This is a genomic window from Antarctobacter sp., from assembly GCF_048262615.1.
Lineage (GTDB): Bacteria > Pseudomonadota > Alphaproteobacteria > Rhodobacterales > Rhodobacteraceae > Antarctobacter.
In genome coordinates this window covers 55824-111512 of sequence record NZ_JBLXFB010000010.1, presented here as the reverse complement: position 1 = coordinate 111512, position 55689 = coordinate 55824, and the positions used below count along the sequence as shown (strand labels likewise).

53 protein-coding genes and 2 tRNA genes (2 of these 55 running past the window's edge) are annotated in these 55689 nt (G+C 63.7%); 30 read left to right on the top strand and 25 right to left on the bottom strand.

Features of this window, described 5'->3' with window-relative positions; all coding sequences use genetic code 11:
* Nucleotides 1–1016: the 5' portion of a sensor histidine kinase gene (locus ACN0S5_RS12990; RefSeq protein ID WP_417208794.1), read on the bottom strand. The gene continues 22 nt to the left of window position 1, outside the view; 1016 of the gene's 1038 nt are visible here — the first part of the coding sequence; the start codon lies at nt 1014–1016; its stop codon lies off the left edge, out of view.
* Between the two features lie 292 nt (nt 1017–1308).
* Between ACN0S5_RS12990 and ACN0S5_RS12985 the strand changes: the two genes are divergently transcribed.
* Complete coding sequence (locus ACN0S5_RS12985) at nt 1309–1830, top strand: hypothetical protein (RefSeq protein WP_417208791.1); 522 nt, start codon at nt 1309–1311, stop codon at nt 1828–1830.
* 40 nt (nt 1831–1870) lie between these two features.
* On the opposite strand, the gene ACN0S5_RS12980 is transcribed toward ACN0S5_RS12985, so the two are convergent.
* The 3 genes from ACN0S5_RS12980 to ACN0S5_RS12970 are packed head-to-tail and all read right to left on the bottom strand — an operon-like array spanning nt 1871 to nt 3937.
* On the bottom strand, nt 1871–2392 hold the full coding sequence (locus ACN0S5_RS12980; RefSeq protein WP_417208789.1) for a gamma carbonic anhydrase family protein: 522 nt from the start codon (nt 2390–2392) through the stop codon (nt 1871–1873).
* Nucleotides 2389–3039 carry a guanylate kinase gene (gene gmk, locus ACN0S5_RS12975; protein WP_417208786.1) on the bottom strand — a complete coding sequence of 217 codons (651 nt, stop codon included), beginning with the start codon at nt 3037–3039 and terminating at the stop codon, nt 2389–2391. Before gmk ends, ACN0S5_RS12980 begins: the two co-directional genes overlap by 4 nt.
* 7 nt (nt 3040–3046) lie before the next feature.
* Nucleotides 3047–3937 (bottom strand): YicC/YloC family endoribonuclease, encoded by an 891-nt coding sequence (locus ACN0S5_RS12970; protein ID WP_417208784.1) that lies wholly within the window; start codon nt 3935–3937, stop codon nt 3047–3049.
* Between the two features lie 211 nt (nt 3938–4148).
* Here ACN0S5_RS12970 and ACN0S5_RS12965 point away from each other — a divergent pair, with 211 nt between their 5' ends.
* Nucleotides 4149–4859, top strand: a complete 711-nt coding sequence (locus ACN0S5_RS12965) for a PAS domain-containing protein (protein WP_417208782.1) — start codon at nt 4149–4151, stop codon at nt 4857–4859.
* A gap of 237 nt (nt 4860–5096) precedes the next feature.
* Here the strand turns inward: ACN0S5_RS12965 and ACN0S5_RS12960 are convergent, their stop codons facing one another.
* A complete protein-coding gene (locus tag ACN0S5_RS12960; RefSeq protein ID WP_417208780.1) occupies nt 5097–6467 on the bottom strand; it encodes a class II 3-deoxy-7-phosphoheptulonate synthase in 1371 nt (456 codons plus the stop codon).
* Between the two features lie 311 nt (nt 6468–6778).
* Here ACN0S5_RS12960 and ACN0S5_RS12955 point away from each other — a divergent pair, with 311 nt between their 5' ends.
* Both ACN0S5_RS12955 and ACN0S5_RS12950 read left to right on the top strand, forming a co-directional pair.
* Entirely contained in the window at nt 6779–7789 is a 1011-nt protein-coding gene (locus ACN0S5_RS12955; protein ID WP_417208777.1) for a GlxA family transcriptional regulator, read from the top strand.
* Nucleotides 7786–8295, top strand: coding sequence for a GNAT family N-acetyltransferase (locus tag ACN0S5_RS12950; RefSeq protein WP_417208774.1), 510 nt, complete (start codon nt 7786–7788; stop codon nt 8293–8295). The genes ACN0S5_RS12955 and ACN0S5_RS12950 overlap by 4 nt, the downstream gene beginning before the upstream one ends.
* Before the next feature lie 244 nt (nt 8296–8539).
* On the opposite strand, the gene ACN0S5_RS12945 is transcribed toward ACN0S5_RS12950, so the two are convergent.
* Nucleotides 8540–9643: a PQQ-dependent sugar dehydrogenase gene (locus ACN0S5_RS12945; protein WP_417208772.1), complete on the bottom strand. Its 1104-nt coding sequence runs from the start codon at nt 9641–9643 to the stop codon at nt 8540–8542.
* A gap of 155 nt (nt 9644–9798) precedes the next feature.
* Here ACN0S5_RS12945 and ACN0S5_RS12940 point away from each other — a divergent pair, with 155 nt between their 5' ends.
* The 8 genes from ACN0S5_RS12940 (at nt 9799) to ACN0S5_RS12905 (ending at nt 16246) form a co-directional block, all read left to right on the top strand.
* Nucleotides 9799–10986 (top strand): ABC transporter substrate-binding protein, encoded by a 1188-nt coding sequence (locus ACN0S5_RS12940; protein ID WP_417208769.1) that lies wholly within the window; start codon nt 9799–9801, stop codon nt 10984–10986.
* Nucleotides 10987–11084: 98 nt separating this feature from the next.
* Nucleotides 11085–11870, top strand: a complete 786-nt coding sequence (locus ACN0S5_RS12935) for an ABC transporter ATP-binding protein (RefSeq protein ID WP_323768613.1) — start codon at nt 11085–11087, stop codon at nt 11868–11870.
* Nucleotides 11867–12694 (top strand): ABC transporter ATP-binding protein, encoded by an 828-nt coding sequence (locus ACN0S5_RS12930; protein ID WP_417208767.1) that lies wholly within the window; start codon nt 11867–11869, stop codon nt 12692–12694. Before ACN0S5_RS12935 ends, ACN0S5_RS12930 begins: the two co-directional genes overlap by 4 nt.
* A gap of 10 nt (nt 12695–12704) precedes the next feature.
* Nucleotides 12705–13070, top strand: coding sequence for a hypothetical protein (locus tag ACN0S5_RS12925; protein ID WP_417208765.1), 366 nt, complete (start codon nt 12705–12707; stop codon nt 13068–13070).
* Nucleotides 13067–13453: a hypothetical protein gene (locus ACN0S5_RS12920; RefSeq protein ID WP_417208764.1), complete on the top strand. Its 387-nt coding sequence runs from the start codon at nt 13067–13069 to the stop codon at nt 13451–13453. The genes ACN0S5_RS12925 and ACN0S5_RS12920 overlap by 4 nt, the downstream gene beginning before the upstream one ends.
* A gap of 88 nt (nt 13454–13541) precedes the next feature.
* The gene (locus tag ACN0S5_RS12915; protein ID WP_417208762.1) at nt 13542–14552 is read left to right on the top strand and encodes a branched-chain amino acid ABC transporter permease; all 1011 of its coding nucleotides are present in this window, start codon (nt 13542–13544) and stop codon (nt 14550–14552) included.
* Nucleotides 14549–15841 carry a branched-chain amino acid ABC transporter permease gene (locus ACN0S5_RS12910; protein WP_417208761.1) on the top strand — a complete coding sequence of 431 codons (1293 nt, stop codon included), beginning with the start codon at nt 14549–14551 and terminating at the stop codon, nt 15839–15841. The genes ACN0S5_RS12915 and ACN0S5_RS12910 overlap by 4 nt, the downstream gene beginning before the upstream one ends.
* A gap of 171 nt (nt 15842–16012) precedes the next feature.
* A complete protein-coding gene (locus tag ACN0S5_RS12905; RefSeq protein ID WP_323768625.1) occupies nt 16013–16246 on the top strand; it encodes a hypothetical protein in 234 nt (77 codons plus the stop codon).
* Between the two features lie 5 nt (nt 16247–16251).
* Here the strand turns inward: ACN0S5_RS12905 and ACN0S5_RS12900 are convergent, their stop codons facing one another.
* Nucleotides 16252–16872: a helix-turn-helix domain-containing protein gene (locus tag ACN0S5_RS12900; protein ID WP_417208758.1), complete on the bottom strand. Its 621-nt coding sequence runs from the start codon at nt 16870–16872 to the stop codon at nt 16252–16254.
* A gap of 82 nt (nt 16873–16954) precedes the next feature.
* Here ACN0S5_RS12900 and ACN0S5_RS12895 point away from each other — a divergent pair, with 82 nt between their 5' ends.
* The 4 genes from ACN0S5_RS12895 (at nt 16955) to ACN0S5_RS12880 (ending at nt 20866) form a co-directional block, all read left to right on the top strand.
* Nucleotides 16955–18475 carry a class I adenylate-forming enzyme family protein gene (locus ACN0S5_RS12895; protein WP_417208757.1) on the top strand — a complete coding sequence of 507 codons (1521 nt, stop codon included), beginning with the start codon at nt 16955–16957 and terminating at the stop codon, nt 18473–18475.
* 74 nt (nt 18476–18549) lie between these two features.
* Complete coding sequence (locus tag ACN0S5_RS12890; protein WP_417208756.1) at nt 18550–19194, top strand: DsbA family oxidoreductase; 645 nt, start codon at nt 18550–18552, stop codon at nt 19192–19194.
* A complete protein-coding gene (locus tag ACN0S5_RS12885; RefSeq protein ID WP_417208755.1) occupies nt 19191–19550 on the top strand; it encodes a potassium channel family protein in 360 nt (119 codons plus the stop codon). The genes ACN0S5_RS12890 and ACN0S5_RS12885 overlap by 4 nt, the downstream gene beginning before the upstream one ends.
* A gap of 119 nt (nt 19551–19669) precedes the next feature.
* Nucleotides 19670–20866: an MFS transporter gene (locus tag ACN0S5_RS12880; RefSeq protein WP_417208754.1), complete on the top strand. Its 1197-nt coding sequence runs from the start codon at nt 19670–19672 to the stop codon at nt 20864–20866.
* Between the two features lie 9 nt (nt 20867–20875).
* Here the strand turns inward: ACN0S5_RS12880 and ACN0S5_RS12875 are convergent, their stop codons facing one another.
* The gene (locus tag ACN0S5_RS12875; RefSeq protein WP_417208752.1) at nt 20876–22423 is read right to left on the bottom strand and encodes a methyl-accepting chemotaxis protein; all 1548 of its coding nucleotides are present in this window, start codon (nt 22421–22423) and stop codon (nt 20876–20878) included.
* Between the two features lie 214 nt (nt 22424–22637).
* Here ACN0S5_RS12875 and ACN0S5_RS12870 point away from each other — a divergent pair, with 214 nt between their 5' ends.
* From ACN0S5_RS12870 to ACN0S5_RS12860, 3 genes are all read left to right on the top strand, one after another.
* Nucleotides 22638–23852, top strand: coding sequence for an NADP-dependent isocitrate dehydrogenase (locus tag ACN0S5_RS12870; protein ID WP_417208751.1), 1215 nt, complete (start codon nt 22638–22640; stop codon nt 23850–23852).
* Between the two features lie 90 nt (nt 23853–23942).
* The gene (locus ACN0S5_RS12865) at nt 23943–24563 is read left to right on the top strand and encodes a YitT family protein (protein WP_417208749.1); all 621 of its coding nucleotides are present in this window, start codon (nt 23943–23945) and stop codon (nt 24561–24563) included.
* Between the two features lie 293 nt (nt 24564–24856).
* Nucleotides 24857–26386 (top strand): peptidoglycan-binding protein, encoded by a 1530-nt coding sequence (locus tag ACN0S5_RS12860; RefSeq protein WP_417208747.1) that lies wholly within the window; start codon nt 24857–24859, stop codon nt 26384–26386.
* Between the two features lie 112 nt (nt 26387–26498).
* Here ACN0S5_RS12860 and ACN0S5_RS12855 read toward each other — a convergent pair whose 3' ends face one another.
* From ACN0S5_RS12855 to pdxH, 7 genes are all read right to left on the bottom strand, one after another.
* On the bottom strand, nt 26499–26747 hold the full coding sequence (locus ACN0S5_RS12855; RefSeq protein ID WP_417208745.1) for a hypothetical protein: 249 nt from the start codon (nt 26745–26747) through the stop codon (nt 26499–26501).
* Nucleotides 26748–27673: 926 nt separating this feature from the next.
* A complete protein-coding gene (locus ACN0S5_RS12850; RefSeq protein ID WP_417208744.1) occupies nt 27674–31336 on the bottom strand; it encodes a vitamin B12-dependent ribonucleotide reductase in 3663 nt (1220 codons plus the stop codon).
* A gap of 593 nt (nt 31337–31929) precedes the next feature.
* Nucleotides 31930–33882: a DUF4214 domain-containing protein gene (locus ACN0S5_RS12845; RefSeq protein ID WP_417208742.1), complete on the bottom strand. Its 1953-nt coding sequence runs from the start codon at nt 33880–33882 to the stop codon at nt 31930–31932.
* A 285-nt stretch (nt 33883–34167) separates the two neighbouring features.
* Nucleotides 34168–34244 (bottom strand) — tRNA-Pro (locus ACN0S5_RS12840).
* Between the two features lie 53 nt (nt 34245–34297).
* Nucleotides 34298–35080, bottom strand: a complete 783-nt coding sequence (locus tag ACN0S5_RS12835; protein WP_417208740.1) for a DUF192 domain-containing protein — start codon at nt 35078–35080, stop codon at nt 34298–34300.
* Entirely contained in the window at nt 35056–35583 is a 528-nt protein-coding gene (locus tag ACN0S5_RS12830) for a cold-shock protein (RefSeq protein ID WP_417208739.1), read from the bottom strand. The genes ACN0S5_RS12835 and ACN0S5_RS12830 overlap by 25 nt, the downstream gene beginning before the upstream one ends.
* A gap of 161 nt (nt 35584–35744) precedes the next feature.
* Nucleotides 35745–36350: a pyridoxamine 5'-phosphate oxidase gene (pdxH, locus tag ACN0S5_RS12825; RefSeq protein ID WP_417208736.1), complete on the bottom strand. Its 606-nt coding sequence runs from the start codon at nt 36348–36350 to the stop codon at nt 35745–35747.
* Nucleotides 36351–36495: 145 nt separating this feature from the next.
* Between pdxH and fabI the strand changes: the two genes are divergently transcribed.
* From fabI to ACN0S5_RS12790, 7 genes are all read left to right on the top strand, one after another.
* Nucleotides 36496–37302: an enoyl-ACP reductase FabI gene (fabI, locus tag ACN0S5_RS12820; RefSeq protein WP_417208734.1), complete on the top strand. Its 807-nt coding sequence runs from the start codon at nt 36496–36498 to the stop codon at nt 37300–37302.
* A 5-nt stretch (nt 37303–37307) separates the two neighbouring features.
* Nucleotides 37308–37910, top strand: coding sequence for a LysE family translocator (locus ACN0S5_RS12815; RefSeq protein WP_417208731.1), 603 nt, complete (start codon nt 37308–37310; stop codon nt 37908–37910).
* 104 nt (nt 37911–38014) lie between these two features.
* Nucleotides 38015–38533 (top strand): xanthine phosphoribosyltransferase, encoded by a 519-nt coding sequence (gene gpt / locus ACN0S5_RS12810; protein WP_417208728.1) that lies wholly within the window; start codon nt 38015–38017, stop codon nt 38531–38533.
* A gap of 137 nt (nt 38534–38670) precedes the next feature.
* Nucleotides 38671–39867 (top strand): aminotransferase, encoded by a 1197-nt coding sequence (locus tag ACN0S5_RS12805; protein WP_417208726.1) that lies wholly within the window; start codon nt 38671–38673, stop codon nt 39865–39867.
* A 29-nt stretch (nt 39868–39896) separates the two neighbouring features.
* A complete protein-coding gene (locus ACN0S5_RS12800; protein WP_417208724.1) occupies nt 39897–41741 on the top strand; it encodes a peptidyl-prolyl cis-trans isomerase in 1845 nt (614 codons plus the stop codon).
* A 4-nt stretch (nt 41742–41745) separates the two neighbouring features.
* Nucleotides 41746–43260 carry an anthranilate synthase component I gene (gene trpE / locus ACN0S5_RS12795; RefSeq protein ID WP_417208722.1) on the top strand — a complete coding sequence of 505 codons (1515 nt, stop codon included), beginning with the start codon at nt 41746–41748 and terminating at the stop codon, nt 43258–43260.
* A 132-nt stretch (nt 43261–43392) separates the two neighbouring features.
* Nucleotides 43393–44226, top strand: coding sequence for a hypothetical protein (locus ACN0S5_RS12790; RefSeq protein ID WP_417208719.1), 834 nt, complete (start codon nt 43393–43395; stop codon nt 44224–44226).
* Here the strand turns inward: ACN0S5_RS12790 and ACN0S5_RS12785 are convergent.
* Complete coding sequence (locus tag ACN0S5_RS12785; protein ID WP_417208718.1) at nt 44223–44624, bottom strand: SufE family protein; 402 nt, start codon at nt 44622–44624, stop codon at nt 44223–44225. The genes ACN0S5_RS12790 and ACN0S5_RS12785 overlap by 4 nt on opposite strands.
* 128 nt (nt 44625–44752) lie before the next feature.
* On the opposite strand from ACN0S5_RS12785, the gene ACN0S5_RS12780 reads away from it, so the two are divergent.
* Nucleotides 44753–45262, top strand: coding sequence for a hypothetical protein (locus tag ACN0S5_RS12780; protein WP_417208717.1), 510 nt, complete (start codon nt 44753–44755; stop codon nt 45260–45262).
* Nucleotides 45263–45271: 9 nt separating this feature from the next.
* On the opposite strand, the gene rnd is transcribed toward ACN0S5_RS12780, so the two are convergent.
* From rnd to purM, 3 genes are all read right to left on the bottom strand, one after another.
* Nucleotides 45272–46429: a ribonuclease D gene (gene rnd, locus ACN0S5_RS12775; protein ID WP_417208714.1), complete on the bottom strand. Its 1158-nt coding sequence runs from the start codon at nt 46427–46429 to the stop codon at nt 45272–45274.
* A 101-nt stretch (nt 46430–46530) separates the two neighbouring features.
* Complete coding sequence (purN, locus tag ACN0S5_RS12770; protein WP_417208713.1) at nt 46531–47124, bottom strand: phosphoribosylglycinamide formyltransferase; 594 nt, start codon at nt 47122–47124, stop codon at nt 46531–46533.
* Nucleotides 47121–48167 (bottom strand): phosphoribosylformylglycinamidine cyclo-ligase, encoded by a 1047-nt coding sequence (gene purM / locus ACN0S5_RS12765; RefSeq protein ID WP_417208712.1) that lies wholly within the window; start codon nt 48165–48167, stop codon nt 47121–47123. Before purM ends, purN begins: the two co-directional genes overlap by 4 nt.
* A gap of 117 nt (nt 48168–48284) precedes the next feature.
* Here purM and ACN0S5_RS12760 point away from each other — a divergent pair.
* A tRNA-Ile gene (locus ACN0S5_RS12760) sits at nt 48285–48361 on the top strand.
* 7 nt (nt 48362–48368) lie between these two features.
* Here the strand turns inward: ACN0S5_RS12760 and ACN0S5_RS12755 are convergent.
* The gene (locus ACN0S5_RS12755) at nt 48369–49913 is read right to left on the bottom strand and encodes a helicase HerA-like domain-containing protein (RefSeq protein WP_417208710.1); all 1545 of its coding nucleotides are present in this window, start codon (nt 49911–49913) and stop codon (nt 48369–48371) included.
* 473 nt (nt 49914–50386) lie between these two features.
* Between ACN0S5_RS12755 and ACN0S5_RS12750 the strand changes: the two genes are divergently transcribed.
* Nucleotides 50387–50989: an invasion associated locus B family protein gene (locus ACN0S5_RS12750; protein WP_417208709.1), complete on the top strand. Its 603-nt coding sequence runs from the start codon at nt 50387–50389 to the stop codon at nt 50987–50989.
* Nucleotides 50990–51068: 79 nt separating this feature from the next.
* On the opposite strand, the gene ACN0S5_RS12745 is transcribed toward ACN0S5_RS12750, so the two are convergent.
* Complete coding sequence (locus ACN0S5_RS12745) at nt 51069–52037, bottom strand: DUF808 domain-containing protein (RefSeq protein WP_417208707.1); 969 nt, start codon at nt 52035–52037, stop codon at nt 51069–51071.
* 19 nt (nt 52038–52056) lie between these two features.
* Nucleotides 52057–52446: a DoxX family protein gene (locus tag ACN0S5_RS12740; protein WP_417208704.1), complete on the bottom strand. Its 390-nt coding sequence runs from the start codon at nt 52444–52446 to the stop codon at nt 52057–52059.
* A 183-nt stretch (nt 52447–52629) separates the two neighbouring features.
* On the opposite strand from ACN0S5_RS12740, the gene gap reads away from it, so the two are divergent.
* The gene (gene gap, locus ACN0S5_RS12735; RefSeq protein WP_417208702.1) at nt 52630–53634 is read left to right on the top strand and encodes a type I glyceraldehyde-3-phosphate dehydrogenase; all 1005 of its coding nucleotides are present in this window, start codon (nt 52630–52632) and stop codon (nt 53632–53634) included.
* An 89-nt stretch (nt 53635–53723) separates the two neighbouring features.
* On the opposite strand, the gene ACN0S5_RS12730 is transcribed toward gap, so the two are convergent.
* The 3 genes in view from ACN0S5_RS12730 to ACN0S5_RS12720 are tightly spaced (at most 7 nt apart) and all read right to left on the bottom strand, a layout consistent with a single transcriptional unit that may run on beyond the window.
* On the bottom strand, nt 53724–54305 hold the full coding sequence (locus ACN0S5_RS12730; RefSeq protein ID WP_417208701.1) for a YdeI/OmpD-associated family protein: 582 nt from the start codon (nt 54303–54305) through the stop codon (nt 53724–53726).
* Entirely contained in the window at nt 54305–55639 is a 1335-nt protein-coding gene (locus tag ACN0S5_RS12725; RefSeq protein WP_417208699.1) for a sigma-54-dependent transcriptional regulator, read from the bottom strand. The genes ACN0S5_RS12730 and ACN0S5_RS12725 overlap by 1 nt, the downstream gene beginning before the upstream one ends.
* A 7-nt stretch (nt 55640–55646) precedes the next feature.
* Nucleotides 55647–55689 carry the end of a sensor histidine kinase gene (locus ACN0S5_RS12720; RefSeq protein WP_417208925.1) on the bottom strand. 1718 nt of this gene lie beyond the right edge of the window, so 43 of the gene's 1761 nt are visible here — the last part of the coding sequence; the start codon falls outside the window, past its right edge — the gene reads right to left on this strand; it ends in the stop codon at nt 55647–55649.

The following is a 55689-nucleotide window of genomic DNA, read 5'->3' as shown; positions in this document are numbered from 1 at the left end:
GTGAATCGGGTGCCCTGCCCCGGCTTGCTCTGTATTTTCAGCCGTCCGCGATGCCGGTTGACGATGTGTTTGACGATGGCCAGCCCCAGCCCTGTGCCCCCCAACTCGCGTGAGCGGTGGTTGTCGATGCGGTAGAACCGTTCCGTCAGGCGCGGCAGATGGATCGGGTCGATCCCCGGCCCGGTGTCCTGAATGACCAGTGTCACGGCCTGCTCACGCAGGCCCGGCGCATAGTCCGGCGGCCCCAGCCGCACCGTCACGCTGGTGCCCGCACCGCAATATTTGATCGCGTTCTCGACCAGATTGGTCAGCACTTGATGCAACTGGTCCTGATCGCCGGGGATCACCACGCGGGTGTTGGGCAGATCGTGCCGAAGCGTGACATCCGCCTCCTGAGCCAGCGGCGACAGGCCGCTGATGGTGGCAAGGATCAAGTCCCCAAGGTTCAGGCGCTCTGTCGGGCGGACACGTTCATCCGCCTCGACCCGGCTGAGGGACAGCAGGTCGCTGACCAGCCGGTTCATCCGGTGGGCCTCGGCCTCCATGATGTTCAGGAACCGCGCCTGCGCCGCCGGGTCATTGCGCGCCGGACCTTTCAGCGTTTCGATAAAGCCGATCAGCGCGGTCAGCGGCGTTTTCAGCTCGTGGCTGACGTTGGCCACAAAATCGCGCCGCATCTGGATCAGTTGTTCGGCGTGGGTCACATCCTCGAAGCTGACCAGCACCGCCGCCCCGATCGGCAGGTCTACCGGGCGCACCGCCACCCGAAAGGTGGTGTCCTGCCGTCCGTCGTTGCCCATGTAATCGGCGGCGCGCGGCGCGCGGTCCCGCAGGCTGTTCTCGATCGCGTCCAGAAGCTGTGGCTGTCGCAGGGCGGTGATGAAATGCCGCCCGACAATCCCCGAACCCAGCAGGGTCTGCGCCAGCGGGTTGGCCGCCTCGATCCGTTCATCAGAGCGGATCACCAGCGCGGGCAGCGGCACCGCGTCGACAAAGCCAGAGATAAACGCAGGCATCTCAGCGCCTCCCCGGACCGGCCACGATGCGCCCCGTCGCGGAAAAGAGATTGACGGCCAAGGACATACAGACCGGCCCCCTGCGGTCCGCAGGCCAATGCTGTGTCACCTTCATCTTATCCCCCCAAAGGACCGTTGTTGCGTCGGCTGCTTATCCCATTGGTCTGAAACGGTCGATAGGCGTGTTCCCGCCCGCCCGGACCCGCCTGCGACATAATTTATCACGATGATTGACTATCTTTGACACCGGATAGGAACTACGACCCGACCCACGCAGACATCGGAGCATCCCTTGGGGACGACAACAGACATCAAGGGGATCACGCCTATTCACAGCGGGCTGTCCGCCGAGCAGATCATGGAAAGCTCGGTCCCGCGGGCCGTGGCGCAGTACCAGACGGTGATCGACGAGATCAACGAACATTTCTGGAATCGCGACTGGAGCGCTCTGACCACCTGCATTTCGGTGCCCAACCGCATCACCGCGCTGGATGCCGCGCGGCTGTTCGATACCCATGAGGAATGGCTGACCGTGGCCCGCGCGGCGCGGGACGGCTTTAACACCATGGGGATTTCCGAATATCATCGCGTCTGTCGGGGGGCGTTCTTTGCCGACCCGGATGAACGGCAGATCGTCGGCTTCCACGAGACCTTTATCCTGCGGGGATGCGTGCTTGCCGTGCCCCGTTTCAAAGGCTTCATGCGGCTGGTGCAGCACGGTGGCAGGTGGCGATCCGAGGGCTTGCACACCGAACAGCGCGAGACCCTGCTGCCGACGATCCATGCGGATCAGATCGTTCGGGCGCGGGACTGATTGACCAAGGCCCCGGCCCGTTGATGCGGACGGTCTGGCGTTACAACGCCTTCAGCCCGGCGGCAAAGCGCGCGGCGTTGGCCTGATACCCCAGCGCCGATTTGCGCAGCCCCTCGATGGCGGCCTCGTCCAGTTGCCGCACCACCTTGCCGGGCATCCCCATCACCAGACTGCCATCGGGGATTTCCTTGCCCTCGGTGATCAGCGATCCCGCGCCGATCAGGCAGTTCCTGCCGATCTTGGCGCCGTTCAGGATCGTGGCTCCCATGCCGATCAGGCTGTTCTCACCGATGGTGCAGCCGTGCAGCATGACCTTGTGGCCGATGGTGCAGCCCGGCCCGATCACCAGCGGATAGCCCATGTCGGTGTGGCAGACGACGTTCTCTTGCACGTTGGAGCCAACGCCCACGCGGATTTCCTCATTGTCGCCGCGCAGGGTACAGCCGAACCAGACCGAGGCGCGCGCCTCCAGCACCACCTTGCCGATCAGGTTGGCGTCTGGCGCGGCCCATGCATCATCGGCCAGATGCGGGGCGATGCCGTCCAAAGCATACAACGTCATGACAACTCCTCGAATTCGGTTTGCAGGCTGCGGACATGGTCCACCAGCCCCGGTTGCTGTGAGCGGCGCAGCCGCGTTGCGATCACGATGGTCTTGAGCCGCTCCAGCGTCGCCTCCAGATCATCGTTGACCAGAACGTAATCATAGCTGCCCCAATGGCTGATCTCATCCCAGCTTTTCTGCATCCGCTTGGCGATCACATCGGCGGCGTCCTGCCCCCGGCTGACCAGACGGCGGCGCAACTCGGCAATCGAGGGCGGCAGGATAAAGACCGACAGCGTGTGTGGCCCGAGGCCGGAGTTGACGATCTGCTGCGCGCCCTGCCAGTCGATGTCGAACAGCACATCCCGACCCTGCCCGATGGCGGTTTCCACCGGCGCGCGCGGCGAGCCGTAGAAATGGCCAAAGACGTGCGCGTGCTCCAGCATCCCGCCTTCGTTCACCGTGCGTTTGAAGGCCTCCTCGGACATAAAGTGATAGTCCTTGCCGTCCGCCTCGCCCGGACGCGGTTTGCGCGTGGTGGCCGAGACCGAAAAGCTGAGCGACGGGTCCCAGTCCAGCAGACGGCGCGACAGGGTGGATTTGCCCGCGCCAGAGGGCGAGGACAGGATGATCAGCAGGCCGCGTCGCGTCTTGGTCATGTTCATGTCCGGGTCACTCCACGTTCTGGACCTGCTCGCGCATCTGGTCGATCAGCGTCTTCAGCGCCAGTCCCGCCTGCGTCAGCCGGGTGTCGCCGGACTTGGCGCACAGCGTATTGGCCTCGCGGTTGAATTCCTGCATCAGGAAGTCGAACTTGCGGCCCACCGCCCCCTCGGCCGCCAGCAGATCGCGCGCGGCGGCGATATGGGCGCGCAGGCGGTCGATTTCCTCGGTGATGTCGGATTTGACGGCGATGACCGCCAGTTCCTGCGCGATGCGCGCGGCATCGACACCGTCGGCGTTTTCGGTGATGCGGCGCAGTTGGTCGCGCAGCCGCTCTGCCTGTTGCGGCTGGCGCTCCGCCACGGCCAGGGCCGCCTCATCGACCAGTGCCGCGATTTCGGCCAGTTGCCCGGCCAGAATGGCGCTCAGCGCCGCGCCTTCGGAGCGGCGCATGGCGATGAACTCTGTCAGCGCAGCATCGAAATCCACCAGCAGCGCAGAGACCAGCGCCGCCGGGTCGGCCTCTGGCACCTCTGCCGTCAGCACCCCGCGCAAGCCGACGATTTCCGCCGCCGTCGAGGGTGCAAGCGACAGGCCCTCGGCCATGGCGTCCGCCTCGATTCGGTGCATGGCGGCCAAGACCGCCTTCAACTGCGTCTCATCCAGCCGCAGGCCGCCCTCGGCCTCATCGGCGGCCAGTTTCAATGAGATTTGCAGGTTGCCGCGCTTGAGCTTGGCCGCGCAGCGCGCGCGCACCCCGGCCTCCAGCCCGTCGATCCCGTCGGGAACCCGCAGCCGCAGGTCCAGCCCCTTGCCGTTGACCCCGCGCAGTTCCCACGTCCAGCTGCGGCCCAGACCCTGTCCGCTCCGGCTTGCAAAGCCCGTCATTGATTGCCGCATCAAGCACCCTCCGCCGTCCTGCGAACCGAGGTATCGGCAGACGCTGCCGGGTGCAAGTCAGGGTTAGATTTTGAGCATTCCGTTAACCTTCGCCGAAGAATTGGGACGAATTTGAGACGAACCTCTGCTAGTAAGGTTTCAGTAACGTATATTAAGCAGGCTGGATGGCCAACGGGCCTTGCCAAGCCGCACCGGACGACAGGAGCCAGGCATGTTGGGCAAAGGTGATAAGGGCAAGGGCATCGTTTCGATGACGGAGCGCGAAAAGATGCGGCGGTTGGCGCCGCTGCGACAGGTCGAGGCCTATTGGCACGGGCTGTGCGCCAAGGACGCGGTGCCGATGCGCAGCCAGATTGATCCGCGCGGAATGGAAGACGCGCTGGAAAACGCCTTTCTGATGGAACGGATTGCGCCGACCATGGCCAAGGTCCGCGTTGCCGGCACACATCTGAACGACATCATGGGGATGCAGATCGCCGGGATGCCGCTGTCCTGCCTGATCGCGCCGCCCGACCGCGAACGGTTTGGCGAAGCGGTGGCCAAGCTGTTTGCCGACCCGGCCATCGTGCGGCTTGATCTGGCCGCCGAGGGCGGATTTGGCAAACCGGATCTGGAGGCGCATATGATCCTGTTGCCGCTGCGCTCTGATTTCGGCGACCAGACCCGCGCGCTGGGCGCTTTGGTCAGCCAAGGCCGGATCGGCCGCACGCCGCGACGGTTCACCCTGCGCCACGTCGACGTGGCCCCGGCGCTGTCGGGCAAGGAGATCGGCACCGTGCCGACCACTGAAAGCCAGATTGCACCGCAGACCCTGCAAGAAGACCCGGCGCGCTTTGTGTCGCGCCCGCCCGCGACGCCGCCGGTCCCGGCCCCGGAGGCAGGTGCACCGGGCCATCTGCGCCTTGTGGTCAGCAACGACTGATTGCGCGGCTCTGACAGGGACGCGCGAGAGGACAGGCCCCGACCGCACGGTCGGGGTCTTTTTGTGTCAAAAGGCGGCGCAAGCGGCTGGACCCTGTACGTGCTGCCCAGACCCCCGCGTGGGGCCACCGATGCCCTTACACCGGGCGGTCTATAGTCGGCCTGAGTGTCCCAAAACGGAAAACGCCCCCGCAGTGTCCTGCGGAGGCGTCTTGATCATTCAACCGGAACGCTGAAATCAGGCGCTTGCAGCCTCTGCCGCCTTGGCCCGGCGTGTCACCAGTTCCTCGGCCACGAGGAACGCCAGTTCCAGCGACTGCGAGGCGTTCAGGCGCGGGTCGCAGGCGGTGTGGTAGCGGTCCGACAGATCCTCATCGGTGACTTCGCGCACGCCGCCGGTGCATTCGGTCACGTCAAGGCCCGTCATCTCGAAATGCACGCCGCCGGGGATGGTGCCCTCGGCCTCATGCACACCAAAGAACTCGCGCACTTCGCGCAGGATCGAGTCGAAAGGCCGCGTCTTGTAGCCGGTGGCCGATTTGATGACGTTGCCGTGCATCGGGTCGCAGACCCAAGTCACCTTGGCGCCCTCTTCCTGCACCGCCTTGATCAGACGCGGCAGGTTTTCACCCACCTTGCCCGCGCCGAAGCGTGCGATCAGGGTCAGCTTGCCCTCTTCGTTCTTGGGGTTCAGCGTTTGCATCAGAACCTTGAGGTCCTCAGAGGTGGTCGTCGGGCCGCATTTCAGGCCCACCGGGTTCAGCACGCCGCGTGCGTATTCCACATGCGCGCCGTCCGGCTGCCGGGTGCGGTCGCCGATCCAGATCATGTGACCCGACCCCGCCAGCCAGTTGCCGGACGTGGAATCCTGACGGCACAGCGCCTCTTCGTATTCCAGCAGCAGCGACTCGTGGCTGGTGTAAAAATCGACCGTGTGCAGGGTGTGCGCCTGATCGCCGGTGACACCCGCCGCGGTGAGGAAATCCAGCGCGTCCTGAATGCGCGTCGACATCTCGCGGTAACGCGCGGCCTTTTCGCTTTCGGTGAAACCCAGCGTCCACTGGTGAACCTTGTGCACGTCGGCATAGCCGCCGGTGGAAAAGGCGCGCAGCAGGTTCAGCGTCGCCGCGGCCTGCGTGTAGGCCTGCAACATGTTGCGCGGATCGGGGATGCGCGCCTCTGGCGTGAAGGCCAGCTTGTTGATGATGTCGCCCCGGTAGCTGGGCAGCTCGACGCCATCCTTGACCTCTGTGGGCGCGCTGCGCGGCTTGGCGAACTGGCCCGCCATGCGGCCCACCTTGACCACCGGAACCTTGGCCCCGTAGGTCAGCACCATGGCCATCTGCAACATCACCTTGAAGGTGTCGCGGATCGCATCGGCCGAGAATTGTTCAAAGCTTTCGGCGCAATCGCCGCCCTGCAACAGGAACGCCTCACCGCGGCCGGCGGCGGCCAGATGCTGTTTCAGCCTGCGCGCTTCGCCGGCAAAGACGAGCGGCGGATACTTGGCCATCTGCGCCTCGACAGCGGTCAGGGCTTCGGCGTCCGTATACTCGGGCATCTGAACCCGCGGCTTGGCACGCCAGTTCGATTTCTGCCACTCGGTCATCTGTTCTCTCCGGTCATCAATTTGAGCGCTAACGGTCAAGGGGTATACGTCACGTCCCGCCCCCTGACCAGCCGTGTTTTTCCTTTGCCTCATCCTTTGGCAATCGGCCCCGGCGCTGCCGGTTTCGGGGACCGACGCCGCGTTTTCCGCCCCCCGCAACGCCAAACCCGGTGCAGACAGCACAGCGCGCGCATTCGGGTCGGACGGCGATTAGTTTGCGACATGTCTTGACGCTGCGGGGGAGTTCTGCCCATGTGCCACGATAAAATTGCGGACAGGATGCCGCAACACGATCACGAAGGTGGCTTTCCATGTTTCCCCCGCCGCAGCGCCAGGTCATCGAACTCGACAGCGTCCCGCCCAAGCCGCGCCGCTTTGTCTTTGTTCTGCTGGACAATTTCACCATGCTGTCGTTTGCCGCCGCACTGGATTGCCTGCGGCTGGCCAACCGCATGTCGCAGAAAAAGCTGTACGAATGGCGGGTGGTTGGCGAAGGCGGCGAAACCGCGACCTGTTCCACCGGAACGATATTTCATCTGGACGGCGGGCTGGACGAATTGCACCGCGACGACACGGTTGTGATCTGCGGCGGCGCCGAGGTGCAGCAGGCCACCACCAAGCGGCTGCTCAGCTGGCTGCGGCGCGAGGCCCGCAAGGGGCTGACCATGGGCGGGCTGTGCACGGCCACCTATGCGCTGGCCAAGGCCGGGTTGATGGACGGCAAGCGCGCCACCATCCACTGGGAAAATCAGGACAGTTTCTCGGAAGAGTTCGACGAGGTCGAGCTGACCAAATCGGTCTTTACCATTGACGGCAACCGGCTGACCACCGCCGGGGGCACCTCTTCGATTGACCTGTTCCTGCAAATCATCGCCAACGACCACGGCGAGGAACTGGCCACCGCCGTGGCCGACCAGCAGATCTATTCCTCGATCCGCACCGATCAGGACACCCAGCGCCTGTCTGTGCCCACCCGCATCGGCGTGCGCCACCCCAAGCTGAGTCAGGTCATCCAGATGATGGAGACCAACATCGAGGAACCGATCAGCCCGGCGATCCTTGCCAAGGAGGTGGGCATGTCGACCCGCCAGCTGGAGCGGCTGTTCCGGCGCTACCTCAACCGCTCACCGAAGCGGTATTATATGGAATTGCGCCTGCAAAAGGCCCGCAACCTGTTGATGCAGACGGAAATGAGCGTGATCAACGTGGCGCTGGCCTGCGGGTTCGCCTCGCCCTCGCATTTCTCGAAATGCTACCGCGCGCATTACAAGACAACGCCTTACCGGGAACGCGGCGCACAGGCCACGCGCCTGTCGGTATGATCCGGACAGAGCGGTTGCTGCTCCGTCCGGGGCGGCTGACCGATCTGGAGCCGCTGCACAGGATCTTGTCGGACCCCAGTGTCATGCGCTACTGGTCGCGCCCTGCGCATGACGATATTGCTCAGACGGCGGAGTTCCTGCGCTATTTCATGAACGGCTACGGGCATGACGGGCGCGTTGAATACATCCTCGAAAAGGACGGGCGCTGCATCGGCAAGGCCGGGATGTGGCGCGACCCGGAGGTCGGCTATATCCTGAACCCCGACTATTGGGGGCAGGGTCTGGCCTATGAGGCGATGTCCGCCATCCTGACCGAAATCGCCCGCCGCCGCCCCGATCTGACCCGGCTGACCGCCGATCTGGACCCGCGCAATACCGGCTCTGTCCGGTTGCTGGAAAAGCTGGGGTTCACCCATGATCGCACTGTGGTCGGCGATTACCTCTATGGCGGCTATGAGGTTTGCGACAGCGCCTATTACAGTCTGGCAATGCCCGCGCAGGCCTGACGCCCGCCGCAAGGCCGGGGCCTTGGGCAGGTCTGTCGGTATCGGCTTTGTGAAAGGTCCGAAGAACGGCGGCCGCCGGTCGGATCATGCCACCGGGCTGTCAAACCCGGCCTCTTGGGGCGTCGCCCCCTCGGTCTGCGCAGATCGAAAGGCCCCCAAGAGGGGCGTTGATCCGGTTTTCGGTGGTACCACGGGCGAAGATGCGGCGCAGAGATTGACCAAATGGAAACGCACCGCGCGCAGGTCAGTCCCCGGCAGGCACCAGCCGGTACAGCACGCCATTGCCGACGCTGAGGAACCACAGCGCCCCGTCCGGCCCCTGATCCACATCGCGCACGCGCAGGGTTTCATCGCCCTTGATCTGCTCGACCTCTGCCAGCGGGTCGCCGGTCAGCCGCGAGATGTAATCGAACTTGAGCGACCCGATAAAGGCGTTGCCCGACCACTCTGCCACGGCGCCGTCATAAAAGGTCATGCCCGAGGGCGCGATGGAAGGGTCCCAATAGTGGACGGGCTGCGCCATGCCCTCCTTGGCGGTGCCTTCGCCCAGTTTGCGACCATCGTAATTGACCCCGTAGGAAATCACCGGCCAGCCATAGTTCACGCCCGGATCGATCCGGTTCACCTCATCGCCGCCCTTGGCCCCGTGTTCGACGGCCCAAAGCTGGCCGCTGGCATCCAGCGCCGCGCCCTGCGGATTGCGGTGCCCCCAGGACCAGATCTCGGCCAGCGCGCCCTCGGTGCCGATCAGCGGATTGCCCGGCGCGGGCGCGCCGTCGCGGGTGATCCGCAACACCGACCCGTTGTGCATCGACAGGTCCTGCGCCTTGGGTCCGTCGCCCCGGTCGCCCACGGTCACAAAGAGGTGCCCGTCAGATGCCTCGACCAGACGCGAGCCGAAGTGGTAACCGCCCCTGGTGCCGCGCGCGATTTCAAAGATGGTGGTGCCGTCCTCCAGCCGCGTGCCATCCTCAGACAATCGCGCACGGTAGACCGCCGTTCCCGATCCGCGAAAGCCCTGCCGTTTGGCATAGGTAAAGAACAGCTCTCGGCGGGTGGCGAAATCGCGCGGCACGAGGATGTCCAAAAGGCCGCCCTGCCCGTCCGCCACAACCTTTGGCACACCCCGCACCTCTGTCCGGGTGTCGCCCGCGATCCGCAGCAGTTGGCCGTCTCTTTCGGTGACCAGAATGGCCCCATCGGGAAGAAAGTCGAAAGCCCAGGGGGTGTCGAGGTCCGCGACCATCGGTTCGGCGGTCATCGGACCGGCAGAGGTCTGGATCGCCTCGGCGGCCAGCGGGCCGGCAAGACCGACGGCAAGTGCCGTTACGGCAGGTTTGAAAATCATGAATTCACCTCCTGTTCCCTTTGCGATATGGCCGTGTCGCTTTGTCTAACAAGGGGGAGAGAAGGGAAAACCATCACATGCAAGGCCCCTTCCCTTTTTCCAAAACCCTCCTTAGGCTCGCGCCAGGACACAAGATCCAACACGGGAGATTAACAATGAAAAAACTGCTTATGGCCACCACGGCCTGCACCCTCGTCGCCTCTGCCGCTCTGGCCGGAAGCCATGCATCCGAGGCCAAGATCGGCATCATCCTCGGGTTCACCGGGCCGATTGAATCGATCACCCCCGCGATGGCGGACGCCGCCGAACTGGCCATCTCCGAGGTCAACGCAGCCGGTACATTCCTGGATGGTGTGACGCTGGCCCCGACCCGCGCGGATTCGACCTGCATCGACGCCGCCGCCGCCACAGCCGCCGCAGAACGGCTTGTCACCACCGAAGGCGTCGTCGCCATCATGGGCGCGGATTGTTCCGGCGTGACCGGCGCGATCCTGTCGAACGTGGCCGTGCCGAACGGCGTGCCGATGGTATCGCCCTCCGCCACCTCGCCGGCGCTGTCGACCGCCGAAGACAACGGCCTGTTCTTCCGCACCTCGCCGTCGGATGCCCGTCAGGGTGCCGTTCTGGCCGAGATCCTTGCCGAGAAGGGCATCACCGAAGTTGCGGTGACCTATACCAACAACGACTACGGCAAAGGGTTTGCCGATGCGTTTGCATCGTCCTTTGCGGGCACCATCACCCTGTCGGCACCGCATGACGACGGCAAGGCAGACTATTCGGCCGAAATCGGCGCGCTTGCCTCGGCTGGCGGTCAGGCGCTGATTGTTCTGGGCTATACCGACCAGGGCGGCAAAGGCATCATTCAGGCGTCTTATGACACCGGCGCGTTTGACACCTATGTCATGGGCGACGGCATGTATGGCGACACCCTGTTCACCGAACTGGCCGACGCTCTGGAAGGGTCGATCGGCACCGTGCCTTGGGCCGAGGGCGCAGGCGCGGACGCGTTTGCCACCATCACCGCAGCGGCGGGCATCAACGGCGACAGCTCTTACACGCGTGAGTCCTATGACGCCGCCGCGCTGATCGCGCTGGCGATGATGAAGGGTGGCGCAGCCACCTCCGACGCGATTGCCGCCAACCTGATGGACGTGGCCAACGCGCCGGGTGAGCCGATCCTGCCGGGCGAACTGGGCAAGGCGCTGGAAATCCTCGCCGGTGGTGGCGACATCGACTATGTCGGCGCATCGGGTGTCGAGCTGATCGGACCGGGTGAAGCCGCTGGCAGCTACAAGTACTACACCATCACGGGTGGTGCTGCGGAAACCGTCTCGTTCAAGTAAACCGGAACCGTGACAAGAGCAGCCCGACATCTGTCGGGCTGCTTTTTTCGCTATTTGAGGACGCCACCCCTGCGGGCGGCGCTCTTGGGGGATAATCCTTGATCAAGGTGGATAACCTGCACCGGCATTTCGGTGCGTTCCGGGCCGTCGACGGTGCCTCGCTTGAGATCGCCACAGGGTCGATCACCGGGCTTGTCGGGCCCAACGGCGCGGGCAAGACAACGCTGTTCAACGTGATCGCGGGCGCGCTGGAACCGACCAGCGGCACGGTGACGATGGACGGTGAGGACATCACCGGCCTGCCGCCGCATGAGCTGTTTCACAAGGGCCTGCTGCGCACTTTCCAGATCGCGCATGAGTTCCACTCGATGACTTGCCGCGAGAACCTGATGATGGTGCCGGGCGGGCAATCCGGTGAGGCGCTGTGGAACACATGGTTTGGCCGAAAACGCATCGCCGAAGAGGAACGCGCCCTGCGCGCCAAGGCGGACGAGGTGCTTGATTTTCTGACCATTTCGCATCTGGCGGATCACCCCGCCGGGGCCATTTCCGGCGGCCAGAAAAAGCTGCTGGAACTGGGGCGCACGATGATGGTCGACGCCAAGATCGTGTTTCTGGATGAGGTCGGCGCAGGCGTGAACCGCACGCTGCTGAACACCATCGCGGATACCATCGTGCGGCTCAATCAGGAACGCGATTACACCTTCTGCGTGATCGAACACGACATGGATTTCATTGGCCGCATCTGCGACCCGGTCATCGTCATGGCCGAGGGCAAGAAACTGGCCGAGGGCACGCTGGATGAGATCAAGGCCAACGAGGCGGTGATCGAGGCCTATCTGGGCACCGGGCTGAAGAACAAGGACCAGGTGGCGCAGGCATGAGCGACAACCCATACCAGAACGACCGCGGCAACAAGGACGCCTCGATCACCAAGGCCAGCAAGCCCAGCGAGATCGACTCGACCCGTAAATCCGGCCCGATCAAGGACGCCCCCGGCGGGCCGTTCCTGATCGGTGACACCATGACCGGCGGTTACGGCAAGGGGCCGGACATCCTGCACGACTGCACCATCGCCGTCGACAAGGGAGAGATCGCGGTGATTGTCGGCCCCAACGGCGCGGGCAAATCCACCGCGATGAAGGCGGTGTTCGGGATGCTGGATGTGCGCAGCGGCGCGGTGCGCCTCGACGGCCACGACATCACCGCGCTGACACCGCAGGACCGGGTGGCGCAGGGCATGGGCTTTGTCCCGCAGACCTCCAATATCTTCACCTCGATGACCGTCGAGGAAAACCTTGAGATGGGGGCCTTTATCCGGCTGGACGATTTCCGCACCACGATGGAGCAGGTCTATGACCTGTTCCCGATCCTGCGCGAAAAGCGCCGCCAACCGGCGGGGGAACTGTCGGGCGGTCAACGTCAGCAGGTCGCCGTGGGCCGTGCGCTGATGACCAAACCCAAGGTTCTGATGCTGGATGAGCCCACCGCCGGGGTCTCTCCCATCGTGATGGATGAACTGTTCGACCGCATCATCGAGGTGGCGCGCACCGGCATTTCGATCCTGATGGTGGAACAGAACGCGCGGCAGGCGCTGGAAATCGCGGACAAGGGCTATGTTCTGGTTCAGGGGCGCAACGCCTTTACCGGGACCGGCAAAGAGCTTTTGGCCGATCCCGAAGTCCGCAAGAGCTTTCTGGGGGGCTGAGGTGCGGGCCGTGGAACACGCGGTACTGGGGTCGCTCCTGCTGGGGGCGCTGCACAGTCCCGCGCGGGCGGCGGTCGAGACGTATGACTGTGATCTGGCGCGGGGGGACGACCGGCTGTCGCTGCGCTTCGATCTGGACAGCGCCAGTTTCGCGCCGCCACTGGACCGGAATGAGCCGCCGCGCAGGCGTATCAGCCGGGTGAGGCTTGGCGACGACGACGGGTTCACCGCCGAGGCGATCCTGTCCGAGACCGGGCAGCGCGGCTTTTGGGCTCCGGACCGGGGATGGCTGCTGACGATGGACCGGGACGGCGCGGCGCGGCTGAGCGATGCCGACCAGACCCCGTGGCAAGGCAGATGCAAGGACACCGGATGATGCAAAAAACGGTTCTGGCCATGGCCCTGACGGGATGCGCCACGGCGGCGGTCGCCGATATCATCGAAAAACAGGGCGCGGCGCTGATGTCGTGCACCTACACGGTGGAATGCCTTGAAGAAGAGGCCTGCACCTTTGCCCAGTTCGGCCATGACGTCGATCTGCCCAAACAGATGCCCGGCGACGCGGTGCTGGATATGGGCACCGGCCCGGCCAAGGGCACCGCGCGCGTGGTCAACGGTGTGCTGGTGATCGACGCCTCCGATGCCCATGCCAGCTACCTGCTCAGCCAGACCCCCGAAGGCATCGCCAAACTGAGCGTCCATTTCGCCGATCCGCTGATGGTCGTGACCTATCACGGCGACTGCGTGGTCACGGAGTGACTGTTCAAATGACCGGGCGCATGACCGACACACACACAACAAGAGCCGCCGGAGCAACCGCGCGGCCGACCAACGAGGGCAACACCTGATGGATTTTCTCAACGCCATCGTGGCGCTATCCAACTTCGTGCTCATCCCCGCGATGACCTATGGCAGCCAGCTGGCGCTTGGGGCGCTGGGGGTGACGCTGATCTATGGCATCCTGCGCTTTTCCAACTTTGCACATGGCGACACCATGGCCTTTGGCACCATGGTGGTGATCCTGTTCACATGGCTGTTCCAGTCATGGGGCATCAGTCTGGGGCCGCTGCCCACCGCGCTGCTGGCGATTCCCTTCGGGATCGCCGGAACCGCCGCGCTGATGCTGATCACCGACCGGGGGATCTATCGCTTTTACCGCGGCCAAAAGGCCAAGCCGGTAGTCTTTGTGATCGTCTCCATCGGGGTGATGTTCATCTACAACGGGCTGACGCGCTTTATCCTTGGCACCGATGACCAGCGGTTCGACGATGGTGAGCGGTTCATCATCAACGTGCGCGACTTCAAGGAGATGACCGGCCTCGAAGAGGGGCTGGGCATCAAGACGACGCAGGGGCTGACGGTGATCACCGCGATCCTTGTGGTGATCGCGCTGTTCTGGTTCCTGAACAAGACCCGCACCGGCAAATCCATGCGCGCCTATTCCGACAATGAGGATCTGGCGCTGCTGTCGGGGATCAACCCGGAACGGGTGGTCATGGTGACTTGGCTGATCGTGGCGGCGCTGGTCACCATTGCCGGCACGCTCTACGGGCTGGACAAGTCGTACAAACCCTTCACCTATTTCCAGTTGCTGCTGCCGATCTTTGCCGCCGCCATCGTCGGCGGATTGGGCTCGCCTCTCGGGGCCATCGCGGGCGGGTTTGTCATCGCCTTTTCCGAGGTGGCGATCACCTATGCGTGGAAAAAGGTGCTGGTCTACCTGATGCCTGACGCGCTGGAGCCATCCGGCCTCGTGCAACTTATGGCCACGGAATACAAATTCGCGGTCAGCTTCATGATCCTCGTGGTGGTGCTGCTGTTCAAGCCCACGGGCCTGTTCAAGGGGAAATCGGTATGAGCAACCAGATCCGAACCGCCACACTGTTTGGCGTTGTCGCCCTGCTGATCATCGGCACCGGGGTTTTCCAAAGCTGGGATCTTGCGCTGGTCATCCTGAACATGGGACTGATCAGCGCCATCATGGCGCTGGGGGTGAACCTGCAATGGGGCATCGCCGGGCTGTTCAACGTCGGCGTCATGGGGTTTGTCGCCCTTGGCGGCATGGCCGTGGTGCTGACCTCTGTCGACCCGGTGCAAGAGGCATGGGCCGCCGGGGGCGCGCGGGCGCTGTTTGCGCTGATCCTTGGCGCGGGCACCATCATCCTGACCTTCTTCGCATGGAAAAAGACCCAGAACCGCTATCTGGCGGCGGCGCTGCTGATCGCGGGTTTCATCCTCTACCGGATGGTGCGTGATCCGGCCGTGGACGCCATCGAGGCGGTGAACCCTGCCGGCACCGGCTTTCTGGGCGGTCTGGGCCTGCCGGTGGTGATCGGCTGGGTGGTCGGCGGATTCCTCGCCGCCGGGGCGGCGTGGATCATCGGCAAGACGGCGCTGGGGCTGCGGTCGGACTATCTGGCCATCGCGACGCTGGGCATCTCCGAGATCATCATCGCGATCATGAAAAACGAGGAATGGCTGACCCGTGGCGTCAAGAACGTCACCGGCCTGCCGCGCCCGGTCCGCGACGCCATCGACCTGCAAAACGATCCCACGTTTGTCGAGCGCGCGGCGGGGTTCGGACTGGAACCGACAGCGGCCTCGACGCTCTATATCAAGATCAGCTACGGGCTGATGTTCGCGGTGGTGCTGGTGATCCTGCTGGTGCTGGCGCAACTGGCGCTGAACTCGCCGTGGGGCCGGATGATGCGGGCGATCCGTGACAACGAAACCTCGTCGCGCGCCATGGGCAAGGACGTCACCTATCGCCACCTTCAGGTCTTTATCCTTGGCTCTGCCATCTGCGGCATTGCCGGGGCGATGATGACCACGCTGGACGGGCAGTTGATCCCGACCAGCTACCAGCCGCTGCGCTACACCTTTCTGATCTGGGTGATGGTGATCGTCGGCGGATCGGGCAACAACCTTGGCGCGGTTCTGGGCGGTTTCCTGATCTGGTTCCTCTGGGTGCAGGTGGAAACGCTTGGCCCCGGTTTCATGACATGGGTCACCAGCTGGATGCCCGACGATTCCAACCTCAAGGCGCATCTTCTGGACAGCGTGCAGCACATGCGCCTGCTGACCATGGGGGTGATCCTGTTGATGGTGCTGCGGTTCTCGCCCCGCGGGCTGTTGCCGGAACGCTGAGCCCCGTTGCCACCGGCGCCGACCGTCCCCCGCAAACGGACAGGTCGGCGCGAAACGCCAAGGCCCTTGCGGCGCGTGCGCCGCGACCTGACCTGCGGCGGCTTGGCCTCTTTTTCGACGCTGTCAAAAAAGATACATTTCAGATTAGGCGGACATGAAGGAGCGCCTGACATGAACTGGCATGAACTATCGGCCAACTGGGACAACATGGTTGTCGGGTTGCAGTCGCGGTTTCCACGGCTGGACCGCAGTCGTCTGGCAGACCCACCCCGTGACAGCCGCGCGCTGACCCGGCATATCGCAGACATGCATGAACTGACCGTCGAAGAGGCCCGCGACGCGCTACAGGATTTCATGCACCGCGAGGATCTCGCCCGGCGCGCGACAGAACTGTCGAGCCAGTAGCGGGATCAGCCCAGCGATGTCACCCAGAGGATCGTTGCGTCCTCGGGGGAGACCGACACGACGTTGTGCCCCATGGTCGCGTCGTAATAGGCGCTGTCGCCGCGCTTCATCTCGATGGGTTCGTAGAACTCTGTGAACAGCTTGACGACGCCGGTCAGGACATACAGGAATTCCTCGCCGTCGTGGCGCACCCAGCCGTCGAACTCTTCCATGCTGCGGGCCCGGACCCGCGCCCGGTACGGCAGCATCTTTTTGCGCGTCAGGCTTTCGGCCAGCAACTCGTGCTCATAGGTGGCGGTGGCATGGCTTTGCCCCTCGTTCGAGCGGGTCACCGCCATCCGGCCATTGACCTTTTCCTGCTGCGGCGGCGTGAACAGCTGCGGCACCGAAATCTCCAGCCCCACGGCGAGCTTTTTCAGCGCGTCGTAGGTGGGCGACATCTGGCCGTTTTCGATCTTGGACAGGGTGGACCGGGCCAGCCCTGCCTGACGGGCCGCCTGTTCCAGCGTCCAATTGCGTTCCTTGCGCAACTCGCGCACGCGGTTGCCAAGGTCCAGCGGCTCTGGCTGGGGCGCATCGCCGGACTCGCGGGCAATACGGATCAGGGATTTGGGATCTCGCGACATAGTCCTGTGCTATAGGATGCGGTCGGGGGTGTTGCAAGCGCGCCTCTTGCGGGCCGGGGCGCGGCGGGCTAGGCGAAACATCATGACCCTGACCCATTCGCTCTTCGATGAGGGGCCTTTTGCGCCCTGCCCGGCCAACTTCAATCTGGCCGCCCATGTGCTGGCCGCAGGCGCGGCCGTGCCTGACAAGATCGCGCTGGCGGTGGTGCGTCCGACCGGGGCACAGCGCTGGTCCTACGCCCGGCTGACAGCGGCGGTGCGCGGGACGGCCACCGGGTTGCGACAGGCGGGCCTTGTCCCCGGTGACATCCTGCTGATGCGGCTGGGCAATACGATCGATTTCCCGATTGCCTACCTTGGCGCCATCGCCGCGGGCATCGTGCCGGTTCCGACCTCGTCGCAGCTGACCGCGCCGGAAGTGACCAAGATCATCGACCATCTTGCCCCAAAGGCCATACTTCGTGCCGAAAACGTCCCCTGCCCGGAGACGGATCTGCCGGTGTTCGGACCCCAGACCTATGAGGCGTGGCATGCTCTGCCCGCCGCCGACTATGTCCTGGGCGACCCGGAGCGGCTGGCCTATATCATCTACACCTCCGGCACCTCTGGAACGCCGCGCGCGGTGGGTCATGCGCACCGCGCGATCTGGGCGCGACAGATGATGATGGACGGCTGGTACGGGCTGGGGCCTGAGGACAGGCTGCTGCATGCCGGGGCCTTCAACTGGACCTACACGCTGGGCACCGGGCTGATGGATCCCTGGACCCGTGGCGCCACCGCGCTGATCCCCGCCGCCGGCAGCGATCCCGCGCAATTGGCCCTGTTGATGAAACGGTTCGAGGCGACGATCTTTGCCGCAGCGCCGGGCGTCTACCGGCAGATGCTGAAGTTCCCGCTCCCCCCGATGCCCGCGCTGCGGCATGGGCTGGCGGCGGGGGAAAAGCTGTCCGCCACGCTGCGCGACGGTTGGCGCGCAGCGACCGGCACAGAGATCTTTGAGGCCTACGGCATGTCGGAATGTTCCACCTTCATCTCTGCTGCGCCGGGGGTGCCGGGGGTGCCGGGCACTTTGGGACGCCCGCAGAGCGGGCGACGGGTGGCGATCCTTGACGCCGACGGACAACCCGGCCCCCTGAACACCGAAGGCGTCATCGCCGTGGACCGCAACGACCCCGGCCTGATGCTGCGCTATGTCGGTGCGCCAGAGGCCACGGCGGAGAAATTCAGCGGCGACTGGTTTCTGACCGGCGATCACGGGACGATGGATGCGGACGGGCATATCACCTATCTGGGCCGCAACGACGACATGATGAACGCCGGTGGCTACCGGGTCTCGCCGCTGGAGGTCGAGGCGGCGCTGGCCGGACTGCCGGGGGTGATCGAACTGGCGGTGACGGACATCGCCGTCAAGGAAGATGTGCGCATCGTCGCCGCCTTTTACACGGCGGAGCAGGAACTGGACGAGGACCGGCTGAAGGCCGAGGCCGCCGCCCGGCTGGCGCGCTACAAATGCCCGCGCAGCTTTGTCCGCGTCGATGCCCTGCCCCGCAACCCCAATGGCAAACTGCTGCGCACCCGGCTCAAGGCGCATGTCATCGGCTAGGAGAGACGAATTTTCGACGAAAATTCGACTCTGCGCCGACAGCGTGCCATCTAGGTAGAAAATACGAGGCCCCCATGATCCAGCTCGACATCTTTTCCGATCCCATCTGCCCGTGGTGCTATATCGGCAAGGCGCATCTTGACCGCGCGTTGCAGGATTTCCCGGATCATCCGTTCCAGATCCGCTGGCTGCCGTTCATGCTGAACCCGGACATGCCCGCCGCGGGCATGGACCGCCGCGCCTATCTGGAAACGAAATTCGGCGGCAAGGAGGGCGCGGTACAGGCCTATCTGCCGGTGCATGAAAACGCCGAGGCGGCCGGTCTGACCCTGCATCTCGATACGATCGCCAAGACCCCGAACACCGTGGACGCGCATCGTCTGATCCATTGGGCCGGGATCGAAGGGCGTCAGACGCCTGTCGTCTCGGCCCTGTTCCGCGCCTATTTCGTCGAAGGGCGCGACATTGGGGACGCCGAGGTTCTGGCCGATGTGGCCGACGATCAGGGCATGGACGCCAGCCTGATCCTGCGCCTGCTGCGGTCCGACGAGGACCGCAAGGAGATTGTCGAGCGCGATGCCGCGGCGCGCGGCATGGGGATCACCTCTGTTCCCACCTTCATCGTTGCGGGCCGCCACGCGGTCCCCGGCGCGCAGCCGCCCGACCTGTGGCGCCGGGTGATCGAGGAACTGCGCGCGGGGGCCGATCCTGCCGCATGACCAGACTGCGACTCCTGACCCTGGTCCTGACACTGGTGCTGATCATCGCCCTTGGCACCGTGTTCTTTCGCTATGTCGAAGGCTGGAGCTGGCTCGATTCCTATTTCTTCTCCGTGGTGACGCTGTCGACGGTCGGCTACGGCGAACTGGTGCCGGCGACCCCGGCGGGCAAGATCGGCACCACCGTGTTTATCCTGCTGGGGCTTGGGATTTTCGCGGTGGCGGTCCAGCAGTTCGGCGTCTTCGCCATGCGCAAGCGCGAGGAACATACCGAATGGCTGGTGGCCCGTCTGGGACAGGACAAGGACATGCCGCGCGCCGCGAATGAAGACGACCGGCCCGACGCTTCCGGTTGATCTGTTCCTCCCCCGGCAGGCGTGGTAAGGGCGGCGGACCAAAATCCGAGGTCGCAATGCACACTCCACGGGACGCCGCCCCAGATGCCCGACAGACGGTCGCGGCCGCCCGCTCCGCCATGCCCGGACGTGTCGAACTCATTGCGCTGATGGCGATGCTGGCCGCGACCATCGCCTTTTCGATCGACGCCATGTTGCCGGCCCTGCCCGCCATGGCTGCGGAACTCAGCCCGCAGGCCCCCAATCAGGTGCAACTGGTGGTGACGGTCTTTGTTCTGGGCATGGGGCTGGGCACGCTGTTCACCGGGCCGTTGTCCGATACCTTCGGGCGCAAACCCGTGGTGTTGGCGGGCTGCGCGCTCTACATCGTCTCCGCCGGACTGGCGGCGCAGGCCGACAGCCTTGGGCTGCTGCTGGCGGCGCGGCTGGTGCAGGGGCTGGGGGCGTCCGGGCCGCGGGTGGTGGCCATGGCGATCATCCGCGATCTGTTTGTCGGGCGGCAGATGGCGCAAGTCATGTCCTTTGTGATGATCGTCTTCACGCTGGTGCCGGCCATCGCACCCAGCATCGGCGCGGGGCTGATGGCGGTCTCCGGGTGGACGGCAATTTTCTGGGCCTTTGTGATCTTCGCAAGCGTTCTGAGCGTCTGGCTGGCGCTGCGCCTGCCCGAAACGCTGCCGCGCACCGCACGGCGTCCGTTCCGTGCGGCGGCGCTGATGTCGGCGACCCGTGAAATGCTGGCCAACCCGGTGGTGCGCCTGTCCATCGCGGTGCAAAGCCTTGTGTTCGGGATGTTGTTCGCCACGATTTCCAGCATCCAGCCGATCTATGAAGGCGTGTTTGACCGGGCCGAGAGTTTTCCGATCTGGTTCGGCGCGACCGCGCTGCTGTCCGCCTCGGGAAGCGTGGCGAATGCCATGCTGGTGATGCGGATCGGGATGCGGCGGCTGGTGTCGCTGATGCTGGGCGTTCAGATCGTTGTCAGCGGTGTGATGCTGGCGGCTCTGGTCGCGGGGGTGGCCGGGAACGCGCTGTTTTCGATGTTCTTTTTCTGGCAGTTCATGGCGTTTTTTCAGGCGGGCCTGACCATAGGCAACCTGAACGCCATCGCCATGGAACCCATGGGGCATATCGCGGGCATGGCCGCCTCGATCATCGGGTTTATCGCGACGGTGGCGGCGGTGCTGCTGGCGGTTCCTGTCGGTCTGCTGTTCAATGGCACGGCGATCCCGCTGACGCTGGGCGTGCTGGTCTTTGCCATCGCCGGGCAGATGCTGATGGCCGCGATGCGCCGGGCCGAGGCCGCCGCGGGCTGAAACCGGGGGTCATGCCTCTGACATGCCACGGATCAGATCGGCCTCGGTAAAGGTGAACGCCTCTATGTCGCAGGACAGCTTTTTGGAGGCGATGGTCATCTTGCGCGACCGCGCGGCCAGTTGTTTCCCGGTTTCAACCGTCTGACCAAATTGCCGGTCCACATCGCAGATGGTGCGGTTCAATCCCTCAACCGCCCCGACAAGTTCTGAATTGCGGACCGAAATGGTATCTGTGAGCGCCCTGGCCTGTGTCACAGTCTTGAGAATTTCCGACACGCTTCGACCAACCGCATCCACCAGTTCCGCCCCGCTTTTGACCTGTTCGCCGCTGTGTGTGATCAGCTTGCGTATGCCACCGGCGGCCTCTGACGTGGATTGCGCCAAATGCCGGACCTCGGTGGCGACCACCGCAAACCCCTTGCCCGAGGGACCGGCGCGCGCCGCCTCGACCCCGGCGTTGAGCGCCAGCAGGTTGGTCTGAAACGCCACGTCGTCAATCAGGTCGACGATGCGCGAAATCTGTCGGGAGCTGTCCTCAATCCCGCGCATGGCCGACACCGCCTGAGTGGTCACCGTATCGATCTGTTCGGCGCTGCTGTGGACCTGCCCGGTGGCCGTGGCGGCCTGACCGGCCTCTTCCACTGTTACCGTCAACTTTTGCAAAAGCTGCGCCGCGGCCTCTGTCATGTCGGACAATCGCCGCGCCTGTTGATCGGACTGCCCGGACATCTCCATCATCTGTTGCGCCAGAACCTGCGCGTCGTCGGTCAGCGATCCGGCAAGGTCGCTGGAGCTGAGAAACGCATCGCGCAGCGTCTCGACAGTGGTGTTGAAATCCTGACGCATGATCTCATGCGTGGTCGGAAAGGGCGGCGCGATGGAACAGGTCATGTCCCGCCCGCTCAGCCGTGACAGCGCCACGCGCACCTTGTCGACCACTTCCTGCGAGGTGCGCTGCGCGGCCTCCGCCTCGGCCTGGGCATCTTTGGCCATCCGGCGCTCCAGCTCCAGCCGGGATGCGGCCTGTTTGATCTGTTCGCGCGAATTGCGCCGCTGGAGGATGGCAACGCCCAGAACCCCGCCTTCGAGCGCCACCAAAACCGCGTGTAATCCGCTGCGCACCAGCGCGGCCCCGCCTTCGCCCATGGCCAGGCCCGGCGACGGCCAGTAAATCGCCGACACCAGCAGAAACACCGCTGTCATGGCGCAGGCCCAGACCAGCACGCGGACCCGCCGCTGGGTCGAGACGATGGCCAGCAGGACAAAATAGATGACATAGGTTTCGCTTTGCCACGGGTGCCCGGCAAGCTGCACCGTCACAAGCATCGCCTGCGCGATGAGCATGGTGGCAATGAGCGCATCGCCCGGCCCCCCCGGCAGGCGCCGCGCAAGCACCGCGCCGACGGCCGCCAATGGCAGTCCGACCAACAGCAGCGGGGACATGGCCTGCCCGGAAAGCCAGATGACCCCAAAGGCCAGCGGCACAAAAAGCAGGTTGACGCAGGTGGCAAGCAAACGCCCGTCCAACCGATCCATAAACGACATGGGGCCACTCATGACATGACTCTCCGACCAGTACCTCATCCCGTGGGGTAGCGTCCGGGCCCTTACCCACCGATTAATGCTCAAAAATTATTGCCTAAAATCGCGCCAAAGGCGGGCTTTGCCCCGGCATAGCCATTTAATGCGGTATACCTTTGCATACCGCATTCTCGCGCCCACGGAAAACCGCTATGACAGGGCGAGTCACCCAATGCCGAAGGGGCGCATCATGACAAAGATCAAGGTCGACAACCCGATCGTCGAAATGGACGGGGATGAGATGACCCGCATCATGTGGGATTTCATCAAGCAAAAGCTGATCCTGCCCTATCTCGACATTGACCTGCTCTACTACGATCTGGGCATCGAAGAACGCGACCGGACCGAGGACCAGATCACCATCGACGCCGCCGAAAAGACCAAGGAGGTCGGCGTCGCCGTCAAATGCGCCACCATCACCCCGGACGAAGCGCGGGTCGAGGAATTTGGCCTGAAAAAGATGTGGAAATCGCCCAACGGCACGATCCGCAACATCCTTGGCGGTGTGGTGTTCCGCAAGCCGATCATCTGCCGCAACGTGCCGCGTCTGGTGCCGGGCTGGACCGATCCCATCGTGGTGGGCCGTCATGCCTTTGGCGACCAGTACAAAGCGACGGATTTCCACTTTCCCAGCGCTGGCAAGCTGACGATGAAATGGGAAGGCACCAATGGCGAGGTGATCGAGCGCGAGGTCTATGACGCGCCGGACGCGGGCGTCTACATGGGCATGTACAATCAGGACGCCTCGATCCGCGACTTTGCCCGCGCCTCACTGAATTACGGTCTGGATCTGGGATGGCCGGTGTATCTGTCGACCAAGAACACCATCCTCAAGGCCTATGACGGGCGCTTCAAGGACCTGTTTCAGGAAATCTATGAGGCCGAGTTCGCCGAAAAATTCAAGGACGCGGGCATCTGGTACGAGCACCGTCTGATCGACGACATGGTCGCCTGTGCGTTGAAATGGAACGGAAAATTCGTCTGGGCCTGCAAGAACTACGACGGCGACGTGCAGTCCGACACCGTGGCGCAGGGCTTTGGCAGCCTCGGTATGATGACGTCGCAGTTGATGACCCCTGACGGCAAGATCGTCGAGGCAGAGGCCGCCCATGGCACGGTCACGCGGCATTATCGCCAGCATCAGGACGGGCAGTCGACCTCGACCAACTCGATTGCCTCGATCTATGCCTGGACCGGGGGGCTGAAGCACCGCGCCAAGCTGGACAACAACACGCCGCTGCGCGCATTCGCCGAGACGCTGGAACGGGTGATAATCGAGACGGTGGAAGCCGGTCACATGACCAAGGATCTGGCGCTGCTGGTCGGGCCGGATCAGGGCTGGCTGACCACCATGGGCTTCCTTGAAAAGATCGACGAGACCCTGAACAAGGCACTGGCGGGCTGATGCCGCTGTGCTGAGCCTTGCCGGGGGCGCAAAGCGGAATTGCGCCCCAAATGCTTGCCTTTCAGACGGTTTGCGGGGCATCGCCAAGCCATGACCCTGCTCTCCTTGCCCCCCGCCGATCGCCACAGCCTTTGGGAGGATGCCCTTGGCCTGTTGGTCGGCACCTGCCTGATGGCGCTGGCGGTGATGTTCCTTAAGGCAAGCGGCCTGATCACCGGACAGATTGCCGGGCTGTCGCTGATCGCAAGCTATGCGGGCGGCTGGTCCTTTGGCGCGGTGTTCTTTGTGCTGAACCTGCCCTTTTACCTGTTGGCGATCCGCCAGATGGGCTGGCGGTTCACCGTCAAGACCTTTGCCGCTGTGGGCCTGATGTCCGCGCAAACCGAACTGCTGCCGACCCTGTTACACCTCGACCCGCAGCATCCGGCGGTCAGCGCGGTTCTGTTCGGCGTGCTGGCCGGGCTGGGGCTGATCGTGCTGTTCCGGCACGGGGCGACGCTGGGCGGTGTCGGGATTGTCGCGCTGTGGTTGCAGGACACGCGTGGGATTCCGGCGGGCGCGGTGCAACTGGGCTTTGATCTGGGGGTGTTCACGCTGGCGCTGGCGATCTTTGACTGGCAGGTGGTTGCGGTCTCTCTTTTGGGGGCCGTGATCCTGAACCTGATGGTGACGATCAATCATCGCCGGGACCGTTACGTCGCGCGGTCGTAAGCAGCGGCCTCGGACAATACGCGATATAGCATTCAAAGCAGATACTTGCGGTTCAATCCTCATCTATTCCGGCAAACCTGACCCGACCGGAACCCGCAGGGTGGCGGTCCCGGATCAGGTCCGGGACAGGTGCGCGCGGGCCTGTCTGCCGGGCCCCAGCCCCTGTTCGCGCGCTGCAAAAGGGTTGCACCGCTACCGCACCACGGGCGAACCGACCTCCCCAAGCTTTGATCACTGGCCGCAACGGGTTATGAGTCGTCCTGTCGTTCTGCTGACAGGTTTGGAGAGTGAAGATGACAGCTGCCCTATTCCGCCGATCCATCCTGCCCGCGCTGATGTGCGGCGCGGTCTTTGCGCCGGTCCCGGCCAAGGCCGGTGACATCGTGACAACCACCGGCAAACATTTCGACTGCGCCGCGACTTTGACCGGGGAGATCGCCACCGGCGACCTCGACAAGATCCGCGCGCTGGACAGCCGCAGTTTTGCCAGCGGCACCCGGCCGCTGTGTCTGGACAGCGCCGGCGGCTCCTTTGCCGAGGCGATCCGGATTGCCGACTACCTGTATGACCGGGGCATCCCCACCGCCGTCGACGATGGCGCAGCCTGCCTGAGTTCCTGCGCCTTTGCCTTTCTGGGCGGCAGCAGCTCCGGCAAGGACCGCCAGCCGGAACCGAACAAGAGCCTGCATCTGAACGCCGAACTGGGGTTCGGGTCGCTGGCCCGCGTGCTGGACGCCGGTCAATACGCCGATGGCCAGACCCTGTCCGCGATGGATGCGGCGCTGAAATCCGCCAGTGAGATCACCGCCCGCATGGACAAGTTCCAGATGACGGCGGATTTCGCGGCGCAGGTCATGGCGCTTCAGGACAGCGATATCCTCTATGTCGACCGGGTTGACGAGGCGCGCGCCCTTGGCCTGCGGCTGGAGGGGTTCGAGGCCCCCAGCAGTCTGGGTGACGAGATGGTCACCCGCGCCTGCATCCGCGAGAACGCGGATTTCGATCCCGACAGATCGCGCCCCGACCAATCGGTCTATGATCACCGGGTCCTGCGTGAAAGCGGCGCATCGGCGCACCGCAAGGCCACCTATCTGGTCGAGGCCATCGTGGACGGGGTGCCGTCGTGGATTGGCTGTCAGGTGGAACTGACCTCGGCCCCCGCCACGGCGGACGACCCGGCGGCGTCGATCAAGCTGCGGACGAGCAAGGACTGGACCACCGGCGGCAACCCGCGTCTGCGTGAGGTCCATGTCCGGCTGGTGCCCGAAGAATGGCGTGAATTCCCGTTCCGCGACTTCTGGAAGCTGATTCCCGAGGATCAGACCCTGCAAGACGCGCGCAAGATGGCCTCGGCGGATGCCAGTGGCTCGATCATCGTGGATGCGGTGGGCGATTTGCCCAGAACCACGGCGGGCACCGAGGCGCTGATGGACCTGCGCTATGATGACCGGCAGGCAATCCAGAACCGTCTGACGCTGCTGGGCTTTGACACGCGGGGCGCGGACGGGATCTTTGGCCCCGGCACCCGGCAGGCGCTGCGGGACTGGCAGGACAGCAACGGCTTTGACGCCACCGGCTTTCTGGACAGCGCGCAACGCGATGTTCTGGTGCGCCAGAGTGAGGCGCAATACGCCGAATTCCTTGAAGAAGAACGCCGCGAAGAGGCAGAGCGCCAGCGCGTGCAAAACGCCCCTGCGCCGGTCTTCAACCGCCCCGCCGCGCTGGACCCTGCCCCGCAGCCGGAACCGCAGGGCCAGCGGGTCCGCGTCTGTCAGCGCACGATCTTTGGCGAGTTGGTGAACTGCCGGATTGAATTCCGCTGATCCTAGCCCAACGCATTGCCCGATTTTGGGCCCGACCTTCAGCCCGACGGCACTCTGTGCCGTCCCGGAGAGCGCGCCCCGCCACCTGAGCGGCGGGGCGCAAAGAGGCGCGTCAGCCGCCGTCTTGCGCGGGGATCAGCCCGGCGGCCATTGCGGCCTCCATCTCTTCGGTCCCGAGGAACCCGTCCGCATCCGTGTCCGCCTGGGCAAAATCGTCCTGCGACAGGTCCGGATACGCGGCCTGCGCCTCGATCAGCGAGACAAGGCCGTCACCATCGGTGTCCGGGCCGTCCATGTCCTGTGCAAAGGCCGGAAGGGCCAGCAAGGCAACGGCTGCGGTGGTGACGAGAGTGGCTTTCATGTTCTTTCCTCCGTGAGTGGTGGTTTGAAAGTACCCGCAAGGTGGAGGTGATTTTCGCCCCCCGCATCCCCCCATCGCCGCCGACCCGATTTCGCGCGGAGGGTTGCCGGATTTCCGTGGCCCCATCAGCGGAGCAAGGCCGCCCAAAAACACCGCGCGGGAAGCCGCGCCCCGCAGCCGCCCGCCCCGGCACACCACCGCCGAAAGAGCGCCGCAAACCCCGGCGGCGGGAACCCGCAAATGAGTCGCGGAGGGCGACAAACGTGGGATCAAACGGTCATCGGACAAAAAAAGAGCGCCCCGGGGAGGGACGCTCTGAGTTTCGCTGACAAGGCTCGTATGTTTCACCGCCCGAGGTTTGTTTTTGCCTGCGGCCTTGTCTGCGTCGGGGGTCGGCGCACCGACCCCTGGACCGGATGGCGGGACGGGACTCCCAAGTACCACCCTAACCACGCGGGCCCCTGGCAACGGGCCCCGCATCACCCCCCCAGGGGTGTCTCAAATAGCAGGGCGCGGACGCCCTGCTAAAGTCATCGCGAACGTGAAGGAGAAGGGGGCTCTGAGGACGCCATCCCTATCGAATACGTCGTCTCGGCAGCGCCCTTCATTGTTCAGTGTATTCCCTGCATCTAACCCTTGCTAACCTTCACAACAGCCTGGATCGGTCCGAAGTCGGTAAGATTATTCTGCGCCCCGACTATTTCAATCTTTCTACGCGAATAACTTTAGGTGCATTTGGAATGACAATTTCCCTATCATTTACGATGGTTACGTGCGGCATGTAGGAGTAACTGTACCAGTAGTAATATTCCGTTTGCCGATAAATTGATCCATCAGTCATTACGAAGACGCTTTCTCCATTGAAGCCTTCGCAATCCCCATCGATCTGCTTGCGCATTGTGGTCATCTTGAACTTCTCCGCAATCTCAGCTACAGCCCGAGGTGCCGCCGCAGGTGTTGCACTTCATGCAGGTGCCGTTGCGCACCAGCGTGTAGTTGCCGCACTCGTTGCAGGCCTCGCCTTCGTAGCCCTGCATCTTGGCGCGGGTCACAGCGGTGCTGATCGCAATGGTCGAGGTGGACGAAACGCTGGTCTTGGGCCCCGCAGCGGTGGCAGGCACCAGTGTGCGCAACACCTGTTCGGCATCGGTTCCGGCCTCCAGCGCCACCGTGGCCTGACCACCTTGCAGCACCACCAGTTCCTGCGGCATCCGCTTGCGCAGGTAGCCGGTCGAGCTGATCTGTTTCAGCACTTCCAGCGACCGGGTCGCGGCGGATTCCGACAGTTCCTTGAGGTTGGACACCCCTTCTTCCTCACCCCGGCCGATGTCGTCAAAGGACGCCCCTTCGGGTTTCACATGCGCCAGATCGGTGCGGTCCAGATAGCTGACCGCCAGTTCGCGGAAGATGTAGTCAAGGATCGAAGTCGCGTTCTTGATGCTGTCGTTGCCCTGCACCATGCCCGCCGGTTCGAACTTGGTGAAGGTGAAGGCGTCGACAAACTCCTCCAGCGGCACGCCGTATTGCAGACCGACCGACACCGCGATGGCAAAGTTGTTCATCATCGCACGGAAGCCAGCGCCTTCCTTGTGCATGTCGATAAAGATCTCGCCAAGGTTGCCGTCCTGATACTCACCCGTGCGCAGGTACACCTTGTGGCCGCCAACGATGGCCTTTTGGGTATAGCCCTTGCGGCGTTCCGGCATCTTGGACCGCTGTGATTTCACAATCTCCTTGATGACCACCTTTTCGACGATCTTTTCGGCAAGAACCTGGGCCTTTTCGGTCTGGTTGCCGGATTCGAGGATCTCTGCGGCCTCATCGTCATCCTCGACAAGGGCTGCGGCCAGCGGCTGCGACAGTTTCGATCCGTCACGGTACAGCGCGTTGGCCTTCACCCCCAGCGACCACGACAGTTCATAGGCCTTCTGACAATCCTCGATCGTGGCGTCGTTGGCCATGTTGATCGTCTTCGAGATCGCACCAGAGATGAACGACTGCGCCGCCGCCATCATGTGGATATGGCTCTCGACGCTGAGATAGCGCTTGCCCTTCTTGCCGCAGGGGTTGGCGCAATCGAAGACGCTCAGATGCTCGTCCTTGAGGTGCGGTGCCCCTTCGAGGGTCATGGTGCCGCAGACGTGGTCGTTGGCGGCCTCGATGTCCGCCTTGGAGAACCCAAGGTGGCGCAGCAGGTCAAAGCTGGGATCGGTCAGCTTTTCGGTCGGAATGCCAAGGACGTCGCGGCAGAACCCTTCGCCCAGCGTCCACTGGTTGAATACGAACCGGATGTCAAAGGCCGAGGCCAGTGCGCCCTCGATCTTGTCAATCTGCGCCGGGCCAAAGCCGTGACCGATCAGGGCGGTGTGGTTGATGCCCGGCGCATTGCCCAGCGTCTGATGACCCACCGCATAGGCGATGATCTCTTCGATCTGGCTGGAGGTATAGCCAAGATGCTCCAGCGCGCCGGGCACCGACCGGTTGATGATCTTGAAGTAACCGCCACCGGCCAGCTTCTTGAACTTCACCAGCGCAAAGTCGGGCTCGATCCCGGTGGTGTCGCAATCCATGACCAGACCGATGGTCCCGGTGGGCGCGATCACCGATACCTGCGCGTTGCGATAGCCGTTCTTTTCGCCAAGGCTCAGCGCCTCGTCCCATGCGGACATCGACAGATGCACCAGCGTTTCGTCCGGGCAGTTCACCAGATCCAGCGGCACCGGCTTGACCGCAAGGGTCTCATAGCCCTCGGTCGCGCCGTAAGAGGCGTTGCGGTGGTTGCGGATGACCCGCAGCATGTGGTCGCGGTTGCGGGTGTAGCCGGGGAATGCCCCCAGTTCACCGGCGATCTCGGCCGAGGTGGCATAGGCGGTGCCGGTCATGATCGCGGTCAGAGCGCCGCACAGCGCGCGGCCCTCGTCGCTGTCATAGCCAAAGCCCATGTTCATCAGCAGCCCGCCGATGTTGGCATAGCCCAGACCCAGCGTGCGGAAGTCATAGCTGCGCTGCGCGATTTCCTTGGACGGGAACTGCGCCATCGTCACCGAGATTTCCAGCGTCAGCGTCCAGAGGCGGGTGGCGTGGATATAGCCCTCGGCGTCGAACTTGCCGTCGTGCAGGAAGGTCAGCAGGTTCATCGACGCAAGGTTACAGGCGGTGTCGTCGAGGAACATGTATTCCGAACAGGGGTTCGATCCGCGGATCGCGCCGTCTTCGGGGCAGGTGTGCCATGCGTTGACGGTGTCGTGAAACTGGATGCCCGGATCGGCGCAGGCCCATGCGGCGTGGCCCACCTGTTCCCACAGGTCGCGCGCCTTGATGGTCTTGGCGACGGCCCCGTCGGTGCGGCGGATCAGTTCCCACGGCTTGTCCTCGCGGACCGCCTTGAGAAAGGCATCGGTGACACGGATCGAGTTGTTCGAGTTCTGGCCCGAGACGCTGGCATAGGCCTCGGAGTCCCAGTCGGTGTCATAGGTCGGGAATTCGATGCTGGCATAGCCCTGCTTGGCGTAATCCAGCACGCGCTTGATGTAGGTCTCGGGAATCATCGCCTGCTTCGCGGCGCGGATCGCCTTTTTCAGGGCATCGTTTTCCTTGGGGTCATAGGCGCCCTCTTCGGTGCCGTCCCATGTGCGGATCGCCTCGAAGATGCCGTTCAGCATCTTTTCGTGCATCTTGGAGCCGGCGACGATGCTGGCGACCTTCTGCTCTTCCTTCACCTTCCAGTTGATGAATTCCTCGATATCCGGGTGGTCGGCATCGCAGATCACCATCTTGGCGGCGCGGCGCGTGGTGCCGCCCGACTTGATCGCACCCGCCGCGCGGTCACCGATCTTGAGGAAGCCCATCAGGCCGGACGACTTGCCGCCGCCCGACAGCGGCTCATTCGCGGCGCGCAGCGAGGAAAAATTGGTGCCGGTGCCGGAGCCGTATTTGAACAGGCGCGCCTCACGGACCCACAGATCCATGATGCCGCCATCGCCGACCAGATCGTCGGCGACCGACTGGATAAAGCAGGCGTGCGGCTGCGGGTGCTCATAGGCCGACTTGGACTTGGTCAGCTTGCCGGTCTTGAAGTCGACGTAGTAGTGGCCCTGACCGGGACCGTCGATGCCATAGGCCCAGTGCAGGCCGGTGTTGAACCACTGAGGAGAGTTCGGCGCGGCCATCTGCGTCGCCAGCATGACGCGCATTTCGTCGAAATAGGCCTGCGCGTCCTCCTCGGTGGTGAAATAGCCACCTTTCCAGCCCCAGTAGGTCCAGGCACCGGCCAGACGGTCAAACACCTGACGCGCGCTGGTTTCACCGGTGCGGGCCGTGTCCTTGGATGCGGGAACCGAGCGCCACAGGAACTCTGGCACGCCCTCTTCGGGAACGCGCTTGAGCTCGACCGGAACGCCCGCCTTGCGGAAGTATTTCTGCGCGATCACATCGCTGGCCACCTGGCTCCAGCCTGCCGGCACTTCAAGTGCGTCGAGCGCAAAGACCGTGGTTCCGTCCGGATTGCGGATTTCCGACTTGGTGGTGACAAAGTCGATCTCCGCGTATGCGTCCTGACCTGTTTTGGTGAACCTTCTTTCGATTTTCATCGCTACTGTGCCCCTGAAGTGCTGTCCCGTTTTTTCGTGCCGGCGGGTTGGCAAGGGAAAACCGCACCTCATCCGCGGTTGCCACGCGGTTCCGGTCCGAAGACCCGTCTGAGTGTCTGCTGTGCTAGTCTGTCCCTTGCCGGTAGCCACTACATCTAGTGGATGTCCCGACCGGCCAGCACAAGATGGCCTTCCTGAGCCAGAGTCGTCAACGGGTTTTTCGCAATATCTACATATATTTTGTGTTGACCAAGCGGCAGCCTACTAGGGGCGGTAGGCGTGCCTGATTCAGGTCGGTTTCGTTAACAATCTCCGCCGTGCAGCAAGTCCCGGAAATTCAAGGAGAGACGGGGTTTTATGCACAAATGCTTGTGGATAACTTCAGGTGCGGACGGAATGTTGGTTAATTTCTATTAACTTCTGCCGCAGTTGGGAATGTTGCAACCGGATCACGTTCAACGCTGCAAATCGGGTCACAGTGGACAGGCCACACCACATCTAGTGGCTGGCGATTCCCTCACCCCCCGCGACGCCATAAAAAAACCGCCCGGACCAAATGGCCCGGACGGTCTGGGGTCATGCAGTGGGTCCGATCACACCAGCACCATGTCTCCGGACACTTGTGCCAGTTGGGTGTCTTCCAGCGTCACGGTGACGTTCTGATCGGTAAAGACCACGTCGTCGCCCTGCTGGGTCATCTGGGCGATGGCCGCATCCGCATCCGCGTAACCGAAGGCGGTGAAATCCAGCATGTCCCAGGATTCCAGGTCGGTCACATTGTGGCTGCTGCCGGCATCGGTGCCAAACACGAAGGTGTCCGACAGATAGCCGCCCGACAGGGTGTTGGCGCCACCGTTGCCCGCCAGCACGTCATTGGTGCCCTGCCCTTCGACCCACTCCATCATGTCCGATGCGCTGCGCGCCTTCAGCTCGGCGCTTTCCGAGAAGCCTAGCAACACGTCGGCGCGGCTTGCACCTGCGTCCAGCTTGCCGGTCCAATGGGCCAGACCGCCGGGATCGGCCCCGCGATCCAGCGTGTTCTGGTACATCGCGCGGACAAAGTCCTCATTTGTGCCGCCGCCAAAGATGGCCTGAAACTCGGGCGAGTTGGAAAAGGCTCTGGCCACACGGTTCAGGTCGAAATCGCCGCCGCCCAGTCCGGTGGCCCAGGATTCAAAGCCCGGCGCATCGGGATCGCGGTCAAAGCTGGACTGGTACAGGCGGTAGACCTGCCCGGTGATGCCGGTGATATCGCCGGTAAAGGCCCCGTCGCCATAGATCATGTCGTCGCCGCCGCCGCCGCCGATGTTGTCGCTGCCGGTGTTGCCGAACAGGATGTCATTGCCCCCGGCCCCGCGCAGGATGTCATCGCCGCCGTCGCCATAGGCCACGTCCGCCATCATCCCGGTCTGGGCGTTGGGCAGCCCCTGATCGCCATCCGACCAAGAACCGGTGTGGATCTCGTCGTTGCCGCCGCCGCCGTGGATGGTGTCCATGCCGTCTGCGGTGGCGTCAAACATCGACCCCGTGACCGCAGCGGTGCGGCTGTCGTCGTCGCCGGTCAGGATTTCGTCACCCGCGCCGCCCATGATCATGTCGTTGCCCGCGCCGCCCGCGATGCCGCTGTCATATTGTGCCAGCGTCAGACCGCCGGACGCGCCCGCGTCCGCCGCATTGGCGACGTTCACATCCATCTGGCCCGCGTCAATCCAGTCGTCGCCGCCGTTTCCTTCAAGGATGTCGGCCCCGGTGCCCCCCATCAGGGTGTCATTGTCCGCGCCGCCGGTGATGGTGTCGTTCCCGGCAAGGCCGTCAACCATGTCATCGCCCGGTCCGGCGTCGAACATGTCGGGATCGGGCGTCAACACCACCGTGTCGCTTGCGGTCGCGCGGTGTTCGGCCAGAATCGCAAGGGCCTCTTCCTGTGTGGCCACCTCGATGTCACCTGCCGCCGCCGGAAGGATGCCGATATAGCCGTTGGCGCCGCCAGAGACTTCGCCGCCGGTGCCCGTGCCGATTCCGTCCGGAATCTGGACCCCGTGAATCACGATCTCGCGCAGGATCAGCGGCATGATGTCGGCTGCGGTGTAGTCCGACATGGTGACAGGGCTGAAGAAATTGCTGTCGTCACCCAGATCGTAACTCTGGATAAACGAAACGCGGCCCATGGCGTCAGCCACCGGCATCATGCCGCCAGAGGTCAGCGGCAGCAAAACGTCGCCGTACTTGCCCACACCTTCCAGAACCTCGACCATGCCGTCGCGGTCAGCGTCGTCGGCAATTGTCGGCGCCACGGAATCGATCGGCACCCCGTTCGAGTCGAACAACCCGTGAATGTGCTGGGCATGGGTTTGCGACGGAGTCAGCCCGGTGGCCGAGATCGCGATATTCAGATAGGTCGATCCGCTCTCGTCGGTGACCATGGCCAACACGGCGGTGCCTTCGACACCCGAGCTGTTGAGCGCCCCCAGATCGACCGTCCAGAAGGCATCCGCCTGTTGCAGGAACGTTTCGAATGACGTGTAATTTGAGGCCAAATGGGCCATGAAAATATCCTCCTGTCGCGTTTCTCGTAATCAAAGACACGCGCGGGGATTTCGGAAGTTTCAAAGTTTCGCAAAAAAATCATCAAGGGCCCGACGGCTGCCGCGCCGACACGGCGCCAAAGCCCCCGACCCCTGTCTTTTCAGCACCTCGGGCGTGGGCCCCGCGAGCCATGGCCGAGTGTTAACGGTGTGTGAATTTGCCTCTGCAAGCCATTGATTTTATTGACCCGGCCCGCTGTCCACGCGTGGACAGCGTTAAACCCGCTAAACGATATGGCAGGAAAGTGGTCGGGGCGGCGAGATTCGAACTCACGACCTTCTGTACCCAAAACAGACGCGCTACCAAGCTGCGCCACGCCCCGACGACACGTGCGGTTTATCCGCACGAAACAGGTTTGAAAAGCCCCCTTTGCCCTCAGCAGGGCCAGGCGGCGCGACGCACCGCCGGATGGCGGATCTGCGCGCCTTCTTCGATGCGCAGCAGCTTGGCCCAGCCGCCGTTGATCTCCAGCACAAACTGCACCTGATCCCCGCCCGGAATCGACGTCAGATCGCCGGGAATGGCATTGTGATGGACCTTGACCACAACCCCGTGACGGTCGGCAAAGATCATGTCGAGCGGGATCAAAGTGTTCTTCATCCAAAAGGCCACGGGCTGCGGCGCCGGATAGACAAAGAGCATCCCCTTGCTGGTGGGCATGAATTTGACATTCATCAGCCCCTGCGCCCGCTCCTCGGCGGTTCGCACCACATCCACGGTAAAGCGGGCCTTGCCGAAATCGCCCCGGATATACAGCGTATCATCCCGGCAAGCGCCGATCCGGTTGTCGGGATCGGCTTTGGCGGCGGGATCGACACCGGCATCCGCAATCGGCTCATCGCCGATGGGCAGAATCGGTTCCAGCGCCGGTGGCTCCTCGTCCGGGGCTTTGGCCAAGGGCGGATCTGTCGGCACTTCTTCGGCGGGCGGCTCGGAATCCGCCACAGCCTTTGCCACCGGCTCGCTGTCCTCCGGCGCAACCGCGTGCGGCGTCACCGCCACCGGGCCCACCGGCACGGGCGGCTCTGCCGCCGGTGATCTGGGCATCGGCGGCGGCGCGGCTTCCTGTTCCAATATGACAGAGCCATCGCTCTGACCCAAAACCGGCCACGCAACCAGCGCGGCCATCAAACTCATCGCGACAAGGCGCTTTCCCATGCAGTCACTTCCATCGCCATATGTCCCCGCTTGCCCTCGACGACGCGGATGGCAAGGGCTTCGCCCGGTTGCAAATCCGCGAGTCCCGAGCGGCGCAGGACCTCGATATGAATGAACACATCTTCGGGTTTTCCGAACACATTTGCAAACCCGAAACCCTTAGCCTTGTCGAACCATTTGACCCGTGCCGGTTGCAGGACCGCCTGAGCCATCACATCCGGGTCGATCTGTTCGAAATCCGCAAGCGGTGCGCTGTCCGGTGTTTCGGGCGGTTCGACCTTCAGAACCTGCGTGGCCTGAACCCCCCGGTCCGTCCGCTGCACCGTGATCTCGATGACCGCACCGTCCGCAACCGAGCTCTGGCCGAAATTCCGCAGCACATTCGCATGCAGCAAGATGTCCGGCCCGCCGTCGTCCGATATGACAAACCCGAATCCCTTGACCGGATCGAACCATTTCACCCGGCCCGCGACCGCGGACTGTTCTATTTCCTCGTGTGTCAACGTCGTTTCCAACTGTACCAACTTATCCCCACCCGGAGTCTTGGAGCAAAGCCAGCCTTCAACGCAAGACGGGTCAATTGCCATTTTTGTGTCAGAAGGGCAATCGCGCCGGATTGATTTTCATTGCCGGAACGCAGAAATTCGACGTTGTTTCAGATGGTTCACGGGTTGAGTCGCGTAATTTCCCAAGGAGTCGACATATCCTTTCGAGACCAGCGGAATCGGTCATGTAACCGAAAGGCCCCGTCCGCCCAGAATTCAATTTCCAGCGGATGTATGCGATATCCACCCCAGAACGGCGGCCTCGGCGGATGTGTGCCGTGGCGCGCGGTGATCCGCGCAACCTCGGCCATCAGCGCCGCGCGGCTGGCCAGCGGTCGGCTCTGTTGGCTGGCCCATGCGCCCAGCCGGCTCTTGAGAGAGCGCGACGTATAATAGGCGTCGGCCTGCGGGCCGTCCTCTTTGTCTACCAGACCGCGCACCCGGATCTGACGGCGCAGGGATTTCCAATGCATGACAAAGGCCGCCTTGCCCGCCTGATCGATTTCCTGCGCCTTTTTGCTTTCGTAATTGGTGTAAAAGACAAAGGCGGCATCCTCGATCTCTTTCAGAAGGACCATGCGCGCGTTCGGCAACCCGTCCGCGTCGACGGTCGACAGCGCAATGGCGTTGGCATCGTTGGTCTCGCTTTCGACGGCCTCTGCCAGCCAGTTCCGGGCTATGACAAACGGATCGTCCCCGGCAAATATCCCGCTACGGTCGGTCATCCTGTCTCTCCTTTGGCTCGTTGCCGGGACATGCCGCCTGTGGCGCCCGGGATGCAAGGCCGGTTTTGCGCCAACGGCAGGCTTGATGGTGCGCAAGCGATACCCTAAAGGTCGCTCCAACGACGATCTGGCGGAAAGGGCGACAATGTCAAACCAGTTGATGGCGGGAAAACGCGGCCTGATCATGGGATTGGCCAATGACAAGTCGATCGCCTGGGGCATCGCAAAGGCCTGTGCGGACGCCGGGGCCGAATTGGCTTTTTCCTATCAGGGCGATGCGCTGAAGAAACGGGTCGACCCGCTGGCCGGGCAACTGGGGTCGGATATCGTGCTGCCCTGCGATGTCGGGGACGAGGCGTCGATCGACGCGCTTTTTGCCGCGCTGAAGGACCGCTGGGACACTCTGGACTTTGTTGTCCATGCCATCGGCTTTTCCGACAAGAACGAATTGCGCGGCCGCTATGTGGATACGTCGAAGTCCAATTTCACCCTGACGATGGATATATCGGTCTACAGCTTTACCAGCGTGATGCAGCGCGCCGAAAAGATGATGAAGAACGGCGGCAGCGCCGTGACGCTGACCTACTACGGCGCGGAACGCATCATGCCGCATTATAATGTGATGGGCGTGGCCAAGGCGGCGCTGGAGGCCTCGGTGCGGTATCTGGCCGAGGATCTGGGCAAGGACGGCATCCGCGTCAACGCGATCAGCGCCGGCCCGATCAAGACGCTGGCCGCCAGCGGCATCGGCGATTTCCGCTACATCATGAAGTGGAACGAATACAACTCGCCGCTGCGCCGCAACGTGACCATTCAGGACGTGGGCAAATCGGCGCTGTACCTGTTGTCCGATCTGGGCAGCGGTGTCACCGGCGAGACGCATCATGTGGACGCGGGCTATCATGTCGTCGGCATGAAGGCGGTGGACGCGCCCGACATGTCCAAGGGCTGACGCCCATGGACTGGACCCATATCCTTGCCTTCAACCTGACCTTGCTGGCCGCTCTGGCGGCACCGGGACCGGCGCTGCTGTTCGCCCTGCGCCAATCGATCTCGGGCGGGTTTTCGGTGGGGTTTGCAACCGGGGGCGGACTGGCCCTGATGGCGGCGCTCTGGACCGGGGCGGCGTTGCTGGGGCTGGAGGTGCTTTTTCGCCTGTTCCCGGCGGCGTTTGTCATCATGAAAATTTCAGGCGCGCTGTACCTGCTGTGGATTGCCTACACGCTGTGGCGCGATGCGCGTCAGCCGGTGGGCGATAGCCCGCGCCCCCGCGGGCGTGCCTTTGTCGACGGGATGCTGGTCAATCTGGCCAACCCGAAATCCGTGCTGTTTGCGGCCTCGGTGCTGGTGGTGATCTTTCCGCCCGATATGACGCTGGCCGCCAGGGCGCTGGTGGTGGGCAACCACTTTGCCGTTGAACTGATCGCTTATGGCGCCTTTGCCGCTCTGCTGTCGACACAGAGGGCGCGCGCCGGGTATCTGCGACTGAAGCCTGTGATCGACCGGGCCGCCGCGCTGGTGCTGGGCGCGCTGGGCCTGCGCCTGTTGCTGGGGCGTTAGGACGATGCCCCTGTGCCGGGTTATGGATCGGGATGGACATCTACTTTTCGGCGGACCCTTCGCCACATTCGGACTGAACATTGCGCTGAGCTGAGGAGACAGGGATGGACAACCGCCTGCCGCACGAAAAAGGTTTTCATGTCAGTTGGGACCAGCTGCACCGCGACGCGCGGGCTCTGGCCTGGCGGTTGCAGGGGCAAGGCCCGGACAACGGGTACTGGAAGGCCGTGGTCGCCATCACCCGTGGCGGCATGGCCCCCGCGATGATTGTCGCCCGCGAGTTGGACATCCGCACCGTCGATACGATCAGCGTCCGGAGCTATCATTCCGGCGGCGGCAAGGCCGATGAACGCCGCGAGGCGGAGGTGCTGAAATCCCCCGACGCCGATCTGGTGGGCGACGGAACAGGCATTCTGATCATCGACGATCTGGTGGACAGCGGCAAGACGCTGGAACTGGTGCGCAGCCTCTATCCCAAGGCGCATGTGGCCACGGTCTATGCCAAACCTCAGGGCCGCCCGCAGGTCGACACCTTTATCACCGAAGTGAGCCAGGACACCTGGATCTTTTTCCCGTGGGACATGGCGCTGCAATACGTCAAACCCTATCGCGGCGACGATTGAGGGCGTGATCCAAAGGCGCGCCTGACGGCGCACTCTCACTCTTGGGGGCTTTGCCCCCAAACCCCCGGCGAGGGCCCTGCCCTCGCGCTCCCGGGATGCTTTTGGACAGAAGAAATATCCAGCCGGAGTATTGGGCCATGGTCACGCGCACTGAAGCCACCTTCTTTCCGCCGATCCCGGAGGCGCAGCGCTGGCTGCGCGGGGTCACGTTTCCCGCGGACAGGCCGTTGATCAACCTCAGTCAGGCGGCGCCTGCCGACCCGCCACCGCCCGCCATGCGCGCCGCGATGGCGCAGATGATGGAAGATCCGTCCAGCCATGCCTACGGTCCGGTGCTGGGCCGTCCCGGTTTGCGCGCGGCGCTGGCCAGGGAGTGGGCCGCGCATTACGGCGGGACCGTAGAGGTCAGGCAGGTGGCGATTACCGCGGGCTGCAATCAGGCCTTTGCCGCCGTGATCGCGGCGACTTGTGGTGAGGGGGACGAGGTGATCCTGCCGGTGCCGTGGTATTTCAACCACAAGATGTGGCTGGATATGAGCGGGGTCAAGGCGGTGCCGCTGCCCTGCGGGCCCGACCTGTTGCCTGATCCCGAGGCGGCGCGCGCCCTGATCACGCCGCGTACCCGCGCCATCGCCATGGTGACGCCGAACAATCCCTGTGGTGTCGAATACCCGGCGGACGTGCTGGAGGGGTTCTTTGATCTATGCCGGGACACCGGCCTCCGGCTGATCGTGGATGAGACCTATCGCGATTTCGACTCGCGCAGCGGGGCGCCGCATGGGTTGCTGACGCGGGACGGCTGGGACGATACGCTGGTGCAGCTTTACAGTTTCTCCAAGGTCTATCGTCTGACCGGGCATCGTGTCGGCGCGATCATCGGATCAGAGCGGATGTTGCATCAGATCGAGAAGTTTCAGGACACGGTTGCGATCTGCGCGCCGTCGCTGGGACAGGGCGCGGCGCACTGGGGGCTGGAGCATCTGGCCCAGTGGAAGGCCGAGCAGCGCGATGAGATCCTCGACCGCCGCGCGGCCATCGCAGAGTATTTTGGCCCATTGGCGGCGAAAGGCTGGAAGCTGTTGGGCTGTGGCGCGTATTTTGCCTATGTCGAGCATCCCTTTGCGGAAGGCTCTGCACAGCTTGCGCCGCGCCTTGTGCGTGAGGCGGGGGTGCTGATCCTGCCCGCGACGATGTTCACGCCAGAGGGCGACAGCAGCGGCGACCGCCAGTTCCGCGTGGCCTTTGCCAATTCCGACCGGGCCGGCATCGCCGAATTCGCCCGGCGGCTGGCGCAGGTCGATGGCCCCCTTGCGGCCCCGGAAGGTGCGGAATAGACAGGGGCAGAACTTCGCGGGAGGGTGCCATGGCAGCGAAAAAATCCGGTATCGGCAAGTACCTCGTCTGGGGCCTTCTGGGGCTGCTCCTGTTGGGGCTGGGCGGTTTTGGCGCCACCAATTTCTCGGGCACTGTGCGCTCTATCGGGAAAGTCGGCGAGGCGGAGATTTCCACCTCGGATTATTTTCGCGCGTTGCAGGCCGAAATGCGCAACTTTCAGGAGCGCACCGGTCAGGCGTTGAGTTTTCAGCAGGCGCAGTCACTGGGTCTGACCCAGCAGGTGCTGAGCCAGCTGGTTGTGACCGCCGCGCTGGAAAATGAGGCTGCGGTTCTCGGGATTTCCGTGGGCGACGAACGGCTTGCCGGTGACCTGCGCAAGATCCGCGCCTTTCAGGGCGTCGATGGCAGCTTTAACCGCGACGCCTACAAGCTGACGCTGGACAATGCCGGTCTGAACGAACGCGCATTTGAGGAAAAGCTGCGCGACGAAAGCGCCAGCACGCTGTTGCAGGGGGCTGTTCTGGCCGGGGTGCGCCTGCCCGATACCTATGTCGACACGCTGATCGGCTATACCGGAGAGCGCCGCGCCTTTACCTGGGCCGAGGTGAGCGAGACCGAGCTGGAGGTTCTGCCCGCCCCCACAGAGGACGAATTGCGCGCGCATTACGAGGAAAACATCGGCCTTTTCACGCGCCCTGAGACCAAGCGCCTGACCTATGTCTGGCTGACGCCCGAGATGATCGTGGACAGCGTCGAGGTCGACGAGGACAGCCTGCGCGCCGCCTATGACGAGCGCAAGGAAGAGTTCGACCTGCCCGAGCGGCGTCTGGCCGAACGGCTGGTGTTCAACGATCAGGCCGCCGCAGAGGCCGCGCTGGCGCGGATCGATGCGGGCGAGGCGGCGTTCGAGGATCTGGTGCGTGAGCGCGGCTTGGACCTGTCAGACACCGATCTGGGCGACGTGACCCAAGGCGACCTTGGCAAGGCGGCCGAGGCGGTCTTTGCTGCCGATGTGGGTCAGGTGGTGGGCCCGGCCCCGACGACGCTTGGCCCGGCGCTGTTCCGTGTCAATGCGGTGCTGCCCGCGCAACTGACCTCTTTCGAGGACGCGGTTCCGGCGCTGCGCGGCGAACTGGCGCTGGACCGTGCCCGCCGTGTGATCGACACGCAGATGCAAAGCTTTGACGATGAGATGGCCGCCGGTGTGACGCTGGACGAACTGGCCGCCTCCACCGATCTGGAACTGGGCACACTGGGCTGGACCGGTGAGAACGACGCGGACATCGCCGGTTATCCGGCTTTCCGTGACGCCGCAGAGGCGGTCGACATCTCGGATTATCCCGCCATCACCCAATTGGGCGACGGCGGTGTGTTCGCCCTGCGGCTGGATGAGGTTCTGGCCCCCACGCCCTTCCCCTATGAGGAGGTCGAGCTGCGGGTTCAGGCGGATTGGCGACGCGCGCAAAAGGTCGATGCACTCTTTGCGCGGGCCGAGGCGCTGGCCGAAGAACTGGGCGAAGGCGTGACCTTTGAGGGCGCGGGCCTTGTCCCCCAGACCGAAGAGGGCCTGACCCGCACCGCCTTTGGCGCCGATCTGCCCCGCCCGGTTCTGGATGCGGTGTTCGACATGGAACCCAATGAGGTGCGCGCACTGCGGGCCGGGGATCTGGCCGTTGTGGTGCGCATGGACGACGTCCTTGACGTCGACAAGGACAGCGAACAGGCCAAGCAACTGGCACAGCTTTTCCGCGATCAGGCCGCGCAGGACGTGGCGCAGGACCTGTTCCGCGCGCTGTCGACCGATATTCAGACCCGCGCGGGCGTCGATCTGGACCAGCCAGCCATCAACGCGGTGCACGCCAACTTTCAGTGAGACCATGGTACAACTGACCCCTTCCTTCGACGGCTTTGCCGAAGCGTATCAGGCAGGCCGCAACCAGGTGGTCTATGCCCGTCTGGCCGCCGATCTCGACACGCCGGTGTCGCTGATGCTGAAACTGACCGGGGCCGCGCGCGATGCCTTTATGCTGGAATCGGTGACCGGCGGAGAGGTGCGCGGGCGCTATTCGATCATCGGGATGAAGCCGGACCTGATTTGGCAGTGTCACGGGCAGAGCAGCCGGTTGAACCGCATGGCGCGGTTTGACCCAGATGCCTTTGAAACCCAAAGCGATGAGCCGCTGACCGCGTTGCGCGCGCTGCTGGCGGAATCGCGAATCGACCTGCCCGAGGACCTGCCGCAGGCCGCGGCGGGGCTGTTCGGTTATCTTGGCTATGACATGATCCGGCTGGTGGAACACCTGCCCGACGTGAACCCCGACCCGCTGGGCCTGCCCGACGCGCTGCTGATGCGGCCCTCGGTCGTGGCGGTGCTGGACGGGGTCAAGGGTGAGGTGACGGTGGTTTCGCCTGCATGGGTGCAGGACGGACTGTCGGCCAAGGCAGCCTATGCACAGGCGGCGGAACGGGTCATGGACGCGGTGCGCGATCTGGAACGCGCCCTGCCCCAGGCCAGCCGCGATCTGGGTGACGCCGTGGAACTGGGTGAACCGGTGTCGAACTTTGCCCATGCGGATTATCTGGCCGCCGTCGAGACGGCCAAGGACTATATCCGCGCGGGCGATATCTTTCAGGTGGTGCCATCGCAGCGCTGGACGCAGGATTTTCCGCTGCCGCCGTTTGCGCTTTATCGCTCGTTGCGGCGCACCAACCCCTCGCCCTTCATGTTCTATTTCAACTTTGGCGGCTTTCAGGTGATCGGTGCCAGCCCGGAGATCCTTGTGCGGGTCTTTGGCAATGAGGTCACGATTCGCCCAATCGCTGGCACCCGCCCGCGCGGCGCGACACCCGTTGAGGACAAGGCGCTGGAAGAGGATCTGCTGGCGGACCAGAAGGAACTCGCCGAACACCTGATGCTGCTGGATCTGGGGCGCAACGACACGGGCAAGGTGTCCAAGATCGGCACCGTGCGTCCAACCGAACAGTTCATCATCGAACGCTACAGCCACGTCATGCATATCGTGTCGAACGTGGTGGGTGAATTGTCGGACGATCAGGACGCGCTGTCCGCGCTGCTGGCGGGTCTGCCCGCGGGTACGGTGTCCGGCGCGCCCAAGGTCCGCGCGATGCAGATCATCGACGAGCTGGAGCCGGAAAAACGCGGCGTCTACGGCGGTGGCGTGGGCTATTTCAGCGCCGGGGGCGACATGGACATGTGCATCGCCCTGCGCACCGCGCTGGTCAAGGATCACAAGCTCTATATTCAGGCCGGTGGCGGCGTTGTCTACGACAGCGACCCGGAGGCCGAGTATCAGGAGACCATGCACAAATCCAACGCGATCCGGCGCGCGGCGGCGGATGCGGCGCGGTTTACCGGATCGGGCAACGGCTGAACGCGCTCAAGCACTCGCGCAAGACCCGCTCTGTGCCTCTGGCGTTTTGCGACACGGGCGGCGTCGATTCCGTGACAGACGGTCCTCGGCAATGCGTCGTTCCCTTGGGGCAAAGCCAAGGGAGGATCCGCCATGAACGCCGCCGACTTGATCGACCTCAGCCGCTACCCGATTGATGGCACCGGGCGGGATGCCCTGTTGCACAAGGTGCGCGCGGATCTTGCCAACGACGGCTGCGCTGTTCTCAAAGGGTTCCTGACTCCGCAGGGCGTGCGCGCCATCGCCGCCGAGGCGGACGGCGTCGCCGATCAGGGCCACCGCAGCTTTTCCCGCACCAACGCCTATTTCACCGCCGACAACCCCGATCTGCCGCAGGACGATCCGCGTCGACAGTTCTATGAACGGTCCAATGCCTTTATTGCCGCCGACAATTTCACGCCCACGGGCGCGTTGCGCACGGTGCATGACTTTGCCGCCTTTGATCCCTTCATCCGCGATTGCCTGCAAGAGACCCGATTTCATCGCTACGCCGATCCGCTGGCGGATGTGATCGTGAACATGGCCACCGAAGGAAACGGCTTTCCCTGGCACTTTGACACCAACAATTTCACCGTCACGCTGGCCATCCAGAACGCCGACGACGGCGGTGCCTTTGAATACGCGCCGATGATCCGCAACCGTTTGTCCGAACAGTTCGATGATGTGGCGCAGGTGCTGGCCGGAACGTCGGACAAGGTCAAAAGCCTGACGCTGGAGCCGGGCGACCTGCAATTGTTCAAGGGGCGCTACAGCCTGCATCGGGTTGCGCCGCTGAAGGGGCCGACCCCGCGCTATGTGGCGATTTTTTCCTACGTCGAAGAACCGGACATGGTCGGCGCGCCGGAACGAACCAAACAGCTGTATGGCCGCGTGCTGCCCATTCACCTTGAACGGGCCGGTCGCCGGGCGGATGCGCTGATCGACTAGGCCGCCTGCTCGCGAATCCGTTCGATCATCGCGCGCAGCCCGTTCGACCGCTGCGCCGACAAATGGTCATGCAAACCAAGGCGGCCCAGTTCGGCGCGGGCATCCACGGCCTGCACCTGTGTCATGGGCAGCCCGTCGTACAGCCGGTGCAGCAAGGCGATCAGTCCCTTGACGATCAGTGCATCGCTGTCGCCGCTGAAATGAAAGACACCGCTTTCCGGCGTCATGTGCAGCCAGACCTGGCTGGCGCAGCCTTCGACCTTGGTGGCGGGCACCTTCAGGGCGTCGTCCATGGGGGTCATGTCCTTGCCCATCTCGATCACCATGCGATAGCGGTCCTCCCAGTCCTCCAGGAACTCGAAATCCTCGACCACCTCTTCAAATGCCGCCTGCGCCATTGTGCGTCTCCTTTTGCGAAGACCTAGGCGGCGTCGTGCCGAAGGTCCAGCCCCCGACCGCGTGCGATGTGCTTTTCAACGGCGTCGTTCTGCGCTAACCCTCTGGAACAACTCGCTGGGGGCTTGGCATGTTCAAATCGGTATCGGTTCTCCTTTTCGCGGCGCTGGTTCTGACCAGCTGCGGCGCCGTCCGCGACAGCCGCGTGAATCCGCTGAACTGGTTCGGACGCAGCCAGTCGGCCCCGGTGGCCGTCGCCTCCGACGCCGTGGTCAACCCGCTGATCCCGCGCCGCAAGGAATCGATCTTTCGGCGGGAGAAAGACACCAGCTATCGTGGCAGCGATCTGGGCGAAATCACCGAACTGGTGGTCGAGCGCCGCCCCGGCGGGGCGATCATTCGCGCCACGGCGGTGGCCGATCAGCTTGAAGCCTTTGATCTGAAGCTGGTCAAGATCGACGAGGAAAGCCAATCGGGAACGCTGACCTATGCGTTTCGCGGCCTGCAACCGCGCCGGTCGCAGGGGCCAATCGCCTCGCGGACGCATACGGCGGGGGTCTGGGTGACAGACAACCAGTTGCGCGATGTCCGGGTGATCCGGGTCAAAGGCGCGCGCAATGTGCGCACGGTCAAACGCTGACGCGACCTGTCAGAGGTCGATGACCACCACCGACTTGCCCTTGGCCGCGAGGGCTATCTTGCCGTCGCACAGCCGCAGGGCGTCCTCTCCGAAAACTTCGCGGCGCCAGCCGCCAAGGGCCGCCACGTTGCGCTGACCGGCGGCGATGGCGTCCAGATCAGAGGCCGGGGCGATCAGTTTCGACGCCACGCCCGAGCTTTCGGTCTTGGCCTTCAGCAGCACGCGCAGCAGATCCGCCAGCGCCGGGTTCACCTGTAGCTTGTCACGGTCATTGTCGACCTTGGGCAGGTTTTCCTTGGGACACTCCTGCCCGGCCTTGACCGCCGCCAGAATGCCCTCGGCAATGGCCCCTTTGCGCGCCTCACGCAGCAGCAGGCGTGACCCGCCAAGGTCATTCATCGTCGCCGGTTTGGTCGAGGCCAGTTCGACCAGCGCATCGTCCTTGTAGACGCGATTGCGCGGCACGTTGCGCTCCTGCGCATAGGTTTCGCGGAACGCGGCCAGTTCGCGCACGATCGCTAGAAAACGCGGCGAGTTGGAGCGGGTCTTGACCCGCTTCCACGCGTCCTGCGGCATCGTCACATAGGTCTGCGGATCAAGCAGCGTGGCCAGTTCTTCGGCCACCCAACGCGCGCGGCCGGTTTCCTCCAGCTTCTGGCTCAGGAACTCGTAGATCTGGCGCAGATGCGTGACATCCGCCAGCGCATAGGTTTTCTGGGCATCGGTCAGCGGGCGGCGCGACCAGTCAGTGAACCGAGAGCTTTTGTCCAGCGGCTGCTTGGCGATGCGTTTGACCAGCGTTTCATATCCAACCTGCTCACCGAAACCGCAGACCATGGCGGCGACCTGCGTGTCGAAAAGCGGCACCGGGATCACCCCATGATCGACCTGAAAGATCTCCAGATCCTGACGGGCCGCGTGAAAGACCTTGACCACGTTTTCATTGCGAAACAGGTCCATCAGCGGGTCCAGCGACAGGCCCTCGACCAAGGGATCGACCAGAACGGCCTCCGCATCGTCGCGTCCCGGTACCGCCAGCTGGATCAGGCACAGCTTGGAGTAATAGGTGCGTTCACGCAGGAACTCTGTGTCGACGGTGACATAAGGGTGCTCTGCTGCGCCTTCACAAAAGGCGCGGAGCTCATCGGTCGTGGTGATTGTCTGCATAAAGCGTTATTCGACTTTGCTTTTGGTGTTGGTCCCCGTCGCGTCGCACGATCCTACAGGATTGCCGGGCAAAGGGAAGTGGCCCCCAGGTTAATCGAGGATCAATCAAACAGCACGGGCGTCAGGTCATCGGCGGCGAAGCGGCGCAACACCGCCGGGTACAGCCGATGCTCCTGTTCCAGCACCCGTGCCGCCAGCGTGTCGGGCGTGTCACCGGGCAGGATCGGCACCCGCGCCTGTCCCAGAATCGGACCGTCGTCCAGTTCCGGTGTGACCTCGTGGACGGTACACCCCGCCTCGGCGTCGCCTGCCTCGATGGCGCGGGCATGGGTGTGCAGACCGCGATATTTCGGCAAAAGCGAGGGATGGATATTGAGCATCCGCCCCTCCCACGGCGTCACAAACCCGGCTGTCAGCACCCGCATGAACCCCGCCAGACAAAGGATATCGGGCGCAAAGGGGGCAAGCGCCTCTTGCAGCGCGGCCTCGAACGCGGCGCGGTCCTTGCCAAAGGGTCGGTGATCGACCACCGTCGTGGCCACGCCCATCGCCTTGGCCTTGGCCAGCCCGCCCGCGTCCGCGCGGTTGGACAGGATCAGGACAGGACGCGCCGGATGGTCGTCACGGGCCATGTCCTCGACCAGACGGACCATGTTTGACCCGCCGCCGGAAATAAAGATGGCGACCCGTTTCACCCAAGCGATCCGCTGTAGGTCACGCCCTCACCGGCGGTCACACGACCCAGACGGTGAACATGTTCCCCCATCTCGGTCAGCAGTGCATCGATGGCGTGTTCTCTTTCGGGGTCAACGACGAGGATCATGCCGATGCCGCAGTTGAAGGTCTTGAGCATCTCCGCCGCGCTGATGCTGCCCACGCCGCGCATCCATGCAAAAAGGTCCGGCAGGGTCCAGGAGTCCAGATCGATCTCCGCGCCCAGCCCTTCGGGCAGAACGCGGGGCAGGTTTTCCGTCAGGCCGCCGCCGGTGATATGGGCCAGCGCGTTGACACCGCCTGCCCCGATCGCGGACAGGGCGGGTTTGACATACAGCCGCGTGGGCGTCAGCAGCGCCTCGCCCAGCGATGTATGACCCCACGGGCATTGCGCGTCCCAGTCCAGCCCCGACACCTCGACCAGTTTGCGCACAAGGCTGTAGCCATTGGAATGCACCCCGTCCGAGCCAAGCCCCAGCAGCACGTCGCCTTCGGCCACGCCCGCAGGCAGCGCCGAGCCGCGTTCCATCGCGCCCACGGCAAAGCCTGCAAGGTCGAAATCCCCTGCCGGGTACATACCCGGCATCTCGGCCGTCTCGCCGCCGATCAGCGCGCAGCCAGAGCGCACACAGCCCTCGGCGATGCCCTCGACGACGCGGGCGGCGGTCTCTGTCTCCAGCTTGCCGGTGGCGAAATAGTCGAGAAAGAACAGCGGTTCCGCGCCCTGACAGACAAGGTCGTTCACGCACATGGCGACAAGGTCGATGCCCACGCCGTCCACATGGCCGGTGTCGATGGCGATGCGCAGTTTCGTACCCACACCGTCGGTCGCCGCAACCAAGACCGGATCGGTATACCCTGCGGCCTTGAGATCAAACAGCGCGCCAAAGCCGCCCAGCCCGCTCATCACTCCGCTGCGGTTGGTCCGCTTGGCGGCGGGCTTGATCCGCTCGACCAATGCGTTCCCCGCGTCGATATCCACGCCCGCCTGGGCATAGGTCAGCCCGTTCTTACCGTCGCTCATAGGGATCTCCTTCGGGCCCTGCGCCCAAGTTTGCGCCCGCGATTATCGCATCGCGCGCCGCGCTGCAACGTGTGCGCTTGACGCGCCGGGGCGCTCTGGTACGAAGACCACCACGGTGGGCCTGTAGCTCAACTGGTTAGAGCAGGGCGCTCATAACGCCTTGGTTGCGGGTTCAAGTCCTGCCGGGCCTACCAAGTCCCCTCACCGTCCCCGGAACAGCCCACCCAGCACGCCGCGCACGATGCGGCGGCCCGTGGTGCCGGTCAGTTCCTTCATCACCATGTCGCCCATCGCCTCGCCAAAGCTTTTGCCACGGCGGCGCACGGGTTTTGAGGTCGACCGGCTGACACGTGTGCCCGAATAGCGCCGTCCGGCGCTGTGGTCGCGGGCCTGCGCCTCTGCCTCGGCCTCTGCGCGTTCCGCCTCTTCGGCCGCGCGGGCCGCTTTTTCGGCGCGGGCGCGCAGGATTTCATGAGCCGAATTGCGGTCCACCGGGGTGTCGTACTTCCCGGCCTGCGGCGAGGCCCCAAGGATCGCGCGCCGTTCCGCCAGTGTGATCGGTCCCAGTTGGGAAGACGGCGGGCGGATCAGCGTGCGCCGCGCCATGCCGGGCGCGCCCTTGCGTTCAAGGAAAGAGGTCACCGCCTCGCCCACGCCAACGGTGCGAATGGCCTCTTCTATGTCCAGCGCGGGGTTGTCACGGTAGGTTTCCGCCGCCAGCCGCAGCGCCCGCCTGTCGCGCGCGGTAAAGGCCCGCAGGGCGTGCTGAATCCGGTTGCCCAACTGGCCAAGGATATCCTCGGGGATGTCGTCTGGCGACTGGGTCACAAAATAAACGCCCACCCCCTTGGAGCGGATCAGACGGGCCACCTGTTCGACCTTGTCCACCAATGCCTTTGGCGCGCCGTCGAACAGCAGATGCGCCTCATCAAAGAAGAAGACCAGCCGGGGTTTGTCAGGGTCGCCGACCTCTGGCAGTTCCTCGAACAGCTCTGACAGCAGCCACAACAGGAACGTCGCATAGAGACGCGGGCTGTGCATCAGCTTGTCCGCGGCAAGGATATTGACCATGCCACGCCCATCCGGGGCGCGCTGCATCAGGTCCGACAACTCCAGCGCCGGTTCGCCGAACAGCCCCCCGCCGCCTTCGTTTTCCAGCACCAGCAAGCGCCGCTGGATCGCCCCGATCGAGGCTACGGACATGTTGCCGTATCGCAGCGACAGGTCTTTGCGATGCTCCCCCATCCAGACCAGCATCGACCGCAGGTCGTCCAGATCCAGCAGCGGCAGGCCCTCTTCGTCGCTGAGGCGGAAAGCGATGTTCAGGATGCCCTCCTGCGCCTCGGAGAGGTCCATGAGGCGCGACAGCATCAAGGGGCCCATCTCTGTCACGGTGGTGCGCACCGGATGGCCCTGTTCGCCGAACAGATCCCAGAAACAGACCGGAAAGGCCCCGTAGGTGAAATCGTCAAAGCCGATGGTGGCGTTGCGCTCTGAGAATGCGCCGTGCAGCTTGTGGGTCTCTGTTCCGGCCACCGCGAGACCGGACAAATCGCCCTTTACATCCGCCATGAAGACCGGGATGCCGGCGGCGGAAAACCCCTCGGCCAGAATTTGCAAGGTGACGGTCTTGCCCGTGCCCGTGGCCCCTGCGACCAGCCCGTGACGGTTGGCATATCCCAGATCCAGATACTGTTTTTCGGCATGATCCGCCCCGGCGCCGCCAACGAAAACTCCGTTCCCCATGCACTCTCTCCCTAGGTCGCGTGGCAGGAACATACATCCTTAACCATTTGATGCCAGTATGTTTCCTGTTCGGGGCAACATGTCCTCTCCTGCTCCGGACAGACTTCCTCCCTGTCAGACTGGCCGCGCCCCTGGGCGCGGCTTTTTTGTGTGCCGCGAAAATCCGAATTTGCGCGAAAAGATCGTGGGAATCCCTGTTGACCGCGCGCAAGTCTTCTTCTAGCGTCCCCTCAATAACAAAGTCGGCCGGTCCGACAGGGAGTGAAATGGAAAAGGGCCTACGGGCCCTTTTCCTTTTTTTGGGACGAATCGCAGGCCCGTGTCACTTGGGCAGACCAATATCGCGGACACTGTGCCCGCGGATTTGCGGCTTTCCGCGCATCAACCCTGCGTCAGCCATCATTTCTTCCCTGACACTGCGTCTGACGCATGTTAATCGATCCACAGCCAATGACCGGATTTTAGAGGACATCATGAAAAAACCGCTTATCCTTTTGTCGTTGATCGCCGCGCTGGGCGCTGGAGCGGGATACGCCCAGTCCGCCGACGGCGGCGATCCGCCCGCTGGCAGCGGCCTTGACCTTGGCGAGACCGTTCAGGTGACACCGCCGACCGGCGCTGCCCCCGATGTGCCCGAAGCTTACGTCAAGGAAGTCCACAAGGACTGGACCGTGCAGTGCATCAAGGTCGCCGACGACCGTGAAATCTGCCAAATGTACCAATTGCTGGAAGACGAAGACGGCACCAAGCTGGCCGACGTCTATATCTTCAAGGTCAAGGACGCAGGTCAGGCCGTGGCCGCCGGTGTGTTCACCGTGCCGCTGGAAACCCTGCTTCCTGCCAAGCTGACCGTGCAGGTCGATTCCCGCGATGCAAAGCGGTATGACTATTCGTTCTGCAACGCGCAGGGCTGTTTCGCGCGGGTCGGTTTCCTTGCCGACGACGTCGAACGATTCAAGGCCGGCAGCTCTGCCCGCGTTATGCTGGTGCCGATGCTGGCACCGGACAAGCCGGTGAGCCTGTCGATGTCGCTGTCAGGCTTTACCGCCGCGTTCGATCAGACCACCGCGCGCTGATCGCCCCCGCGACATGACACAAAAAACGGCGCGTCCCCGGTGGACGCGCCGTTTTCTTTTGCGAGGATACCTCCGCGGGTCAATGCGCCTTTGTGGCGTCGCCCCCAAAGAGCCGTGCCCAGATCGGGGCAACCAGCTTGGTGCCGATGGGAATCAGGACCAGCCCGACAAGGAAGCCGATGATAAAGTCGATCCCGGCGGTCACGGCCCATTCCAGCGCGGCGTTGCCCTGCCCAAGCGCAACGGCGGCGTGATGCACGGTTTCTTCGGGCCAGTGCCAGCCCATCTCATGGCTGGAATGCACGATGATCGAGCCACCGACCCACAGCATGGCCGCCGTGCCGATAATGGCCAGCGCCTTGAGCAGCCCAGGCATGAATTTCACGATGAAGCGACCGATGCCCCGCGTGATGCCCAGACGTCCAACCCGGCTGAGCCACAGGCCGACGTCATCCATTTTCACAATGATCGCCACGGCCCCGTAGACGACAAAGGTGATCAGAACGGCGACCACGGCCAGAGTCGCCGCCTGCATCCAGAAGTTCGGCGCATCAATCGCGGACAGCGAGATCACCATGATCTCTGCCGACAGGATGAAATCGGTCTTGATCGCGCCTTTGACCTTGGCTTCCTCCAGATGCGTGGGGTCGCCCACATCGTGACTGCCGTCGGGGCCGCCGGAATGCGCGTCATGGCGCATCAGCACATGCACGATCTTTTCGGCCCCTTCGAAACAGAGATAACATCCCCCAAGGATCAGCAGCGGCCAGACCAGCCAGGGCGCAAAGGCCGCCATCAGCAGCGCCGCCGGCATCAGGAAGACCAGCTTGTTGATCAGAGACCCGCGCGAGATTCGCCAGATGATCGGCAATTCGCGCGCCGGTTCGAAGCCCTGAATGTATTTCGGCGTCACCGCAGCGTCGTCGATCAGCACCCCCGCCGTCTTGGACCCTGCCTTCATCGCCGCGGCACCGATGTCATCCACCGAGGCCGCCGCCACCTTGGCGATGGCCGCGACGTCATCCAAAAGTGCCAGAAGTCCACTCATGCCGCTTCTCCCTTTGCGTTTAGCGGGAAACTAGTGGCTTGTCCGCAAACCGCAAGCGCCACGCCCCGCCGCCCTGTGCCGCCAGCACCAGACAGCCGCCCGCGATGGCCCAGTTCTTGACGAAAATGCTCATTTGCCATGGGTCGTCGGGGATCAGATGGAAAAAGGCGGTCAGCGCACAGTACCCCGCCAGCGACAAAGCCACCGGCCGCACCGCCAGCCCCAGAACAAGGGCCAGACCCGCCAGCGCGTTAAAAGCCAAGGCCAGCCAGACCAGCGATTCGGGCCAGTTCCACCCGGCCAGCAGCGCCTGCGCCGCACCGGGATCGACCGTTTTCTGCACCGCTCCGGCAAGAAACAGCGCCGCGATTAAAGTCCGTCCGACAAGGCTTGTGATGTTTTCAAACATATCTCACTCGTTATTTGCCCCCCCGTGACCCACGTTATCGCAAACGTGTGGAAAGGGTTAGCGCCACCACGCGCAACCTTGCCACGTTTATCGCTAACATGTTGTTTCGCAAAGGCTAATGGCCTTTGCAGACGCAGAATCCCTGCCTATACGAAAGCCAACAGGTGTTTTCAGGAGGCAAGCATGACCGTCACGATCGGGATCAATGGATTTGGCCGCATTGGCCGCTGCACTTTGGCGCATATCGCGGAATCGGCGCGCAACGACGTACAGGTGGTCAGGATCAACGCCCCCGGCCCGATTGAGACCCATGCCCACCTGCTGCGCTATGACAGCATCCACGGGCGTTTTCCCGGCGATGTGACCGTCAAGGATCAGGCCATCGATCTGGGCCGTGGCCCGATTGACGTGATGTCCTCGTATGAGCTGTCCGATCTCGATTGGAGCGGGTGCGACGTTGTTCTGGAATGCACCGGCCAGTTCAATGACGGCACCAAGGCCGACGCCCATCTGGGGCGCGGCGCGAAGTCGGTGCTGATCTCCGCCCCTGCCAAGAACGTGCAGCGCACCGTGGTCTACGGCGTCAACCACCGCGATCTGGTCAAGGGTGAGGTCATGGTGTCGAACGGGTCGTGCACCACCAACTGTCTCGCGCCGCTGGCGAAGGTGCTGGATGAGGGCATTGGCATCGAGAGCGGCATCATGACCACGATCCACAGCTATACCGGCGACCAGCCCACGCTGGACCGCCGCCACAAGGATCTGTACCGCGCCCGTGCCGCGGCGATGGCGATGATCCCGACCTCGACCGGGGCCGCCGCCGCGTTGGGGGAGGTGCTGCCGAATCTGAAGGGCAAGCTGGATGGCTCTGCCGTGCGGGTGCCGACGCCGAACGTGTCCGCCGTCGATCTGACCTTTTATGCCTCGCGGGATGTGACCGTCGAGGATGTGAACGAAGTGGTGGCCGAGGCCGCGGCGGGGCGAATGGGGGCGGTGCTGTCCTACGATCCCGAGCAAAAGGTCTCGATCGATTTCAATCACACCACCCATTCCTCTGTCTTTGCCCCCGACCAGACCAAGGTGGTGGGCAAGCGGATGGTTCGGGTGCTGGCGTGGTACGACAATGAGTGGGGTTTTTCGGCACGGATGGCCGATGTGGCCGCCGCGATGGGCCGCCTGCTGCATTGAGCCTGTCCACGCGTGGACAAGAATGCGTCTCTGTAAGATCAAAGGCTTACAGAGGCGTTTTTACGTCTTGTTAGGATTTCGCCCGGATTTCAGCGGTCCTGCATGCCCTTGCCTTGCAGGATTCGGGGGGCGTGTTTGTCGATCCGGTTGACCCGCGTCGCGGCCTGTTTCGCCCCGGAAAAATACAGCACATAGCCACGCCTGCGGCCGGGGGTCAGCGCCTCCCATGCGGTGCGAAAGGCCTCGTCGCTGTCCAGCCTGTCGGTCAGTTCCTCCGGGGCCTCCAGATCGTCCTTGGCGAAATGCACTGTCGCCCCGGATGCCTCGACCGCGATGGCGCGGGTGACGTAATCGCGGATCTGGTCGGCGCGGGCCTCCACCTCATCCGCGGTCTGAAAGCTGAAATACTTGGAGGCGCGGGAGTTCGGGCCGGTCAGGATCAGCGCGCCTTCGGGGTCAGCGATTAGCGTGCCCTTGAAGAAGGCCAGTCGGCAGCCATCAGAATAGCCGCCGATGATCGCGACGTTCGACCCCTGAAACACATAACAGGCCTGCCCCCATTTCAGCGCCTCCTCCAACGGTGTGCCAGAGAGGACGGCCCGAAGCGCGCGTTTTTCCGCGCCCCAGACCGGATCGGCAAAAAACTCTGGCAGATCCCCCGCGCGCGGCATCAGAGGTAATCGGCGCGCGCCAGACCGTATTTGGCCATCTTTTCATTCAGCGTCCGGCGCGGCAGGCAAAGTTCATCCATGACGGCGGAAATAGAGCCCTTGTGGCGGCGCATGGTGTTGTCGATCAGCATACGTTCAAACGCCTCGACGTATTCCTTGAGCGGCTTGCCCTCTGTGGTCATCACCGGCTGCATGTCGTCATGGTCGCTCATCAGCAGCGAGGCGATGGTCCCCTGCCCGCGCCGCGATTGCAGCACCGCGCGTTCCGCGAGATTGATCAACTGGCGCACGTTGCCGGGCCACGGAGCCTGCAACAATTGCGCTGCCTCTTGGGCGGAGACCTTGGGCGCGTCGCAGCCGTATTCATCCGCATAGCTTTCGCTGAGGCGGGTGAACAGCGTCAGGATGTCCTCGCCGCGCGAGCGCAGCGGCGGCACCACGATCTTGAGCGCGGCCAGACGGTAATACAGGTCCGGGCGCAGCGCCTGTTCGCAGGTGCGGCCCTCTTCCTGAAGGTTGGAAATGGCGACGATGCGGGTTTCGGGCGGGGTGCCCTGATCGTTGATCGCCGACAGCAGCCGCGCCTGAGCGGCGTCTGACAGCACCTCGATGTCCTCCAGCACCAGCGTGCCGCCGCGCGCCTCTTCGATGGCGGGCAGGCGTGTGTCCTCTGGCTGCATCGGGCCGAAGAGACGGGTCATCAGCGCGTCTTCGGGCATTGCGCCGCAACTGACCAGCGTGAACTTCTTGCCCGCGCGCGCACCCACCGCGTGCAGGGCGTGGGCGACCAGTGTCTTGCCGGTGCCGGTCTCACCCTCGATCAGGACGTGGCCGTCCGCCTGCCCCAGATCAAGGATATCCTCGCGCAGCCGTTCCATCGAGGCGCTGGCCCCGATCAGCTTGGACATGATCTGCCCGCCGTCCCCCAGTTCACGCCGCAGCGCGCGGGTGTCCAGCGTCAGACGGCGCGCATTGGTGGCCTTTTTGGCAAGGTCGGACATGCGGTCGGGGTTGAACGGCTTTTCAAGGAAATCGAACGCGCCGATGCGCATCGCCTCAACCGCCATGGGCACATCGCCGTGGCCGGTGATCATGATGACCGGCAGGGCACTGTCCGCGCCCATCAGCTTTTTCAGGAACTGAATGCCGTCCATGCCGGGCATCTTGATGTCCGAAATGACAATTCCCGGATAATCGGCGTTCAGCGCGCCCAACGCCTCTTCGGCGCTGGAAAAGGTTTCGGTGTCATAGCCCGACAGGGCCAGCCACTGGCTGATGGACTGGCGCATGTCCTGTTCGTCATCGACGATGGCGATCTTCATTGCATTGGCCATGGCACGTTTACTCCGCTGCTTCTGTGGTTTCGTTCAGAACGGGCAATTGC

Coding starts and splice junctions, on each gene's coding strand:
- ACN0S5_RS12860 (WP_417208747.1), top strand. CDS start 24,857: ATGACAGCTGCCCTATTCCGCCGATCCATCCTGCCCGCGCTGATGTGC.
- ACN0S5_RS12800 (WP_417208724.1), top strand. CDS start 39,897: ATGGCAGCGAAAAAATCCGGTATCGGCAAGTACCTCGTCTGGGGCCTT.
- rnd (WP_417208714.1), bottom strand. CDS start 46,429: ATGCAGACAATCACCACGACCGATGAGCTCCGCGCCTTTTGTGAAGGC.
- ACN0S5_RS12885 (WP_417208755.1), top strand. CDS start 19,191: ATGACCAGACTGCGACTCCTGACCCTGGTCCTGACACTGGTGCTGATC.
- fabI (WP_417208734.1), top strand. CDS start 36,496: ATGTCAAACCAGTTGATGGCGGGAAAACGCGGCCTGATCATGGGATTG.
- ACN0S5_RS12785 (WP_417208718.1), bottom strand. CDS start 44,624: ATGGCGCAGGCGGCATTTGAAGAGGTGGTCGAGGATTTCGAGTTCCTG.
- ACN0S5_RS12890 (WP_417208756.1), top strand. CDS start 18,550: ATGATCCAGCTCGACATCTTTTCCGATCCCATCTGCCCGTGGTGCTAT.
- ACN0S5_RS12960 (WP_417208780.1), bottom strand. CDS start 6,467: ATGACCGAGTGGCAGAAATCGAACTGGCGTGCCAAGCCGCGGGTTCAG.
- ACN0S5_RS12835 (WP_417208740.1), bottom strand. CDS start 35,080: ATGGGAAAGCGCCTTGTCGCGATGAGTTTGATGGCCGCGCTGGTTGCG.
- ACN0S5_RS12955 (WP_417208777.1), top strand. CDS start 6,779: ATGTTTCCCCCGCCGCAGCGCCAGGTCATCGAACTCGACAGCGTCCCG.
- ACN0S5_RS12915 (WP_417208762.1), top strand. CDS start 13,542: ATGGATTTTCTCAACGCCATCGTGGCGCTATCCAACTTCGTGCTCATC.
- ACN0S5_RS12730 (WP_417208701.1), bottom strand. CDS start 54,305: ATGCCGCGCGCGGGGGATCTGCCAGAGTTTTTTGCCGATCCGGTCTGG.
- ACN0S5_RS12980 (WP_417208789.1), bottom strand. CDS start 2,392: ATGACGTTGTATGCTTTGGACGGCATCGCCCCGCATCTGGCCGATGAT.
- ACN0S5_RS12855 (WP_417208745.1), bottom strand. CDS start 26,747: ATGAAAGCCACTCTCGTCACCACCGCAGCCGTTGCCTTGCTGGCCCTT.
- ACN0S5_RS12725 (WP_417208699.1), bottom strand. CDS start 55,639: ATGGCCAATGCAATGAAGATCGCCATCGTCGATGACGAACAGGACATG.
- gpt (WP_417208728.1), top strand. CDS start 38,015: ATGGACAACCGCCTGCCGCACGAAAAAGGTTTTCATGTCAGTTGGGAC.
- ACN0S5_RS12940 (WP_417208769.1), top strand. CDS start 9,799: ATGAAAAAACTGCTTATGGCCACCACGGCCTGCACCCTCGTCGCCTCT.
- ACN0S5_RS12930 (WP_417208767.1), top strand. CDS start 11,867: ATGAGCGACAACCCATACCAGAACGACCGCGGCAACAAGGACGCCTCG.
- pdxH (WP_417208736.1), bottom strand. CDS start 36,350: ATGACCGACCGTAGCGGGATATTTGCCGGGGACGATCCGTTTGTCATA.
- gap (WP_417208702.1), top strand. CDS start 52,630: ATGACCGTCACGATCGGGATCAATGGATTTGGCCGCATTGGCCGCTGC.
- gmk (WP_417208786.1), bottom strand. CDS start 3,039: ATGAACATGACCAAGACGCGACGCGGCCTGCTGATCATCCTGTCCTCG.
- ACN0S5_RS12920 (WP_417208764.1), top strand. CDS start 13,067: ATGATGCAAAAAACGGTTCTGGCCATGGCCCTGACGGGATGCGCCACG.
- ACN0S5_RS12880 (WP_417208754.1), top strand. CDS start 19,670: ATGCCCGGACGTGTCGAACTCATTGCGCTGATGGCGATGCTGGCCGCG.
- ACN0S5_RS12790 (WP_417208719.1), top strand. CDS start 43,393: ATGAACGCCGCCGACTTGATCGACCTCAGCCGCTACCCGATTGATGGC.
- ACN0S5_RS12900 (WP_417208758.1), bottom strand. CDS start 16,872: ATGTCGCGAGATCCCAAATCCCTGATCCGTATTGCCCGCGAGTCCGGC.
- ACN0S5_RS12875 (WP_417208752.1), bottom strand. CDS start 22,423: ATGAGTGGCCCCATGTCGTTTATGGATCGGTTGGACGGGCGTTTGCTT.
- ACN0S5_RS12905 (WP_323768625.1), top strand. CDS start 16,013: ATGAACTGGCATGAACTATCGGCCAACTGGGACAACATGGTTGTCGGG.
- ACN0S5_RS12740 (WP_417208704.1), bottom strand. CDS start 52,446: ATGTTTGAAAACATCACAAGCCTTGTCGGACGGACTTTAATCGCGGCG.
- purM (WP_417208712.1), bottom strand. CDS start 48,167: ATGAGCGACGGTAAGAACGGGCTGACCTATGCCCAGGCGGGCGTGGAT.
- ACN0S5_RS12945 (WP_417208772.1), bottom strand. CDS start 9,643: ATGATTTTCAAACCTGCCGTAACGGCACTTGCCGTCGGTCTTGCCGGC.
- ACN0S5_RS12745 (WP_417208707.1), bottom strand. CDS start 52,037: ATGAGTGGACTTCTGGCACTTTTGGATGACGTCGCGGCCATCGCCAAG.
- ACN0S5_RS12970 (WP_417208784.1), bottom strand. CDS start 3,937: ATGCGGCAATCAATGACGGGCTTTGCAAGCCGGAGCGGACAGGGTCTG.
- trpE (WP_417208722.1), top strand. CDS start 41,746: ATGGTACAACTGACCCCTTCCTTCGACGGCTTTGCCGAAGCGTATCAG.
- ACN0S5_RS12910 (WP_417208761.1), top strand. CDS start 14,549: ATGAGCAACCAGATCCGAACCGCCACACTGTTTGGCGTTGTCGCCCTG.
- ACN0S5_RS12950 (WP_417208774.1), top strand. CDS start 7,786: ATGATCCGGACAGAGCGGTTGCTGCTCCGTCCGGGGCGGCTGACCGAT.
- ACN0S5_RS12850 (WP_417208744.1), bottom strand. CDS start 31,336: ATGAAAATCGAAAGAAGGTTCACCAAAACAGGTCAGGACGCATACGCG.
- ACN0S5_RS12895 (WP_417208757.1), top strand. CDS start 16,955: ATGACCCTGACCCATTCGCTCTTCGATGAGGGGCCTTTTGCGCCCTGC.
- ACN0S5_RS12870 (WP_417208751.1), top strand. CDS start 22,638: ATGACAAAGATCAAGGTCGACAACCCGATCGTCGAAATGGACGGGGAT.
- ACN0S5_RS12845 (WP_417208742.1), bottom strand. CDS start 33,882: ATGGCCCATTTGGCCTCAAATTACACGTCATTCGAAACGTTCCTGCAA.
- ACN0S5_RS12750 (WP_417208709.1), top strand. CDS start 50,387: ATGAAAAAACCGCTTATCCTTTTGTCGTTGATCGCCGCGCTGGGCGCT.
- ACN0S5_RS12965 (WP_417208782.1), top strand. CDS start 4,149: ATGTTGGGCAAAGGTGATAAGGGCAAGGGCATCGTTTCGATGACGGAG.
- ACN0S5_RS12780 (WP_417208717.1), top strand. CDS start 44,753: ATGTTCAAATCGGTATCGGTTCTCCTTTTCGCGGCGCTGGTTCTGACC.
- ACN0S5_RS12865 (WP_417208749.1), top strand. CDS start 23,943: ATGACCCTGCTCTCCTTGCCCCCCGCCGATCGCCACAGCCTTTGGGAG.
- ACN0S5_RS12755 (WP_417208710.1), bottom strand. CDS start 49,913: ATGGGGAACGGAGTTTTCGTTGGCGGCGCCGGGGCGGATCATGCCGAA.
- ACN0S5_RS12805 (WP_417208726.1), top strand. CDS start 38,671: ATGGTCACGCGCACTGAAGCCACCTTCTTTCCGCCGATCCCGGAGGCG.
- ACN0S5_RS12815 (WP_417208731.1), top strand. CDS start 37,308: ATGGACTGGACCCATATCCTTGCCTTCAACCTGACCTTGCTGGCCGCT.